This is a genomic window from Saccharospirillum alexandrii, assembly GCF_043641555.1.
GTDB lineage: Bacteria > Pseudomonadota > Gammaproteobacteria > Pseudomonadales > Natronospirillaceae > Saccharospirillum > Saccharospirillum alexandrii_A.
Genome location: NZ_JBHZRJ010000003.1, coordinates 471386 through 529056, shown reverse-complemented (window position 1 = coordinate 529056; position 57671 = coordinate 471386). Strand labels below are relative to the sequence as shown.

The 57671-nt window shown below is 55.2% G+C and carries 52 protein-coding genes (1 of these 52 cut by a window edge); 11 read left to right on the top strand and 41 right to left on the bottom strand.

Annotated elements, in window-relative coordinates; translation table 11 throughout:
- A protein-coding gene (locus ACHUE7_RS12655) for an extracellular catalytic domain type 1 short-chain-length polyhydroxyalkanoate depolymerase (RefSeq protein ID WP_394170290.1) crosses the window boundary here: on the bottom strand, positions 1–947 show its 5' portion. It extends 763 nt beyond the left edge of the window; 947 of the gene's 1710 nt are visible here — the first part of the coding sequence; the start codon lies at positions 945–947; its stop codon lies beyond the left edge, outside the window.
- Positions 948–1215: 268 nt separating this feature from the next.
- On the opposite strand from ACHUE7_RS12655, the gene ACHUE7_RS12650 reads away from it, so the two are divergent.
- Positions 1216–1788 carry a helix-hairpin-helix domain-containing protein gene (locus tag ACHUE7_RS12650; protein ID WP_394170289.1) on the top strand — a complete coding sequence of 191 codons (573 nt, stop codon included), beginning with the start codon at positions 1216–1218 and terminating at the stop codon, positions 1786–1788.
- A gap of 6 nt (positions 1789–1794) precedes the next feature.
- Here the strand turns inward: ACHUE7_RS12650 and ACHUE7_RS12645 are convergent, their stop codons facing one another.
- Together ACHUE7_RS12645 and ACHUE7_RS12640 are read right to left on the bottom strand one after the other, a co-directional pair.
- Complete coding sequence (locus ACHUE7_RS12645) at positions 1795–2145, bottom strand: ribbon-helix-helix domain-containing protein (protein WP_394170288.1); 351 nt, start codon at positions 2143–2145, stop codon at positions 1795–1797.
- 96 nt (positions 2146–2241) lie between these two features.
- The gene (locus tag ACHUE7_RS12640) at positions 2242–2814 is read right to left on the bottom strand and encodes a DJ-1/PfpI family protein (RefSeq protein WP_394170287.1); all 573 of its coding nucleotides are present in this window, start codon (positions 2812–2814) and stop codon (positions 2242–2244) included.
- 285 nt (positions 2815–3099) lie between these two features.
- Here ACHUE7_RS12640 and ACHUE7_RS12635 point away from each other — a divergent pair, with 285 nt between their 5' ends.
- Complete coding sequence (locus ACHUE7_RS12635) at positions 3100–4074, top strand: quinone oxidoreductase family protein (RefSeq protein WP_394170286.1); 975 nt, start codon at positions 3100–3102, stop codon at positions 4072–4074.
- Positions 4075–4083: 9 nt separating this feature from the next.
- On the opposite strand, the gene ACHUE7_RS12630 is transcribed toward ACHUE7_RS12635, so the two are convergent.
- The 4 genes from ACHUE7_RS12630 to hutI form a co-directional block, all read right to left on the bottom strand.
- Complete coding sequence (locus ACHUE7_RS12630; RefSeq protein ID WP_394170285.1) at positions 4084–4407, bottom strand: hypothetical protein; 324 nt, start codon at positions 4405–4407, stop codon at positions 4084–4086.
- A gap of 124 nt (positions 4408–4531) precedes the next feature.
- Positions 4532–6049, bottom strand: coding sequence for a histidine ammonia-lyase (hutH, locus tag ACHUE7_RS12625; protein WP_394170284.1), 1518 nt, complete (start codon positions 6047–6049; stop codon positions 4532–4534).
- Positions 6046–7734 (bottom strand): urocanate hydratase, encoded by a 1689-nt coding sequence (hutU, locus tag ACHUE7_RS12620; RefSeq protein ID WP_394170283.1) that lies wholly within the window; start codon positions 7732–7734, stop codon positions 6046–6048. The genes hutH and hutU overlap by 4 nt, the downstream gene beginning before the upstream one ends.
- 186 nt (positions 7735–7920) lie before the next feature.
- The gene (hutI, locus tag ACHUE7_RS12615; RefSeq protein ID WP_394170282.1) at positions 7921–9147 is read right to left on the bottom strand and encodes an imidazolonepropionase; all 1227 of its coding nucleotides are present in this window, start codon (positions 9145–9147) and stop codon (positions 7921–7923) included.
- A 228-nt stretch (positions 9148–9375) separates the two neighbouring features.
- Here hutI and ACHUE7_RS12610 point away from each other — a divergent pair, with 228 nt between their 5' ends.
- A complete protein-coding gene (locus ACHUE7_RS12610) occupies positions 9376–10695 on the top strand; it encodes a YjiH family protein (protein WP_394170281.1) in 1320 nt (439 codons plus the stop codon).
- 4 nt (positions 10696–10699) lie between these two features.
- On the opposite strand, the gene hutC is transcribed toward ACHUE7_RS12610, so the two are convergent.
- Positions 10700–11416: a histidine utilization repressor gene (gene hutC / locus ACHUE7_RS12605; protein WP_394170280.1), complete on the bottom strand. Its 717-nt coding sequence runs from the start codon at positions 11414–11416 to the stop codon at positions 10700–10702.
- A gap of 146 nt (positions 11417–11562) precedes the next feature.
- Between hutC and hutG the strand changes: the two genes are divergently transcribed.
- Complete coding sequence (gene hutG / locus ACHUE7_RS12600) at positions 11563–12534, top strand: formimidoylglutamase (RefSeq protein WP_394170279.1); 972 nt, start codon at positions 11563–11565, stop codon at positions 12532–12534.
- On the opposite strand, the gene ACHUE7_RS12595 is transcribed toward hutG, so the two are convergent.
- On the bottom strand, positions 12531–13157 hold the full coding sequence (locus tag ACHUE7_RS12595) for a GDSL-type esterase/lipase family protein (protein WP_394170278.1): 627 nt from the start codon (positions 13155–13157) through the stop codon (positions 12531–12533). The genes hutG and ACHUE7_RS12595 overlap by 4 nt on opposite strands.
- Before the next feature lie 112 nt (positions 13158–13269).
- Between ACHUE7_RS12595 and ACHUE7_RS12590 the strand changes: the two genes are divergently transcribed.
- Entirely contained in the window at positions 13270–13959 is a 690-nt protein-coding gene (locus ACHUE7_RS12590) for a glutathione S-transferase N-terminal domain-containing protein (protein WP_394170277.1), read from the top strand.
- Between the two features lie 96 nt (positions 13960–14055).
- On the opposite strand, the gene ACHUE7_RS12585 is transcribed toward ACHUE7_RS12590, so the two are convergent.
- Entirely contained in the window at positions 14056–14292 is a 237-nt protein-coding gene (locus ACHUE7_RS12585; protein WP_394170276.1) for a hypothetical protein, read from the bottom strand.
- A 437-nt stretch (positions 14293–14729) separates the two neighbouring features.
- On the opposite strand from ACHUE7_RS12585, the gene nfi reads away from it, so the two are divergent.
- Positions 14730–15419 (top strand): deoxyribonuclease V, encoded by a 690-nt coding sequence (gene nfi / locus ACHUE7_RS12580; protein ID WP_394170275.1) that lies wholly within the window; start codon positions 14730–14732, stop codon positions 15417–15419.
- Between the two features lie 109 nt (positions 15420–15528).
- On the opposite strand, the gene ACHUE7_RS12575 is transcribed toward nfi, so the two are convergent.
- The 22 genes from ACHUE7_RS12575 to tssJ all read right to left on the bottom strand — a co-directional run bounded on the left by ACHUE7_RS12575 (position 15529) and on the right by tssJ (position 44843).
- Positions 15529–16437 carry a hypothetical protein gene (locus ACHUE7_RS12575; protein ID WP_394170274.1) on the bottom strand — a complete coding sequence of 303 codons (909 nt, stop codon included), beginning with the start codon at positions 16435–16437 and terminating at the stop codon, positions 15529–15531.
- Positions 16430–16924: a YwqJ-related putative deaminase gene (locus tag ACHUE7_RS12570; RefSeq protein WP_394170273.1), complete on the bottom strand. Its 495-nt coding sequence runs from the start codon at positions 16922–16924 to the stop codon at positions 16430–16432. The genes ACHUE7_RS12575 and ACHUE7_RS12570 overlap by 8 nt, the downstream gene beginning before the upstream one ends.
- A 538-nt stretch (positions 16925–17462) precedes the next feature.
- Positions 17463–17798, bottom strand: a complete 336-nt coding sequence (locus ACHUE7_RS12565) for a hypothetical protein (RefSeq protein WP_394170272.1) — start codon at positions 17796–17798, stop codon at positions 17463–17465.
- A gap of 258 nt (positions 17799–18056) precedes the next feature.
- Positions 18057–18575, bottom strand: a complete 519-nt coding sequence (locus tag ACHUE7_RS12560) for a hypothetical protein (RefSeq protein ID WP_394170271.1) — start codon at positions 18573–18575, stop codon at positions 18057–18059.
- 73 nt (positions 18576–18648) lie between these two features.
- Positions 18649–19173 carry a hypothetical protein gene (locus ACHUE7_RS12555; RefSeq protein ID WP_394170270.1) on the bottom strand — a complete coding sequence of 175 codons (525 nt, stop codon included), beginning with the start codon at positions 19171–19173 and terminating at the stop codon, positions 18649–18651.
- Positions 19174–19249: 76 nt separating this feature from the next.
- A complete protein-coding gene (locus ACHUE7_RS12550) occupies positions 19250–19768 on the bottom strand; it encodes a hypothetical protein (protein WP_394170269.1) in 519 nt (172 codons plus the stop codon).
- Positions 19765–22260, bottom strand: coding sequence for a hypothetical protein (locus tag ACHUE7_RS12545; protein ID WP_394170268.1), 2496 nt, complete (start codon positions 22258–22260; stop codon positions 19765–19767). Before ACHUE7_RS12545 ends, ACHUE7_RS12550 begins: the two co-directional genes overlap by 4 nt.
- Positions 22253–24874, bottom strand: coding sequence for a contractile injection system protein, VgrG/Pvc8 family (locus ACHUE7_RS12540; protein ID WP_394170267.1), 2622 nt, complete (start codon positions 24872–24874; stop codon positions 22253–22255). The genes ACHUE7_RS12545 and ACHUE7_RS12540 overlap by 8 nt, the downstream gene beginning before the upstream one ends.
- 61 nt (positions 24875–24935) lie before the next feature.
- The gene (locus tag ACHUE7_RS12535) at positions 24936–26987 is read right to left on the bottom strand and encodes a type VI secretion system Vgr family protein (protein ID WP_394170266.1); all 2052 of its coding nucleotides are present in this window, start codon (positions 26985–26987) and stop codon (positions 24936–24938) included.
- A gap of 40 nt (positions 26988–27027) precedes the next feature.
- Positions 27028–29814, bottom strand: a complete 2787-nt coding sequence (gene tssH / locus ACHUE7_RS12530; protein WP_394170265.1) for a type VI secretion system ATPase TssH — start codon at positions 29812–29814, stop codon at positions 27028–27030.
- 58 nt (positions 29815–29872) lie between these two features.
- Complete coding sequence (gene tssG / locus ACHUE7_RS12525; RefSeq protein ID WP_394170264.1) at positions 29873–30865, bottom strand: type VI secretion system baseplate subunit TssG; 993 nt, start codon at positions 30863–30865, stop codon at positions 29873–29875.
- Positions 30829–32541 (bottom strand): type VI secretion system baseplate subunit TssF, encoded by a 1713-nt coding sequence (tssF, locus tag ACHUE7_RS12520; RefSeq protein ID WP_394170263.1) that lies wholly within the window; start codon positions 32539–32541, stop codon positions 30829–30831. Before tssF ends, tssG begins: the two co-directional genes overlap by 37 nt.
- Before the next feature lie 63 nt (positions 32542–32604).
- Positions 32605–33015: a type VI secretion system baseplate subunit TssE gene (tssE, locus tag ACHUE7_RS12515; protein WP_213677379.1), complete on the bottom strand. Its 411-nt coding sequence runs from the start codon at positions 33013–33015 to the stop codon at positions 32605–32607.
- A 116-nt stretch (positions 33016–33131) separates the two neighbouring features.
- Positions 33132–33617 carry an Hcp family type VI secretion system effector gene (locus tag ACHUE7_RS12510; protein ID WP_127555885.1) on the bottom strand — a complete coding sequence of 162 codons (486 nt, stop codon included), beginning with the start codon at positions 33615–33617 and terminating at the stop codon, positions 33132–33134.
- 320 nt (positions 33618–33937) lie between these two features.
- Positions 33938–35458 (bottom strand): type VI secretion system contractile sheath large subunit, encoded by a 1521-nt coding sequence (gene tssC, locus ACHUE7_RS12505; RefSeq protein ID WP_127555886.1) that lies wholly within the window; start codon positions 35456–35458, stop codon positions 33938–33940.
- A 10-nt stretch (positions 35459–35468) separates the two neighbouring features.
- Complete coding sequence (gene tssB, locus ACHUE7_RS12500; RefSeq protein ID WP_394170262.1) at positions 35469–35999, bottom strand: type VI secretion system contractile sheath small subunit; 531 nt, start codon at positions 35997–35999, stop codon at positions 35469–35471.
- Positions 36000–36068: 69 nt separating this feature from the next.
- Entirely contained in the window at positions 36069–37592 is a 1524-nt protein-coding gene (locus ACHUE7_RS12495; RefSeq protein WP_394170261.1) for a TssA family type VI secretion system protein, read from the bottom strand.
- Entirely contained in the window at positions 37589–38560 is a 972-nt protein-coding gene (tagF, locus tag ACHUE7_RS12490; protein ID WP_394170260.1) for a type VI secretion system-associated protein TagF, read from the bottom strand. The genes ACHUE7_RS12495 and tagF overlap by 4 nt, the downstream gene beginning before the upstream one ends.
- Positions 38560–42165, bottom strand: a complete 3606-nt coding sequence (gene tssM / locus ACHUE7_RS12485) for a type VI secretion system membrane subunit TssM (RefSeq protein WP_394170259.1) — start codon at positions 42163–42165, stop codon at positions 38560–38562. Before tssM ends, tagF begins: the two co-directional genes overlap by 1 nt.
- Positions 42158–42886 (bottom strand): type IVB secretion system protein IcmH/DotU, encoded by a 729-nt coding sequence (icmH, locus tag ACHUE7_RS12480; RefSeq protein ID WP_394170258.1) that lies wholly within the window; start codon positions 42884–42886, stop codon positions 42158–42160. The genes tssM and icmH overlap by 8 nt, the downstream gene beginning before the upstream one ends.
- A 3-nt stretch (positions 42887–42889) precedes the next feature.
- Entirely contained in the window at positions 42890–44224 is a 1335-nt protein-coding gene (gene tssK / locus ACHUE7_RS12475; protein WP_394170257.1) for a type VI secretion system baseplate subunit TssK, read from the bottom strand.
- A 160-nt stretch (positions 44225–44384) separates the two neighbouring features.
- Positions 44385–44843 carry a type VI secretion system lipoprotein TssJ gene (gene tssJ / locus ACHUE7_RS12470; RefSeq protein ID WP_394170256.1) on the bottom strand — a complete coding sequence of 153 codons (459 nt, stop codon included), beginning with the start codon at positions 44841–44843 and terminating at the stop codon, positions 44385–44387.
- 313 nt (positions 44844–45156) lie between these two features.
- Here tssJ and ACHUE7_RS12465 point away from each other — a divergent pair, with 313 nt between their 5' ends.
- Together ACHUE7_RS12465 and ACHUE7_RS12460 are read left to right on the top strand one after the other, a co-directional pair.
- A complete protein-coding gene (locus ACHUE7_RS12465) occupies positions 45157–45738 on the top strand; it encodes a hypothetical protein (protein ID WP_394170255.1) in 582 nt (193 codons plus the stop codon).
- Between the two features lie 75 nt (positions 45739–45813).
- Positions 45814–47706, top strand: a complete 1893-nt coding sequence (locus ACHUE7_RS12460) for a hypothetical protein (RefSeq protein WP_394170254.1) — start codon at positions 45814–45816, stop codon at positions 47704–47706.
- Between the two features lie 58 nt (positions 47707–47764).
- Here the strand turns inward: ACHUE7_RS12460 and ACHUE7_RS12455 are convergent, their stop codons facing one another.
- The gene (locus tag ACHUE7_RS12455) at positions 47765–47995 is read right to left on the bottom strand and encodes a hypothetical protein (RefSeq protein ID WP_394170253.1); all 231 of its coding nucleotides are present in this window, start codon (positions 47993–47995) and stop codon (positions 47765–47767) included.
- Positions 47992–48579, bottom strand: a complete 588-nt coding sequence (locus ACHUE7_RS12450; RefSeq protein ID WP_394170252.1) for a phosphoribosyltransferase — start codon at positions 48577–48579, stop codon at positions 47992–47994. The genes ACHUE7_RS12455 and ACHUE7_RS12450 overlap by 4 nt, the downstream gene beginning before the upstream one ends.
- Positions 48580–48599: 20 nt before the next feature.
- On the opposite strand from ACHUE7_RS12450, the gene ACHUE7_RS12445 reads away from it, so the two are divergent.
- On the top strand, positions 48600–49244 hold the full coding sequence (locus ACHUE7_RS12445; RefSeq protein WP_394170251.1) for a phosphoribosyltransferase: 645 nt from the start codon (positions 48600–48602) through the stop codon (positions 49242–49244).
- Here the strand turns inward: ACHUE7_RS12445 and ACHUE7_RS12440 are convergent.
- From ACHUE7_RS12440 to thiB, 4 genes are all read right to left on the bottom strand, one after another.
- Positions 49241–49771, bottom strand: a complete 531-nt coding sequence (locus ACHUE7_RS12440) for a thioesterase family protein (protein WP_394170250.1) — start codon at positions 49769–49771, stop codon at positions 49241–49243. The two genes, ACHUE7_RS12445 and ACHUE7_RS12440, sit on opposite strands and share 4 nt — an antisense overlap.
- Before the next feature lie 95 nt (positions 49772–49866).
- A complete protein-coding gene (locus tag ACHUE7_RS12435; RefSeq protein ID WP_394170249.1) occupies positions 49867–50577 on the bottom strand; it encodes a thiamine ABC transporter ATP-binding protein in 711 nt (236 codons plus the stop codon).
- On the bottom strand, positions 50570–52078 hold the full coding sequence (locus ACHUE7_RS12430) for an ABC transporter permease subunit (RefSeq protein WP_394170248.1): 1509 nt from the start codon (positions 52076–52078) through the stop codon (positions 50570–50572). The genes ACHUE7_RS12435 and ACHUE7_RS12430 overlap by 8 nt, the downstream gene beginning before the upstream one ends.
- Before the next feature lie 13 nt (positions 52079–52091).
- A complete protein-coding gene (gene thiB / locus ACHUE7_RS12425) occupies positions 52092–53081 on the bottom strand; it encodes a thiamine ABC transporter substrate binding subunit (RefSeq protein WP_394170247.1) in 990 nt (329 codons plus the stop codon).
- 383 nt (positions 53082–53464) lie between these two features.
- Here thiB and ACHUE7_RS12420 point away from each other — a divergent pair, with 383 nt between their 5' ends.
- The gene (locus ACHUE7_RS12420; RefSeq protein ID WP_394170246.1) at positions 53465–54262 is read left to right on the top strand and encodes a phosphotransferase; all 798 of its coding nucleotides are present in this window, start codon (positions 53465–53467) and stop codon (positions 54260–54262) included.
- Here ACHUE7_RS12420 and ltaE read toward each other — a convergent pair.
- Positions 54259–55263 (bottom strand): low-specificity L-threonine aldolase, encoded by a 1005-nt coding sequence (ltaE, locus tag ACHUE7_RS12415; RefSeq protein ID WP_394170595.1) that lies wholly within the window; start codon positions 55261–55263, stop codon positions 54259–54261. The genes ACHUE7_RS12420 and ltaE overlap by 4 nt on opposite strands.
- A gap of 211 nt (positions 55264–55474) precedes the next feature.
- On the opposite strand from ltaE, the gene tpx reads away from it, so the two are divergent.
- Positions 55475–55972, top strand: a complete 498-nt coding sequence (tpx, locus tag ACHUE7_RS12410) for a thiol peroxidase (protein ID WP_127555903.1) — start codon at positions 55475–55477, stop codon at positions 55970–55972.
- A 74-nt stretch (positions 55973–56046) separates the two neighbouring features.
- Here tpx and ACHUE7_RS12405 read toward each other — a convergent pair whose 3' ends face one another.
- Together ACHUE7_RS12405 and ACHUE7_RS12400 are read right to left on the bottom strand one after the other, a co-directional pair.
- The gene (locus tag ACHUE7_RS12405) at positions 56047–56529 is read right to left on the bottom strand and encodes an FKBP-type peptidyl-prolyl cis-trans isomerase (RefSeq protein WP_394170245.1); all 483 of its coding nucleotides are present in this window, start codon (positions 56527–56529) and stop codon (positions 56047–56049) included.
- 87 nt (positions 56530–56616) lie between these two features.
- A complete protein-coding gene (locus tag ACHUE7_RS12400) occupies positions 56617–57495 on the bottom strand; it encodes a DMT family transporter (RefSeq protein ID WP_394170244.1) in 879 nt (292 codons plus the stop codon).
- Between the last annotated feature and the right edge of the window lie 176 nt (positions 57496–57671).

Here is a 57671-nt window from a genome sequence, read left to right as displayed (position 1 = left end):
CCGATCCAGTAGTGGCCTTTGTCGGTATCGCTGCTGTTGGCTGTCGCCCGCGGGCCATCGAAGAAAATGGTCTCAACCAGAGAGCGGGCACTGGGCTGACCATCCTGGGTGTAGGTTTTGTGTTCGCAACTGTGGTTGTTTTGATAAAACGGTGCACAAGCACGGGTGTCGGTCAGTGCTTGCTGGGGTGACTGAGCCGCACTGTCGGCAAAGGCCAGTAAGTGCGCATCACGGATGATTTGCCCGGCCGGTTGCACCACGGTGCAGTCGCGGTTGTTTTGCAACACCATCATCGGGATGGGGTAGTCGTTGTTCAGCTCGCGCGACATGTCGTCGGCTACCCGGCCTGGCGAGTGAAAGGTCGCACTGCCCGGACAATTGCTGAATGACACCGAAGCGGCGTCTTCACCGTAAGCCAGACCCGAGGCTGACGCAGCCGCTGCCCAGTATTCGTTATGGGTAACTGCTGCCACAACCGTCATCGCACCACCCGATGACAAACCGGTGATGTAGCGCCGGTTGGCGTCGATGTTGAAATCCTGCTCGACTTGCAAGCCAATCTGGTGCAGGTCTTCAGCTTCACCACCACCCTGGTGTCTGTGTTCTTCGAACCAGAAACCCCAGCAATTTTCGTTGCGCAGGCCGGTGTAACTGGTGATAAAGGGCGTAACCAGCACAAAGCCGAAACGGTCGGCAGCAGCCTTCATGCCCCAGTCGTTCAGTACATCCTGTTCGGTTTGCTGGCAGCCATGCAGCGTCATCACCATGGGCAGGTCACCACTGTAACCAGAGGGAACATAGACCCGGTAATTTCGAGCCTGAGAAGCGTTGTAGTTTTGCTTGGGGAGCTGAAAGCTGTATTCCGTGCCCGCTGTTGCCAGGCCTGGCAGCAACGCAAAACACAACCACGCCACGACCAGAGCGCAGCTTTGTCGAATGAAAGTCATCGAGTTGTCCTCACCTTATTGTTATTTTATCGAACCTGGGGTGAACATCCCTATTCGGTGCAGGCGGACAACATGGAGTACTTCACCACCGCCTGCCTGATACCTGAATTAGCATTCAGGTTGGCATCACGGTACGCTGTGCAAAAATCGATCAACATCCTTCATTAGGAGGATGTTGATCGTGCTGACGCATTCGGTTCTGAATGGTTCACTGGCAGATTCAATCGTATCTGTTACATTTGCCAGCAACCTCTAGAGGGTGACAAAAATGTCTTCAACAGCCGTTCAACCCGAAGAATTCACATCGGTTTTCTCTGCCTTAAAAGCTCTGCTGGTACCCTACGCCGGTTCAACGACGGTCAGTACCGATACAGAGACTGAGTATTATCTGAACAGTCGTTATATACAGAAAAACAAAAAGCCCCTGTTTTTCGCGGCGGTGCAGATCAAGAAAAACTACGTCAGCTTTCACCTGATGCCGGTTTATGTTGAGCCGACACTGCTGGCAACGATGAGTGACGAGTTGAAGCAACGGATGCAGGGAAAATCCTGTTTCAATTTCACCCGAACCGAACCAGCTCTTTTTCGCGAACTGGCGCTGCTGACAAAGGCAGGTTATGAACACTACCAACAGAAAGGCCTGCTTGCCGACAATGGGTTTCTAAAGCAGTTATCAGCTCCGGCGCAGCGGGCGCTGGCGCAAGCAGGTGTTCAGGCTCCCGAAGATCTGGAGAGGTTTTCCCAGAAGGAGTTACTGGCTTTTCACGGAGTCGGGCCGAGCGCCATCCCGCTCCTCCTGTCGTCTTTAGAGGCCCGGGGTTTGAGTTTTAAAGCGGATTAACGGAAATCAGTGAAGGCCATTGGCTTCGCGTGCAAGGATGGTCTCGGCATCAAGGCTAGCGATGGCTACGTCGTCTCTTGCCGGTATGTCGCCGGAGAGTTGCAACGCCAGATAGCGCAGTGCACAGACGCGCAGGAAAGATGTGAAGTTCCCCAAGTCGTGACCGGCATCGATGGATTCGTGGTACAAACGGGTAATCATCTGCGCCCGATTCATTTCATCGCGCTGGGCTATTTGTTCCAGTATTTGCCAGAAATAATTCTCCAGCCGAACGCTGGTGACCATGCCGTCGATGCGTAATGAATGAGTGGTGCTAACCCAGAGGTCGGGGTCGGCTTTGATGAACAATTTACACATGGGTCAGCCCTCTGTGACGAATCGAGCCGTGCGAAATACCGGTCGTTTATTATAACCAGGGTTCAATGCATCAGCCCGATTCTGCTGCTCTGATACTCAGTGTTTATCCAGTACGGCCATAAACTGCATCAGCCAGGCCGGATGGGCAGGCCAGGCGGGGGCAGTGACCAGGTTGCCGTCGGTTACCGCATCGGTCACGTCGATGTCCGCATAGTCAGCTCCGCTGGCCTCTACTTCAGGCCGGCACGCCGGATAAGCCGAACAATGGCGACCGCGCAGAACACCGGCAGCAGCAAGCAACTGTGCGCCGTGGCAGATGGCGGCGACGGGTTTATTGGCATCGAAAAAGTGCTTCACCATCGCCAATACGTCTTTGTTCAGGCGCAGGTATTCGGGTGCTCGCCCGCCGGGAACGACCAGAGCATCGTAGTCCTCGACTTTTATCTCGTCAAAACTGGCGTTGAGGGCGAAGCGGTGCCCGGGCTTTTCGCTGTAGGTCTGGTCGCCTTCAAAGTCATGGATTGCCGTGGCTACGCTGTCGCCAGCGGCCTTTTCGGGGCACACAGCGTCGACTTGGTGGCCGACGGCCAGCAACGTCTGGAAGGGGACCATCGTTTCGTAATCTTCGGTGTAGTCACCGGTGATCATCAGAATGCGTTTTTTAGACATATCGGCTCTCCTGTTCTTGTTATTCTTGTTATAAAGCGTGTTGTAGGGAGTGTTGTATATCGTCGCTTACAGCGCCTTTCAGAAATGCGCGTCTGAAAAGAACGGCGAATGAAACCAGATTATCAATATCCGGCAAACAGGGGGTATTAGGTGGTTAATACAGTACTTTTCGCTTCAACCGGCAACGCAGTGACCCTGACAGGGAACACACTGAACGTCCGTTCGTGATAAATTGACGTACCGTTCAACCGAATTGCATTACCTCAACGAGATTGGGAGACACCAATGACACACGCTATCCGCATTCACACCCCGGGCGAGCCCGATGCCCTGCAGTGGGATGAGATAACCCTGCCTGAACCGGCCAAGGGCCAGGTGCGCCTGAAACAGACGGCCGTTGGCCTGAACTACATTGATGTTTATATGCGCACCGGCCTGTACCCACAGCCGAGCTATCCGGCGGTGCTGGGTATGGAGGCTGCGGGTGTGGTTGAAGCCGTAGGTGAAGGTGTGACGGACCTGGCCGTGGGTGACCGTGTCGCCTACCCAATGAACGTTGGCGCCTATGCAGAAGCCCGCCTGATCGATGCCGACAAGCTGATCAAACTGCCCGATTCCATTGAAGACACTACCGCTGCAGCAATGATGCTCAAGGGCCTGACCGCCCATTACCTGTTGTTCCGCACCTACCCGGTCAAAGCCGGCGACACCATTCTGGTCTATGCAGCGGTGGGGGGCGTGGGCCTCATTCTGACGCAGTGGGCCAAACACCTTGGCGCAACGGTCATCGGCTGTGTCGGCGGCGAGGCCAAGGCCAAAATGGCGCTGGATAATGGCTGCGACCATGTGATCGATTACAACAAGGAAGACATCGCCCAGCGCGTGCGTGACCTGACCAACGGTGAAGGTGTGGCCGTTGCCTATGATTCCATCGGCAAGGAAACCTTTATGGCCTCGCTGGATTCACTGCGTCCCTTTGGCGTGCTGGCATCGTACGGCAACGCTACCGGCCCGGTAGACCCGTTCAGCCCCGGTATCCTGGCGCCCAAGGGCTCCCTGTACGTAACCCGGCCGACGCTGGCAACGCACATTGCTACCCGGGAGTTGCTGGTTGAAGGTGCTGAGCGCCTGCTGGATGTGGTCAGCAAGGGCATCGTCAAGATTCAGGTAAACCAGACCTACGCTCTGAAAGACACCGCTCAGGCACACCGGGATCTGGAAGCCCGTAAAACCACCGGCTCAACGGTTTTGCTGCCTTAAGTCAGCTGATTAATTTTCCGGGTGCGCAGCGCGGTGCCGCGCATCCAGATAATCGGGCATTTTACCCTCATCTTCGTAGCAGGGTTCGCCGTCTTCGACGCGAATCACTTTGGAACCCGGCACATAGGGAATGCTGGATTCTACCTCTGCCAATGCAGCGTGAATCAAATCGGTCATGATTGACTCGACAGGCTGGTCATATACTTCGGCCAGGGCCTGTAGCCGCTCCAGATCCTTTTTAGCTACCGCAACGGGCACTGTCACGTGCTCCCGCTTTTGCTGACGCTGCTCTTCCCACTGCTCGAGAATCTGACCGAAATGCCGGTTCGACATGATTACCTCCTGCCATTGAGAATGAACTGCCCTGTCAGTCTAGCAGGCTAAGCGGAACCGGGGGCACACTAGTGCCCTGTAACAGACCAAATGCCCCCGCTCCTGTGTTCATTAGCCTGTACGATTATTCAAAGACGGGAATCAGATCGGCCAATGCCCGTTCACGAATCAGAGCAGCAGCGTTTTGAATATCCGGGGCGAAATAGCGATCTTTATCGTAGAACGGCACCCGGCTGCGCAGGGCTGCCTTCGCTTGCTCCAAGGTGTCGCTGGTGTGTCTCGGCGCCCGGAAGTCCAGCCCCTGGGCCGAAGCCAGCCATTCGATGGCCAGAATGCCCTCGACGTTTTCGTAAATATCGGCGAGTCGCCGACCGGCGAACGTTGCCATCGAGACATGGTCTTCCTGGTTGGCCGAGGTTGGCAGCGAGTCCACCGAGGCCGGGTGCGCCAGGGTTTTGTTTTCACTGGCCAGGGCCGCGGCGGTTACCTGTGCGATCATGAAGCCGGAATTCACGCCGCCGTTGTCGACCAGAAATGGCGGTAAACCGCTCAGGGTGGAGTCGATCAGCAAGGCCATGCGTCGTTCCGACAAAGCACCGATTTCCGACAACACGATGGCCAGCATATCGGCCGTCATGGCCACCGGTTCGGCGTGGAAGTTACCGCCGGAAATGATGTCACCATCGTCAAACACCAGTGGGTTATCGGAGACGCCGTTGGCTTCGGTCAGCAATACCTGGGCGGCAAACTGCCACTGCTGAAGGCAGGCGCCCATTACCTGGGGCTGGCAGCGCAATGAATAGGGGTCCTGCACTTTCTCGCAATCGGCGTGGCTGTGCTCGATGTCGGACTCGCCCAGAATTTCCCGATACCGGCGCGCCATTTCAATTTGCGGCGCGTGGCCACGGGCAAGATGAATGCGTTCATCGAATGGCTTGCGCGAGCCCATCGCCGCTTCCAGCGACATCGAGCCGATTAGGGTGGCCGATGCCAGGGCCACTTCGGTGTTAAACAGCCCTTCCAATGCAAAGGCGGTGGACGCCTGGGTGCCGTTCAACAGCGCCAGGCCTTCCTTCGGAGCCAGAGTCACTGGCGACAGACCCAGCTCTTTCAGCAAGTCACCAGCGGCCCAGCGCTCGCCCTGCCAAAAAGCTTCGCCCTCGCCTAACAAAACGGCGCTCATATGGGCCAGCGGTGCCAAGTCACCCGATGCACCCACAGAGCCTTTTTGTGGGATCGCCGGGCTGACACCGCGATTGACCAGCTCGACCAGGAATTCGACCACTTCCGGCCGAATGCCGGAATAACCGCGTGCCAGTGAATTGATTTTCAGCACCATCATCAACCGCACTGTGCGTTCGGTCATGAACTGGCCGATGCCCGCGGCATGTGACAACACGATGCTGTGTTGCAGGGTTTCCAGCTCGGCCGGTTCAATACGGGTGTTGGCCAGCAAGCCAAAGCCGGTGTTGATGCCATAAACAGTGCGGCCTTCGGCAACTACGGCCGCAACGGTCGCAGCTGAGGCTTCCATACGGGCGTAGCACGTTGGATCCAGCTTGAGCGTCACCGGTGTCTGGAAGACCTGGCGCAGGTCATCCAGGGTTAGGGTTCCCGGGGTCAGGTTCAGGGTGTGACTCATGATTGCGGCTCCCTGGTAATCATGGGCAGGTCGAGATGATTGTCATGGGCACAGTCTATCGCACTCTCATAACCGGCATCGGCATGGCGCATAACCCCCGTCGCCGGGTCGTTGTGCAGCACCCGGCCTATGCGTTTGGCGGCAGCATCGGTGCCATCGCAAACAATCACGACGCCAGCGTGCTGGCTGAAGCCCATGCCAACCCCGCCGCCATGATGCAGGCTCACCCAGGTGGCACCGCCAGCGGTATTCAACAAGGCGTTCAGCAGGGGCCAGTCTGATACCGCATCGGAGCCATCTTGCATGGCTTCGGTTTCGCGGTTCGGTGAGGCGACTGAGCCTGAATCCAGATGGTCACGCCCAATCACCACCGGTGCTTTCAGTTCGCCGTTTTTGACCATGTCGTTGAACGCCAGGCCCAGCCGCGCCCGGTCTTTCAGACCCACCCAGCAGATGCGGGCAGGCAACCCCTGAAAGCTGATGCGTTCGCGTGCCATATCGAGCCAGTTGTGCAGGTGTTTGTGGTCTGGCAGCAGTTCTTTGACCTTGGCGTCGGTCTTGTAGATATCTTCCGGGTCGCCGCTGAGTGCGACCCAGCGGAACGGGCCGATGCCTTCACAGAACAGCGGCCGAATGTAGGCTGGTACAAAGCCGGGGAAGTCGAAGGCGTTATCGACGCCCATGTCCTGCGCCATCTGACGGATGTTGTTGCCGTAATCGAAAGTGGGAATGCCCTGGGCTTTGAACGCCAGCATGGCACGAACGTGTTCGGCCATCGATCGTTTGGCGGCCTGCACCACCGCTTCCGGTTCGCTTTCGGCTTTGGCCTGATATTCTTCCCAGGTCCAGCCCTGGGGCAGGTAGCCGTGCAACGGGTCGTGGGCGCTGGTCTGGTCGGTGACCATATCAGGGCGGATGCCGCGCTTGATCATTTCGGGCAAGACGTCGGCCGCATTGGCACACAGACCAATGGAAACAGCTTTGCCTTCACCGGTGTAGCGGTCAATCCGCGCGAGGGCATCATCCAGATCGGTAGCCTGTTCATCCAGATAACGAGTGCGCAGCCGAAAGTCGATGCGGCTTTGCTGGCATTCGATATTCAGTGAGCAGGCACCGGCCATACTGGCGGCCAGTGGCTGGGCGCCACCCATGCCGCCGAGACCGGCGGTGAGAATCCAGCGGCCTTTGAGTTCGCCATCGTAATGTTGGCGGCCGGCTTCAACGAAGGTTTCATAAGTGCCCTGAACAATGCCCTGGGAGCCAATGTAGATCCAGGAGCCGGCCGTCATTTGGCCATACATCATCAGGCCTTTTTTATCGAGCTCGTTGAAGTGTTCCCAGTTGGCCCAGTGGGGCACCAGATTGGAGTTGGCGATCAGTACCCGTGGCGCGTCGGCATGGGTCTTAAACACACCCACCGGTTTACCGCTTTGCACCAGCAGGGTTTCGTCGTCTTCGAGCCGCTGCAGCACCTCAACAATTTTGTCGTAACAGGCCCAGTTGCGAGCCGCGCGACCGATACCGCCATACACCACCAGCGATTCGGGGTTTTCGGCAACATCCGGATCAAGGTTATTCATCAACATCCGTAAGGGGGCTTCGGTGAGCCAGCTCTTGGCGGTCAGTGTAGTGCCAGTGGCGGCACGAATAACACGGCCGGTATCCGTTCTATTCTGGTCAGTCATCTGAGTATTCCTCTGTGGTTATTGTTTGTTTTGTGGGGTAACCCGTGCCAGGCACCGGGTATGCCTAACCGGGGCCGGCGTAAACCCTTCCATGGGGCCTAGACCGCAGCATCCTTGCTGCAGACTTCCCCGGTTAGGCATACCCGGCACCCGGCACTCAACTGGGTGGGAGCCTCCAAATCTAAGTTATAAAAGTGTTTTCTCCCCGTTATAAACCCGTTGCAGCAACCGGTTTGACTGAATGCTGTATGCCAACTCGGCCGGGTGTTCGATCTGCCAATGGCAAAACGTGGCAGCACGACCTTCGGCCAGGGTGCCGTGGGTGTCGCTTAAGCCGAGTGCCTGGGCGGCGTTTTTGGTGACGCCATGCAGGGCTTCAGCCGGGGTTAGGCGAAACAGGGTACAGGCCATATTGAGCATTAATGTGAGCTGGAAGATGGGCGATGAACCCGGGTTGGCGTCGGTCGCGACGGCCATGGGAATACCCGCCTCACGCAGCTTTTCGATGGGTGGCACTTGCGTATCGCGCAGGGTGTAAAACGCGCCGGGTAACAGAGTAGCGACGGTGCCTGAATGTTTAATGGCCTGAATACCAGCGTCATCAAGCCATTCAATATGGTCGACGGATAACGCCTTATAGCGAGCACAGAGTTCACTGCCGTGTTGATTCGACAATTGCTCCACGTGGCCTTTTACCGGTAAGTCGTACTTGTGCGCCGTTTGAAAAACCCGTTCGCATTGTTCGATGGTGAAAGCGATGTCTTCACAGAACACGTCAACGGCATCGATCAGGTTTTCTTCGGCCAGAGCCGGAATCATCTGGTCACACACCAGTGTGATGTAATCATCTGCCCTGCCCTTGTATTCGGGCGGTAAGGCGTGTGCGCCCAAAAAGGTGGTGACGATATCGACGGGTAATGCCTGGCCCAGTCGGCGTGCAACGCGCAGCATTTTGCGTTCGTGTTCGAGGCTGAGGCCGTAGCCGGATTTGATTTCGACGGTGGTTACGCCATCGGCCATCAGTGTTTCGAGCCGGGGTTTGGCGCTGGCGAACAGTTCATCTTCACTGGCGGCTCGGGTGGCGTTGACGGTGCTGAGAATGCCGCCGCCCTGAGCGGCGATGTCGGCGTAGCTGACGCCTTCGAGCCGTTGTTCGAATTCGCTGGCGCGGTTGCCGCCAAAGACGAGGTGGGTGTGGCAATCGATCAGCCCAGGGGTGACAACGCCGCCCCGCCCTGCGACTGGCCAATCGTTTTCCCACTCGGCGGGTTGCTGGTGGCAGGGCACCAGATGCTTGATACGCCCGTCGGCGACCACCAGAGTCATGGGTTCCTCATGAGTGCGAGTACCGTCGAACAGTGTGACGCCAACCCAGAGTTGGGGTTGGCCGTGGGTGATTGATGTCCCGGTCATGGGGTTAGGCCCCTGTCGTTGTCATTTGTATATACATTTGATCGAAATGGCTTGGAAGTCAACCGGTTAAATGTAAAAAACCGTGAATTTAAGCTTAGCGCCGCTTATAACAATGAGTTACAAAACTCAGGAGTTCATAGGGATTGACAGCCTTGCCATCATTTGTATATACATTAAAAGGCTAGACATCACATAACACAGACAATAATTACAGATGCGAGGTTTCCCATGACTCAGTCCACCCTCAGCCAGGAGCGCGCCTCCTGGCAACTGGCTCTAAAACTCATTGTGCCCAGCCTGCTCGGGCTCTTTATCTTTTTTACCCCCATTACGCTGGGTGACACCCGCACCATTCCGCTGGATCACATCGTGAATGCGTTGCGATCGCTGCTCGGCCCCGGTGCTGCCTGGTATGCGCTGGCGATGATCGTAGCCGGTGCAATCTATCCGCTCGTCACCGGTCAGTGGCGTCGCAATAAAACCGAGCGCGTGTTTACCGTGCTTAAAGTTCTGGGTGTCGCGGCGGCATTAATGGCCGTGACAGGCTGGGGCCCTGCGCTGCTGCATGAACCGGATATGCTGCCGTTTCTGTTTAATAAACTGGTGATTTCTGTTGGCCTGATTGTGCCTGTGGGTGCTGTATTTTTGTCGTTGCTGATTGGCTACGGGCTGATGCAGTTGGTTGGCGTGTTGTTTCAGCCGCTGATGCGGCCTTTGTGGAAAACACCCGGCCGCTCAGCAATTGATGCGGTGGCGTCTTTTGTGGGCAGCTACTCCATCGGCTTGCTGATCACCAACCGGGTGTACACCGCTGGCCAATACTCTGCAAAGGAAGCGGCCATTATTGCGACTGGCTTTTCAACGGTATCGGCCACCTTCATGATCATTGTCGCCCGTACACTGGATCTCATGAGTCTGTGGAATCTGTATTTCTGGCTGAGCCTGCTGATCACCTTCGCCGTTACCGCCATTACCGTGCGCTTGCCGCCGCTGCGGGCTATGGACAACCACAGTAATTACCCGGAACCCGAAGTAGCCAAGGGCAAGCGGCTGAGCACGGCCTGGCAGGCAGGTTTGGCGGGTGCGGGCGAAGCACCGCCGGTGTGGCAAGGGGTGGCGACCAATGTTCGCGAAGGCCTGGTGATGGCGATCAGTATTCTGCCGTCCATTATGTCTGTTGGTTTAATCGGTTTGCTGCTGGCCAATCACACGCCGCTGTTCGATTGGATCGGGCTGTTGTTTTACCCCTTTGCCGCGATTTGGGGTTTGCCTGAAGCGATGGATCTGGCCAAGGCGGCCGCTGCCGGTTTGGCTGAAATGTTTCTGCCTGCGTTGCTGATGGTGAATGCTGACTTACCGGCACGCTTCGCCGCTGGGGTGGTTTCGGTGTCTGCCGTGTTGTTTTTCTCGGCGTCCATTCCCTGCATTCTGTCGACCAAGATTCCGCTGACCGTGGGCCGCATTGTGGTGGTCTGGTTTATACGGGTAGCATTGAGTTTGTTGCTGGCCGTACCCGCCGGGTATCTGGCAGCATGGCTTGCTGGCTAATGGTTCAGTTGGGGGTTCGTCTCTGGGCGCTGCGCAGTTTGTAGCGGTCGCCCGGGAAGATCAGCCGGGCGTAGCTGATCAGATGCTCGCCCGACCAGGTGCGCCGAGTCATGCACAGACAGGGTTGTCCGGTATCGGTTTCCAGCCAGTCTGCGGTCTGGGCATCCGGCAGCATGGCCTCGACAACGTGTTCGAGATCGGTAATCGGGCAGCGGGCGACGAGAATTTCGTTGGGCGTGTGCTGGCTGAAGTCGGTTTCAAGATAATCCGGCACCCAGCGCGGGTTGACGAAACGGTCTTCGAGTTGAATCGGGCGGTCGTTATCGAGGTGGATCAGCACACTGTGAAAAACCTCGGCGCCCATGCGCACGCCCAGTTTGAGCGCGGTTTCGTCATCGGCGGCAACGGCTTCGCAGCGCAGCACCCGGTTGCTGTACTGATGGCCGCGCTGGCGCACTTCGTCGGCAATGTTGTTGACATCGTTCAGAGGCGATTCGGCTTTCTGATCGGTCACAAAGGTTCCAAGACCGGCCTGACGCACCAGGTAACCTTCCTGAACGAGGTCGCGAATGGCCTTGTTGGCCGTCATGCGGCTAACACCGAAACTTTGAGCTAACTTTTCTTCGGGAGGAATTTGATGGTCCGGTGCAAATTCACCGCTGCGAATCCGGGTCATCAGATACTCTTTGATTTGCAGATAGCGGGGCTGGCGTGAACTCACAGTCGGGGTACTCGGGTGGTGAAGGACAGCAACCGGGTGTCGCTGGCAGTGACCGCATGGTGAAACAGCGCTTCAGGCAGGTCAAGTTCGAACCGACATCAAAGGCATTGAGTGATCGTACATTCGCGAACCAACAGGAGAAGCCCATGTGGCAACCCTTTGACAAAGCACCCTGGCATGGCCGTATCGACCCCGATGTGGGGCCACGCAGCCAGCGCTGGCACCAACGCATTGCTGAACCAGTGGCCGAGGTGCCCGGCACCTGCCTGATTAGCTTCGCCAGTGACCGTGGTGTGCAGTTGAACCAGGGCCGCACGGGGGCGGCTGAAGGCCCAAACGCCCTGCGCTCGGCATTGGCCAGTCTGGCGGCCCATTCTGATCGCGCCTTGTATGACGATGGCACTGTGCACTGTGCCGATGAGGATTTGCCAGCAAGCCAGATCGCGTTTGGTGACCGGGTGGCAGCCCGGTTGCAAGAGGGCCACTTTGTCATCGGCCTGGGCGGTGGCCATGAAATTGGCTACGCAAGTTATACCGGGCTGCGACAGTGGCTAGACCAGAACGACCCCGATGCGCGGTTGGGTATTCTAAATTTTGATGCCCATTTTGATTTGCGCGAACCCGCGCCCGACGCCACCTCGGGCACACCGTTTTACCAGATAGCACAGGATTGTAAGCAGCGCGATCAACCATTCCACTACGCCTGCATCGGCATCAGTGAAGCAGTCAACACCCCGCGGCTGTTCGACACCGCCGAAGATCTGGGCGTTCACTACCTGCGCGACCTGAACTGTACCGACGTACACGCCACGCCCTTTATCAGGCGGTTTATTGGCGAGCTGGATTATCTGTATGTGACAGTGTGCCTCGACGTGCTACCTGCAGGATATGCCCCCGGCGTCAGTGCCCCGGCGGCAGTTGGCATTTCTCCGACCTTCCTGTTGAATTGCCTGACAGAAGTGCAACGGTGCTGCCAGTTTGCCAGTTGCCAGTGGCTAATGGCCGATATCGCAGAGCTGAACCCGGGTTACGATCAGGATAACCGCACCGCCAAACTTGCGGCGCGTCTGGTATGGGAAATGGATGCCCTGCAAACACCGGGGCGGATCAGTGTTTAACCCAGAACCGTATCCAGCCAGCGTTGAGCCAACCAACGGTGACCCAATACGCCGGGATGAACGCCATCGTAGGCCCACAAAACTGGCTGAGTAGCGCTGCCTGCTTCAAAGTCGGCCTGCACGGGCATCCACAGAGCGTCGTATTTCTGCGCTATTGAGCGCTGGCCTGCTTGCAACTCGGCCAGCAGCGGCCACCAGACTTCGGTGACGGCACTGCCCGGTATGGCAAAGGGTTCGACCACAATCAATTGGCGGGTGAGCGGTTTCAGGCGTTCTATTAATGCCTGAACATCGGCCAGGTTGGTTGCAATCTGATGGGGTTGATTCTCTTCAAACGGGTGCCAGATGTCGTTGATGCCGATCATGACGGTAATAAAGTCGTATCCGCCCTGCTTGACCGGCTGCCAGCCTTCCTGATCCAGCAGCTCGCCTATTTCACAACCGGAATACCCCCGATTCCAGACCTGGGCCTCTGGGTTCTGTGCCAGCCACTCGGTAGCCACCCTATGCACCCAGCCGGTTCCCAGCGCCTCAGGCCGATTGGGTTGACGAATGCTTCTATCCCGGTCGCAATCGGTGACTGAATCACCCAGAAACAGCAGTCGGGAGCGGTTGTTCACCATCTTTGAAGTCCTCGGTCAAAGTGTTTGTGGAAGCCTGGCAGATTACCCGCTTGTCTACACTCAAAACAGCCCCATTCTCCCAAAGTTACCTTACAACAAACCGGAGCATACGATGTCCAACTTCCCAAAACGCTGGCCCGCCGCTGACCCAACTGTTCTTCAGCTTTACTCCATGGGCACCCCGAATGGTCAGAAAGTGTCTATCATGCTCGAAGAAACGGGCCTTCCCTATGAACCGCATCTGGTCAATATCATTAAAAACGACCAGTTCGATGAAGACTTCCTGAAACTCAACCCGAACAACAAGATACCCGCCATCGTCGACCCAAATGGCCCCAATGGTGAACGCATTGCCATGATGGAAACCGGCGCCATTCTGATGTACCTGGCGGAAAAAACCGGACAGTTCCTGCCCAAAGACCCAGCAAAGCGCTGGGAAACCCTGCAATGGCTATTTTTCCAGGTGGCGCATGTTGGCCCGATGTTTGGTCAGTTCGGTCACTTTTATAAGTTCGCCGCTGACAAAACATCCGATAGCTATGGAGTGGAACGCTTCACCAGCGAATCGAAACGTCTTCTGGGCGTGCTCAACCAACGCCTACAGGGCCAGGAGTGGATCATGGGTGATGAGCTGACCATCGCCGATATGGCCATTGGCCCCTGGATAAAGGCGCTCGACTTTTACGAAGGACATGAAGCGCTGGATACCGCTGCCTATAACAACGTTATGCAGTACTGCGAACGCTTCTACGCGCGACCTGCCGTAGAAAAAGGCTCACAAGTGTGCATGCCGAACAGCTGATTCATATGACATGCGTATAAGAACCTGAGCAAGCTAAAAAGGCTTTCTCAGGTTCGTACCAGCCTGCATTACTGAGCGCAGGCTGCAGCTAGCCAGCTAAGTGCTGTAAACCAGATACAGCAAAACACTAATCGACATTAAGATTATTGTCGGCCACACCGACCGGGTTTTGTACAACTCACGAATCAGCTCCTCCCGGTATTGGTCCAGAAAGTCCTGTTCCTGAATGCTCAGGGCCCCACCCTTCCGCTCCTTTTGATACAACCGCTGCAAGCTCACTTTCTGACTGAAATCCAGCTCTCTCAATACCGGAATAGATGATATCGAATCCATGGTAATGCTCCCTTTCAACAACAATTATCCTTTACATCTGCAATGAGTTTGCTGCTACAACTGCAACGCTTCATTGAAATGACTACAAACAAGCAAAGCGCGAGAATCTATAACCCGTGCGTACACTTGCCTTTAAACCGCGAGGAAGGATACTGACACTCACGGGCAAACGTTGATAACTCGATCACAAGGTTGATGAAACCTTCTCGATGAATTCACACACTCCCCATTTCAAACTGGCATAACTCTGCGATATCTTGTTGGTATTCTGAGGCGTCATTAAATCGAGATACTGTGGCTAAATGGTCCTATGGTGGCATTCAATCCTAACAATTGACAATTGCAGTTCGGTTGTAAGATTAAATCTTGTACAATAGAACGCTTTCAAAACATCAACTCACAGCAACCCTAAGCAGTCACAAGCGGGTAAAAACAACGTGCAACCAGCCATACACCACTCCTGGGATATCAGTGAGCAAGAAGCCATAGCACTGCAGAGAGACCTGGCTTCAAAAGTCATTCGTACGGACGAGCTCGAGCCTGTCACACTGGTTGCGGGCGTTGATGTTGCCTATTCAAAACACAGCAATACCCTTGTTGCGGCCGTTGCTGTGCTGGATGCAGCCTCAGGTGAACTGGTAGAGACAGTCTCCATTCAAGATCAGGAACAGTTCCCCTATATACCTGGCCTGTTCTCTTTCCGCGAGCTGCCACCTATTATCAAGGCATTCGAACAGCTATCATCCACGCCTCAGCTAGTGGTATGTGATGGCCAGGGCCTGGCTCACCCGCGAAGGTTTGGGCTAGCCTGTCACCTCGGCGTTTTATTCGATATTCCAACTATCGGGTGCGGAAAATCACGCTTAATTGGTCAGGAAACAGAACCTGACAAAGAGCGTGGCTCCATAACACCACTTGTTGACGAGGGTGAAGTGATAGGCGCGGCACTAAGAACCCAAACTGGTATCAAGCCAATTTATGTGTCAATTGGGCATAAGATATCTCTACCTACCGCCTGCCAATGGGTACTGGAGCTCTCTCCAAACTATCGTCTACCCGAAACTACGAGATTCTCAGACCAGGCAGTTAGGAAGGTGATTAAAGACCTGGAAATGGGAACACCCTAGGCTGAAGAAACCCAAGTTAGTTTTCTACTAGATGTATATCCTTACTGAGTAATGCAACACTCATTCTAAAAGCCGTTGGTGGTTACACTAGCCGTAACCACCAAGTTAATCATGCTGTATGTGTCGGGTTATTAACCTCCACTTTTAGACCGGGACAAGCATTTTTTATAGCCTCGACCAGCTCTGTTGGAACGGGCGTTTTCTTATTCTGATACTCAAATACAACTTCCTTTACTTTCGCAAAACCAATCATTTCCAGAAGAGCATCTAGATTTACATCCAGTGAAAAAACAGTCATTTCTTTCGCTTTTTCAAAACCTATACTATCCAGAGTATTTTTAATAGGCTCAACAGTCATAGAATTCAATGAACACCTCATATAGGTTATGCTCTTGTATTCTTTTGGAAGGGGCACATCCACAGAGTAAAATCGTATTCTGTCATTAAGTTCATCAATAAAATTCTTATCAAAACTACCGCTCATACTTATAGATGCAGAGAAGTCTTCACTTCCACTAATGTCTATTAGTGCCCCCTCCACACCTTCGGCACTGTGTTTACCATATACCAAAGCAGAAAGGCTGCCATTTCTGTTCTTATTAAATTTAAACGTATACTTTCCTGGAAAGAAGCAATCAATTGAAGAAATACATCCCTTTTCAGTATTCTCAATATCGACCCATCCCGTATTCTTAGTATACAGGCACATTTGACGAAGAACTCCTTTATCTACTTCAAATACTATTCCAAAAAAAAGCTTTCCGTCCACCAATGCCAACTCATCGTGATCATACTCCACTCGATCATCTGACTCAGGAATCCATAATTCATCATCGGCAATGCCGTACTTTGACAGCCAATTCTCTGTTAACATACCTTCTTGGAAAAATTTAGCTCTAAATAACCCATCGCTACCACGCTCTAGGGCGATACCGCTATAACTTTGATTACGCACCATGGCAAGCCTATGTTCATAGCGTACGGCAGTCATATTTGCAACTCTAAAAATATTATTCATCAGAAACCCCAGACCGGCCCGTTCTAATACTTATTGGTTCGGAAAGAATGCCACCACAATTGTTGCACGCTGGAAAGTGATTTCCGCGATGCCTATTTCCTTGAAAGTAGAATGTGGCGACCGATATTTTTCCAAGATTCTCCTGATTAATTGGAATTCCAGCCGAGTCCATCCTATGAAACAGCTGATTTACCGCCAAAACTTCCGCATGCATTCCAGGCGGCCCTGCCTCATCAAGAAGCACTCTATCGTTAACCTCAATATGCTCGCGTATCTTCCTTTCCATTTCGGGATGTAGGACCATAAAAAATGGGTCTTTCTTGTATATTCCTTTCAGGTGCTCCATGTAGCTCTCAATGTCGGGGATCGTATACTTCCCAACTACCCCGTCTAATCGTCCGAAAATTGAATTTGGTGAAGGAACCATCCGATTAACAATCGGTCTTTTACCTTCTATATTCCAATAGACGCCTGCTTCAATCGGCAAATCTGGGTGTCCGGCCCCGGATATCGCCTTCTTCGTCCCCAGAGCGTCGTTAAGGTCTATTATTCTACTGGTTTCTCTCTGTACATACGAATAATGCCGGTTTTCAAAATCGTCGACTACGTTAAGCGTACTTCTAGCGCTGCGGCTTGCCTGTTGTTCCAGCGGTGGATGGCCTGGGTCATGGTATGCATTATTCTCACGCTCAAAGTGAGAATTCAGATATTGAATAGCTGATCCCCGGCTGGGCTGGGCAACTTACCGTTAAACAAACTAGACTCCGTATCACACAGCTTTTGCATCTCAAGATTTCGTTCATCACCGCTTTTTGGTTCAGCGCAATATAAATATTTTTTGTAAGTATCGAGAGAGCCAACTTTACCGATTAAGGCCGGGTCATGCATAAATGCCCTGAATAGTTGAGCTAACTGAGTCTGCCTCACGTTGATTAACTTATGCTGCTAGTGCAACTCTTGCCAATAGTAATCATGCTCGTTCCTGTTGATAACATCTTACTAGTGGATACCTCATACGCTTCTCACTAAATCTGACCATCTTCATACTTCTGTTGAATGCCCAACAACACCTGCATCAAACCATGCTCATCTAGGTAAACATCATATAACTCGAACTCCTGCTGGACAATCGGATTGACATATGACCGACGCTTTCTGTTCTCAAGTCGGTATCTCATTAAACCATGATTTCCGTGGTGAGCCCCCCGAAAAACATAAACTTCATTTTCTTTGTCCAACTGAACGATGTCATACATAGTGCCGGGTGGGCACCCCCCTTGATCAGGGGTCAACTTAAAACGTGTTATCACACCAAGAAGCCACTTCAAATAAGGTAGCGAAAATTCGAACTGGCCGATCAAATACTTTCCTCGTGGGTCTGGCTTAATCGCCCAACTTGTAAAACACAAATACCCCTGACAGGTTGATACTATTCAATCGTCTTCAGGAAAGAGGGGTCGTTGAACCGGCATTGGACAGTAAAGTCCGAGTCATTCGGATCATAGAGCTTAAGTTGATAAGGATAACGCGACTGTGTGGTCACTTGGTTTTCTCCGGCTATAATTCTAAATCAACAATCTCGACCACACTTTCCTTGGGAACACCTCTTGCTCTACTCACTAAAGCTGACCGTCTTCATATTTCCGTTGAATGTCCAACAGCACCTGCATCAAGCCATGATCTTTCAGGTAAACATCATATAGGTCAAACTCCTGACTCATTTGAGGGTCTATGTATGAATGGCGCTTTCGGTTCTCCAAGGCATATATCATCAACCCATTCTTACCATGGTGAGCTCCTCTAAATACGTATAACTCATTTTCCTTATCTAGCTGAACAATATCGAACATGGTTCCAGGAGCATAGCCACCTTGATTAGGTGTAAGTTTAAATCGAGCCATTACTCCAAGAAGCCATTTCAAATAAGGCAATGAAAACTCAAGCTGGTCATTCAGGTATTTACCCTGCGGCGTAGGCTCTATGGCCAAACTGGTGAAGCATAAATACCCCCGGCAAGTTGAAATTATTAGATCATCCCCTGGAAATAATGAACTGTTTAATCGGCTATGCACGATAAATTCCGGATCGTTCGGGTCATACAATTTTAGCTGATATGGATAGCGGGACTGAGTCGTCACTTGGCTTTCTCCGGAAAAAACCCTAAGTCACTGGTCCTGACAACATCTTCCTTGGGGACACATATAACGCTACTCACAAAAGCTGACCATCCTCATATTGCTGCTGAATGTCCAACAACACCTGCATCAGGCCATGATCCTCCAGGTAAACATCATATAGATCAAACTCCTGACTCATTTGAGCATTGATGTATGAGTGGCGTTTTCGGTTCTCCAAGACATATATCATTAACCCATTGTTACCGTGGTGCGCTCCTCTAAATACGTACAACTCATTTTCCTTGTCCAATTGCACAATATCGTACATGGTCCCGGGGGGGGGGTAACCTCCTTGCTCAGGCCTTAGCTTAAAACGAGCCATCACTCCAAGAAGCCACTTCAAGTAAGGCAAGGCACATTCAAACTGGCCTACTAAATACCTTCCTCTTGGGTTAGGTTCAATAGCCCAATTGGTAAAGCATAAGTATCCTCGACAAGTTGAAATAATCAGGTCATCTTCTGGAAATATTGGATTACTAAACCGACTATGAACCATAAAATCCGGATCATTCGGGCTATATAACTTTAATTGATAAGGATAACGCGACTGTGTGGTCACTTGGCTTTCTCCGGAAAAGACTCTAAGTCACTGGCCCTGACAACACCTTCCTTGAGAACACCTCTTACGCTACCCACTAAATCTGACCATCCTCATATTTTTGTTGAATATCTAACAACACCTGCATCAAGCCATGCTCATCCAAGTATGTATCGTACAATTCAAATACTTGATTCATTTGATGGTCAATATATGAATGACGTTTTCGATTTTCCAACCTATACCTCATTAAACCATAATTCCCATGGTGAGCCCCCCTAAAAACATAGACTTCATTTTCTTTATCCAACTGAACGATGTCGTACATGATTCCAGGAGGATATCCCCCTTGATCAGGCGTCAGCTTGAAGCGAGCCATTACAGTTAAGAGCCACTTTAAGTAAGGTAAAGAAAACTCAAACTGGCCGACCAAGTACTTTCCTCTTGGGTTTGGTTCAATAGCCCAGCTTGTAAAACATAAGTATCCTTGGCAAGTCGATACAATTAGATCATCTTCGGGAAAGAGAGGATCATTGAATCGGCTATGTACAGTGAAATCCGGATCATTCGGATCATACAGTTTCAACTGACAAGGGTAAGGAAAGGAAGCTGTCATTTAGTTTGCTCCGGCAATAAATCTAGGTCGACGATGGCGATCATATCTTCTCCAAGCATTTCCTGTAGTGTCTTCGGATTCGTTTCATAGGTGAAAGTCTCTTTTACACCATAGTTTTGCGACTGCGGTATTGGTCCACTGTCATGTAAACTTTTGGTTAATCCATTACCAGCATACTCTTTGTAAGCTCCATACGAGTTCTCAATTTCGAGTCTAGCGTTAAATAGATTTTTTTGATGCATATTACTGCCGAATGTAGTAAAAATAAAATCATCTAATTGCTTAGGATCTTTCAAGTTATAAGCCGGAATGTCTTTATTATTTGCATCCTTACCAACCACGTTGTCAGCCATGTTCTTATAGTGCAAATACTCTCGGCTGTACCTTTCCGTCATCACTTCCCGAATAAGTGCTTCTTTGGCCGGGTCATGGCCTGCCTGGCGTAAGGCAAACTGCGTCAGATTATCGTAGGTCGGCACGATGCTAGTGCCTATGCTGGCGGCTTCGTGCTTTTTCCGATCAATCAGTACCATAACCCATTTCTCATTGGGGTCAAAATACTGGTCACCCATCCCTACGCTGCGACGTATTAAATCCGGGTCGCTGTCGCTATCGACGATCTGGTCGAACGTGGTTGACCAGTATTTTACTCGGCCAAGGTCATCCGTGCCGCCCAACTTTCCGGTCAGGTTATTGGGGTCTCGCACGGTGTCGCTTCGGTCAAAAACATGGCTCTTATTCATCAGTCGAACAATATAATTGTCTCGTATGGTCGGGTTGCGGTCCAACATATCCAGCAGTTCGTCATCACTGTATTTGAGCGGCTTTCCACCGTCGATCAATCGAGTTCGTGCGTCCTCCAACAGGTTGGCGGCCTCGTCCAAGGTGTCCGGGTTGACGAACCTGTTCTCAGCCCGTCTGATTTGCCGCGCCGTCATCCGGGCACCGTCCTGCCTAAGCGGCAAGCTTTCCGGTTCCGTTTGTGCCTCTATATTTGCCCGAGTTTGCCCACCCTCCACCGGGATACTCTGAGGTGGAGGAGTGTCCAGGTCTATCTGGACCTCTGGGTCGTTGACCTGCGAAGCATTGAGCAGGGTTCGGTTATTGTTCAAGTTATTTAGGTCGGCCGTCGTGCCTTTCACCGAGATGTAGGTCATGGCACTGGCAATAGCCGCTGAGCGCAGGAGTTCCATCAGTTTTTGCAGTCGCTCATCCGGTGACAGCCTGGGGTCGTCCATAATGTTCTGATATTGGTTGATGTGCTCCGCCGCCAACAGGATGCCCTGCATCCCATCGGTGCTCACCTGCCCTATCAGCACAGCACGTTGCATTCCAGTCCCCAGTTTGGTGGCCGAGGTCACGGTTGCTCCCACTTTCCAGGCCATGCCCCCCGCCGCGAACAGGTTGCCAACAATAGAAAGCCCATCGAAGGCGTCGTCTTTCCAGTTGCCAAAGCCTTCGGCATGACGCTGGGAAATATTGATGGCGGCAGCCCCGGTACTGGTAAAGATGGAAGTCCAAATGGCCGCCGAGACGACGCGGGAACCGGGCACTGGCGCCAGTAGTGTTACCACTCCGGCCACCGCTGCTGCTCCAAGGGCGGCGTAATCAAGCCATGACGAGACTTCATCCCAGAATGAACCGCCATCGGTTTCAAAGTCTCCGGATAGGTCGACGCCATACTTTGGTACCGAGAACTGGTACTGGATGTGTCCTTCAGGGTATCGGTTATTCCAATCCCAGGTTCTGATCAGGTCCTGAATCGCTTCTCCATGGGTATCCCCATCGTTCTCGTAAGTGCCCGTTGTATATCGATAAACGGGGTTGGTCCAGTCAACCAAACGCCACAGTTTTTCATCCGAGCCTGGCAGGCTCAGATTCACCAACCAGAGCCTGAGTGGCGTTCGGGTAGCTGTGTTTTTGTCGATGTGCATGGCATCCACTGCCCACCCTTCCAGGTTGTGCAACCCGCTCATGTGATCTTCGAGATGGTGGATGTAGCTTGTTAACTGCCCGACTTTTCCCTCATGCTCTTCCCGTTGCTCCTCATTTATTGGAGGCCGTTCCCTGGCGATGTGCTGTAAGGTTTCCAAATAGGTTTTGATGTGTTGCAACTGTTGGCTGGGTGTCGGGTCATGATCGTTCGCGCTGGCATCAAATGTTTGTTTGAGGATGCTGGCGGCATGATCCACTCGCTGCGGCATCGCTACACGCTGCCTTGTTCCATCTTTGAAGTGTGCCGTAAAGATAATGGTATGACGGCCGGGTATGGTCCACTCTGCACTCTTCCATTCCACTCCCCAGGGTCCTATGGCTCTGGTAGGCGCATACCAAGGTATGGTTGAAGGATCATTAACACAGACCCACCGGAAGACCGTGCCTTCGGGAATGGCTTCCGGGTTTTCAATATGGGCCTTGAAAGAAACATCCGTTCCCACGGGGAGAGTTGCAAACTTGGGAAAGGATTCGATACGAATAGTCAGCCTAGACATCGCTTTGAACCTCCATGTCGTCCATGCCAATTAAGCCAGCGATTGCCATAAGGGGGAACAATACGTCTTGGTCGTCTTCGGTGGTGAACGTGTCTTTAATATCCTGAGCCAAGTCACCGGGGTAAACGGCACTGACCGCTTGGTAGTCGACTGCAGCTTGAAGGAGCCTGCAGAGGGTACGTAATCTCCGTTTTTGAAGCACCCACACTAAATCGGCGGAAATGGATTTATGAAGGAAATCTTCTTCATCCTGATAACTGACACTACCTCTATCTGAAAGTTCCAGGGCTATGAACTCCGCCATACCGGCTTCATTTGAAGTTGCCTGCTGTACTGCGCCACGTTCAGATTCAAGCTTTAATGCAACATCAGCTATAGGGTTCCCAAGTGCGGTACGAACTTGGACAGTAAGAGGCATCGGCTCTTTTTCTTGCTCCGGGCGTTCTCGGTATTCTTGCTCGGTTGCCTGGAAGGCTGACAAATCCAGTTCACATAGATTAGAAATTTCGTAAGCTTCAAGCGAAGCGATTTTCTCCGCCTGATTCCCACCCCCAATGTCGTAACTCACCTCGCCATTGAAGGTCACACCACTCTGGGTGCCGTGCAGGGTGATCTTTTTGCCGAACAGTTTGATGTTGCCGGCCGGGTCGATCTTGATGCCGGTGTCGCCCTTGATCAGCACGATGTCTCCACCGCCGTTGCCCTCGATGGTGATGTCGCCGTTTATCTGGTGCACCAGGGCGCCGTCGCTGACCTGTATCTGGTAATCGCCATGCTGGATGTCGGTGGTGCGATCGCCGCTGCGGATGCGTCGGGTGAGGCGGCGTTGTTGCACCCAGAGGCTGATGTCGCCTTCGGCGGCCTGGGTGAGGTGGAACTGGGCCAGGTGCTGGTGGTCGGCTTCAGCCTGGTGGCGCTGGTGGCCGTCGATGTGGCTGTGGCTTTGAAGTTTGACGGTCTGGCTGCGGTTACCGCCGATGCGCTCGTCCAGGTTGCCGGTGTCGGTGGTGAGGTTGAGCGTTTTGCCGGCGCGGATGCTCAGGCCGCCGAACTGGGCGGCCAGCTTGATGTAATGCTCGGTGCCGGTGGCGTTCAGGGCCAGCAGGGTTTGCTGGTCGAAGCTGTGCAGGGCGATGGCTTCGGCGTCGAGGCTGTCGTCGAAGCGCAGTTCGTTCTGGCCGGGGGTAACCAGACGCGATTGTAGAGCGTTGTCCCGGGTTACGGGGCCGATCTGGTGGCGGCTGGGGATGACGCCGAGGATCATCGCCCGGGCCGGGTCGTTGTTAAGGCAGGTAATCAGTACAGTGGTGCGGTTCAGCAGCGGGAAGTGCCAGCCAGTGGTGATGCCATCCTGTTCCGGGCTGGCGTAGGGGGCGAGCCGTTCGGTTAACGGGCTGGCCTGGGCGTGGGTGGCGGCCTCGTAGGGCTGGCGGGCGCCATAGGCTTCATCGGCGTCGAGCCGGAAGTAGTAGCGCCCGTCGCGGCCGAGTTCGGCGTGGTCGTACCGGCTTTCGATGCGGGCCGGGAACATCGGCGGCAGCGCCGGGGGTTTGATCAGTTCCGGGCGCACCGGGTCGGTACGGGGGATCAGCGTCGCGCTGTTGCGGTAGGCCAGGCCTGCGCCGTCGGCCTCGGCGGTGTGCTCAACGGTGAGAATGCGGAAATCGCCCCGGGTGCCGCCGCCCAGGGTACCGGTGGGTAGGCTGCGCGCGTCCAGTGGTAAACAATAGCCAGCGGTCAGCAGCGGCAAGTGGCTGCTGATGCTGAGGGTGTAGCGGGTGGCATCGCGGCGCTGCTGGTCATAGAGGGCCCGGGTTTCAGCGGCGTCTCGCCCGAGCGGTGGGTCGAACGTCTGGTGGTTGGCTTGGTCGATGGTTAACTCGGTCATGCCTCTGTGGCTGGCGTTACCGGCCCCCCGATGCGCCTCGCTGACCGACCGGGCGATGCGGCTGGGTTGCCAGCGCCAGTGGCCTTTGGCGTCGGTGATGCGGTTCAGGGCGTCGCCCGGAGCGAGGCCGGAGACGGCGCTGGCCCATTCGATGTCGGGCAGATAGGGGGTGAAGTCGGGGTTGTTCCGGATCACCAGGGTTTCATGGTCTTGCCCGGGTGGGTGCTGGAACCAGTAGTTGGCGCCCACCTCGGCCAACAGCCGTTGCAGGCACTGCAGGTTGGTCTCCTGGGCTTGCAGAAAGGGGCCATCGGGTGCGGGGCCGGGCTCCAGAATCAGGTCGAGTTCCTGGGGCTGGTAGCCCATGCTGGCGAGCAGATGTTTCAGCACCTGTTCCCGGGTCTGGTCCATCATCAGGCGGGTGCGCGGTTGCAGGGTGCCCTGGTGCAGTTTGCTCGCCAGGCGAAGCTCGGCGCGGTCGTTGCCGTCTGAAATCAGTTCCAGTTGCTGCACTTGCAGATGAAACCAGCGGCTGCGCCCGTCGATCAGTTGCAGCTCGACCGAGGCGGGCAGGTTCAGCAGTTCGGTGCCGGTCAGTGGCAGCGGTGTTGGGCAGGTGACTTTGAGGTAACAGGGCCGGTTGAGTGCTTCGCGCCCGGTCAGGGCCAGAATGGGCAGGCGGTAGCCGGCCAGGTGCAAATGGCCTGTCGTCTGTTGTGTTGCCATGTTCAGTATCCTTCTAAATTCAGCGTTCTGTACGGGTCACCCGCCATGTCCTTTGGTCACCTTAATTGTTGCTGACCGTACCGCCTTTTATCGCAATAGTGTCTGCCGTTATTTCTACCGCTGGGCCAGCCAAAGTCAGATTGCCGCTGCTGTCTATTTGCAGCGTACCGTCGCTTTGCTTCAGGGTTATCGCTCCGGAACCCACGCCATTCAGGGTAATGTCCCGGGCGGCTTCTACAGTCAAACTGCCATTCTGGACCTGAAGCTGGTAGTTGCCGGCGTCGACCTGCTCCGACAGGCCATCCCCTACTTGCCAGTGCATGCCAGCACCACTGGTGAGGGTGATTTCACCCTCACTGGATTGCCAGCGAATAGCGCCCGTTGCGCTGTACTCAATGTCTTTAGCCGATTCAACCCGAATAGTGCCTTCCTGGGTTTGTAATGACTGGTCGCCTTTAACATGAACATTGTGGTTGGCGCCGACGGTTGTGATCTGATCGGTACCGGATTCCAGCGTCATCGATTTGCCCGCAAACACAAAGGCATCACCCTCTAGGGTTTCAAGCGTGACCTTGTGGTTATCTTGCTCGGCGCTCAATGTCAGATGGTTTTTGGCGTCCGGGGTTGCCAGTTCGATGCGTTCTTGTTGCGGGGTGTCATCCAACAGAAAACGATGACCGGACCGTGTTTGTATAAGGTTCTGACGGGCGTTGGCATCGGTAACCGGATTGACCGCGTTTCGGTTATAGAGCGCACCGACAATGATCGGCCGATCCAGATCTCCATTTTCAAAATTGATGTTTACTTCAGTGCCCCTGGCTAACGGAAAATGCATGCCATGGTCTTCACCGCCTAAGGTTTGCATTAACCGGGTGGGTGGGCTGGCGGGGCCATCAGCTTCACTGCGCTGATCGAAGGGTAAGCGCACACGGTACATGCCACGCTCATCAACTTCTTCATCAATGCAGCCGGTGAAGCTGGTAAATACCGGTGCGCGACGCTGGTAATCCGGCACATAGGGAATGGCCACCGGAATGACCGTCAGCTTGCAGAGGTAGCCGTTGTCTTTACCGCCCAGTCCATTACCGGCGGCCGCACGCTGTGACCCGCTCTGATCGACACCGAGTATGCGGTAGCGCCCACTGTCGGAAGGGTGGTCCACCAGTTCCAGCAGCATACCTGGCTGTACCGCTCTTACAGTGGTTTCCAGACACAGCGTTTCCGCCTGCCAGGTATGCACAGCGGCCATGCGCTCGGCCAGCGCCTGCAAACGTTCGGGGTCCATTTCATTGGGGGCCCAGTGGTGTGCCTCGCCCTGCGCTGTGGCGACGGGTACCGATACTGCTGCGCTCAGGTCAGTAGTACCCCAGGGATCAATGTCCGACAGTACGACATCGGCGGGTGACTGACGGAAGATCCGGCTCACGGCACTGACGTGCTCGTCGTCTTTGGCGGCACCGGCATTGGCGGCGAAACGCAGAGTGATGTCGGTCTCGGCATGGGGCAAACGAGTAATGTCATCCGCCAGCTGAATGGTGGTTTCATTGTCGCCGGGCGACAGATGAACAAAGATTCCTTCCCGGGCCAGAATGCGAGTAACGAAGTCGTAATCGGATTCTTCGTACTGAATCATCATCGCCCGGGGCTCATCGCGTTCGCTCAAAACATCAACGGTAGACCAGGTACCCAGGCGCTCTTCCAGAATATCTCGCGCTACGCTGAGCGCACTGCGATCAACAAAAACCCGGTTATGCTGTGACCGTTTCAATGGGGAAAGTACTGACGCCAGCGTGATGTTCAACCCGCTGTAGTCACCGTTACCATCGGCATTGGCGGTATCGATGATCAGGCCATGCAAGGGCATCAGGCCGCTGGCCGACATGATCGACAGCGTTGCATGCTCACCCACCAGTTCATCGCTTGCGATGCGGTGTCGCAAAAGCACCTTAACCTGGAGGCGGTAATCCTGGTGCAGGCTCCAATGCTCTATCTGCATCGACTCTACCAGACAGGTATCGTCTGGCAGGTCGGCAAGCTTGAAGAAGAACTGGCTTTCATCCGCCAGCCCAACTGATCGCATGGCCCGATTGATTCCGGCAATGGACAATGTCATGTGTCTCTCCTTGGTCATATCCAGGCGCTGGCCACTAGGCTCAGGCGCTCTTCAATTCAGCATCGGGTTGGCGATCGAGAAAAATAAAGCTCAGCTGTTGCTGCTCATCCAAATCCAGTTGCAGGATGTCGGGCAGGTCACCCTCGGCAAGGTAGTGCAGTAACTGGTTGGCAATGCCCGGCATCAGTTGCTGGTCGATAACGCGGTTAACCAGCCGTGCGCCAGAGTCACTGACCCGGCACATGGAAACCAGCCGGTCCATGGCTTGCCGGTCACACCTGAGTTCAATGCGGTATTCAGTCTGCAAGCGCTCGGCCAGTTGGTCGAGCCGTTGCTGAATAATGCCCGCCAGTGCGGCTTCATCGAGCGCGGCAAAGGGCACAATTTGCATGCGGGCCACCAGAGCTGGCGCAAAGTGCGCCGTAATAGCCGGTTGCACCAGTGTCGTCAGTTCCTGAACGGTTGGCGGTGGCATTAGTACCGGTTCGGCTGATTCTGGTTGAGTGCTAGCCGTTTCGGCGGTCTGATCGGTTGGCACCTCGTCAGCGGCTACCGCGTCATCAACGACCGGATTTTCCTCCGGGCTTTCCAGTGCGGCCGTACAGCGCCACTGAATATCGTCGGCACCCAGGTTCGAGGTCATCAGTACAATGGTGTTTTTAAAGTCGATTTCCCGGCCTTCACCATCGCGCATGAAACCGCGGTCAAACACCTGGTAAAACAGATTCATGACATCGACGTGAGCTTTTTCGACTTCATCCAGCAGCACAACGGAGTACGGCTTCTGTCGAACGGCTTCGCTCAACACACCGCCCTTGCCATAGCCAACATAACCCGGTGGTGAGCCCTTCAACTGCGATACGGTGTGAGCTTCCTGGTATTCGCTCATATTGATGGTGATCAGTGAGCGGTCACTACCAAACAAGTGGGCCGCGATTTGCCGGGCGGTTTCGGTTTTACCTACACCACTGGGCCCCGCCAGCAGGAATACACCCTGAGGCCCCTGCCCTGAACGCAGGCCTGCCTTGCTGGATCGCAGGGCCTGGCCGATGACGGCCAGTGCACCGTCCTGTCCGACAAGGTGCTGGCCCAGTGCTTTTTCAAAGTTCAACAACGCATGCAGTTCATCGTTCACCATGCTGCCCACCGGAATGCCGGTCCAGTCGGCGATAACATCGGCAATGGCGGTGCCATTCACTTCAGGCTGAACCAGTGGCCGGCCCTGTTGCAGTTGGGCCAGAGTCTCGCGATGTACCCGGCTCTGTTCGAGCAAAACACCGACATCATCTTCTTTTTCTGCGCCGCGCAAGGCATGGCCAGCCGACTGAATATGCCGGACCAGTTCGGACTGAACGGCCCAGTCCTGTTCTGCCTCGCCTGCCTGTTCCAGTGAAGAGGCCAGTTCGGATTTCAATTGCTCCAGCACGTCGGAGTTCACGCCCAGCCCCTGGCGTTGTTCTGCATCTAGCGCGCGAAGCCGGTCTTCAAGATACCCGATGCGCGACTGCAACCCTTCCAGTTGCTGGGGTTTCAGGCTCTGGCTCATGGTGACGCGAGCGCTTGCCGTGTCGATCAGGTCGATGGCTTTATCGGGCAGGAAGCGCCCTGTGATATAGCGGTCCGATAAGGTAACCGCTGCGGCTATGGCTTCGTCGGTAATCTGTACGCCATGATGATCCTGATAGCGTTGCTTCAAGCCAGACAGCATGTGCATGGCAGCTTCCAGTGTTGGCTCCTCTACTTTAACCATCTGGAAACGACGCTCCAGTGCCGGGTCGCGTTCGAAATACTGCTTGTATTCACTCCAGGTGGTCGCCGCTATGGTGCGCAGTTCACCCCGGGCCAGTGCTGGTTTTAGCAAATTGGCCGCATCGCTCATGCCGGCTTCGCCACCCGCGCCAATCAGCGTGTGGGCTTCATCAATAAACAGCATAACCGGTGATTCGGCATCTCTGACTTCTTCAATAACAGCTTTCAGTCGTCGTTCAAACTCGCCTTTTACACCCGCCCCGGCCTGCAGCAAACCCAGGTCGAGCACACAAATACGAATACCACTCAAATGCTCGGGCACATCCCCGGCGACAACGCGTTGCGCCAGCCCTTCAACGATGGCCGTTTTACCAACGCCCGGCTCACCCACCAGAATGGGGTTGTTTTTTCGGCGACGGCACAGAATATCAATCGCCATGCGAATTTCTTCGTGGCGCCCGCTGATCGGGTCCATCCCCCCTGCCCGTGCTTTTTCGGTCAGGTCTTCGGTTAATTGATCTAGCGCTGAAGGTCCGCCTGCACTGCCCGGTGCTGTGGCTCGGCTGGCCCCGGTTGAGCCAGATCCAAACCCCGTTGACGATTCACTGGACTCACTCGCCAGCTCAGCAAAATTCTGATGCACGGCATCAAACGAAATGGACTCCAGCGGCGCATAGCACTGATCGTGCTCCCACAGCCCGGACAGTTGGGCAAAGGCTTCCAATATGCCAGCCGAGTCGATTGATTCCGGCGTGTAATGCAAACTGCTCAATACGAAGGCTTTCTCGAGCACTTCAAACAAGGCCATCGACAAGGCTGGCTTGCCTTCGTGATGTGTGCGCAGGCTATTGAGATGTTCAATGACGTTATGCCAGAGCGTATCCTGATCAACATTGAAAACCGACAGGATGACATCGAGGTGACCCCGCTGACCTTCCTCAAGTAACTTGAGCAAAAAATGCTCGGGGCGAATTTCCCGGTGACCCCGACTGGCGGCAAAGCCTGCGGCGGCTTCCAGCGCCAGGCCACAATGAGGGGTTAGCTTGTCGACCAGTACTCGTAGTGTTCGATTGTCCATGCGATGTTCTCCCTACCTGCATTCGATCTCGAAGATTCAATTAATGACTAACGGGCCATCAGGCCACTTGTGATAATGGGTTGAATGGTTCCACACTGGCTTGCTTATATTGCTGGCTGGTAAATACAAGCGTGCAATCGGTACTGACGGCCTCGCCCATTACCAGGGCTTGACCAAGCCGCACGGTAGAGGTTCCCAGTTGCATGGGTACCCGCTCACTGGCAGGAAGCCGAATGTGCACATCGTAACCAACGCCTGAGGGCAAATACTGATCAAGCAGATCATTCAGGCGTTGGCCGAGCTCACCGCCCGGGTTTAGGGCAGCGCCTTGCTCGGCATTGACTTCACCGGTCTGTACCCGAACATGCCGGCCCATAACACTCATGGTTTGCCCAAGCAGAGTGTCCCGACCCAGAGCCTGACTGCCATCGAGCGACATCACCTGGTCAACGCGTACCTGCGTCAGTACCTGGGTATCGATATCGAGCTCCGGCAGCGACAACGCCGTTTGCAAGACCGACTCAACACCCGCCGCACTGCGGCACTGGGCCGCGAGCGCACCGGGTAACCCGGACGACAGCTGGTGCCGGCGATGGTACCCCCCCAACAAGGCGCTGCTGGTTCGCTGCAAGAGATTCTGATCGCCGACCTGCTGCAGCAATTCAAACTTGCGCCACCCCTGATGCAACAGCCAGTAAGCCTGGTTATTGAACACATCCAGAAACGCCTGAATTCTCTGCCCTGCATCATCCTGATGGGTCACATCTTCGAGGAAGTACTGGGGCAATGGCGCATCGACGCCGTAAAAGCCAAAAAAGGTTGTTTCAATCTCTACACCATTGCCGGGCAGACGATTGACGCGGCGCACATCCGAAGCGGGAAAGGAAAGCCAGTCGGACGGGCGCAACCGTAACCAATCCGGACGAGCCACGGCACCCGACTCACCCCTAGCCGCCAGTACCGCTTCCACCAACTGATGAAAGTGAAACCGGGTAGCCTGCTCCACAAGCGTATTTACAGCGTTGCCCGTTGGCCCATGGTTGGTTTCCATGCCCACTCCTTATAAGTTGGCAAAGACACCAGTCTCGTCTCTACGTACTCGGTCATATTGGCAAAGTTCGCAAAAAACTGGTGCAGCACGGTTCCGAACATGTACAGGTCCGAACGCGAGCTGAACCCGGACTCCTGTACCTCTAGCTGAATCGTCAGCCCCTGAAACAGAATACCCTGACGAATACGGTGCTCGACCAGGGTTGATACGCCTTCTATCGCGAGAATGCGGTTCTGGTTTTCTACCTGGTCGCTCCAGTCAAAGAGGCTCAACAAGGTTTTCAGATGCTCGGCATCACTGAGCTTCGACAGGTTCAGCGACATCATCGAAATCAGCTGCCACTGGAAATCGTGCATGGACGGCGGCGTAAGCATTGTTGAAGGCCGACTGATGTTGGTTACCTTCAAGTCTTTCGAGGCCTCATGATGAAGACCATTGAGTTTGTGCAGGTCGAGGTACTGGCGCGGGTAGTTTTCATTACTGGCGAGCACATCCACTGACAGTACCTCTTCAGCACCCGGCGTCACTCCAGTAACAGATACAAACGTACGCCGTCTTCCAGCACCCGACTTTCGCGTGTGAGTGGCATAAGTCGGTTCATCCCGATGTCGGTACCGCAACTCCTGAAGGGGCCGGAAATTCCGAACCTGACCGGTTCTCGGGTTACGACCGGATACCGATTGAATGCAGTAAATATTGGCGCAATCGCGAAAGCTGTGGTCAACCTTAAGCGGGTAGTCGGGCACGAGACCCGTCAACCGCACCGGCTCTGCTTCGCTGGCAAACAAGTTAATAGCCGGCACTGAGTTCAGTGCAAACGTATCGCGCTGTACATGATGACCTGCCGGCAAGGTGACAGGCGAGTCTATTAACACAGTTAACAGGCGCCCTTCTGCTGGCCAGTCAGCACTGTTGAAACCACCCAAGTCGAGGAAAAGGTATTTTTCCCGGGCATTGAAGTAGTCGTGCAGGATACTGAAGGCCACATGGCCTTTACCGAACGAGGGCAACAGACAGTCTTCCGGGTCCATCATGCCAGGTGTCATGGCACTGTTGGACGGTACTGGCTGCGTATCCAGCGACAGCTGAACCCGGGTATCGGCATGCAGGCATACTTCATACAGTGCGTAGGCCAGTGCGCGATCGCAATGCAGGTGCAACGGCAGGTTGGTGAAATTCAGGTCAGCCCAGTCGAACACGCTTTGCTTGCGCAGGGTCAGTCGTAATTGGGTGCCCCCACCTACCCGGTCCAGAACCGAGACGCTCTCTATTTCAATGGGCTGCACAGTCACCGGAGCGGAGGTGGTGTATTCACAGGTTACTGATTCCGGGCCAATGTTTCGGGCATACACCCGAGTACCCCGGCCCAGTGTATGGGTTTGCTTGCATTGTGGTTCGGGCGTGACCTGCACCAGAGTATGAGAGGGAAAAGGGCGGCACAGCGACGGGTTCAACTGGTCGAGTAGGTTCTCGCTCAATTCCGGTACGCCATCGTCAATGCGCTCACGGATCTGTGCGGTCAGAAACGCCATACCCTCCAGCAACCGCTCAACATAGGGGTCGCGGTCTTTTACGGCTTTCAGATTGAGCATGGCCGCTTGCTCCGGGTATGCTTCCGCAAACTCCTGGGCCGCATCCTGAAGCAATCGCATTTCTGCTTCGAAGTACTCTTTCATGACATCCTACTCATATGCTGGCTTCCCTTGCGTTCTTCACAACCGAAACGTTCTGGCTTATGTTCAGCCGATGGCTTGCAGCACCTCGGCTTCTCCGGTGCTCTTGAAATAGGTTTTGAACCGTACCCGGTCACCACCCACGACCCAGCCGCTGATTTCCATTCTGACGACGGCAAACTGAATATCCCGAGGCAAGGGAGAAACCTGAACCTGACGCAAACGAGGTTCGTATTTTTCAATGATGCTTTTTACGGAAACAGCCATGTCGGCTTCTGAATAGGGAAGATCCTGATAGAACAAATTCAGATCTGGCAACCCATAGTCGGGAAGATGACTGAGAACACCCTGGCGCGCATTCAATAAACGCACAAGATGGTCGTGAATGCTCGCCAGCCGCTCGTCTTTACCCGGGTACTCAGCCAAAGGCTGACCGTTCAGGTGTTTGCCGTGCAGTGTTTCGTAGAGGGTGAACATTCAATACCACCTGCTTATTTCTTAAAACGGACAAAATCAGGGCATGCCTGGCATGCCCTGTTGCTAATTCGTCGCCTGGCAACTAGATGCCAGGCAAGAGCATTGAGAGGTCGGTATTACCGGCCTTCAACCCACGAATCAGAGAATTCGATGTTACCATCGAGGTACGTCCAGGTGATTTTCTGGTAGCGAATCGCAACCTGTTCCAGGTGCGGGTAACGCTCTTTGTCCAGATCCTTGACGTTAGCCATGGTAGGACTGACGGACGTCATTTTTACGCCTTCCAGCGTATGACGGAAATACTCAACTTCAGTACCGGTCTCGTCAATCTTGTACCAGCTCAGCGTCAGGCTTTGCAGGGTCTGACCGTTGCTGCACGCTTTGTACAGGTAGGGAGTAGCCGCATCATAAGCCTTAGTAATGACAAAAGGCTCGTGCTTGCGCGTTCCTGTCAGTTCACCGGTGTCGTCATCCGTTGGGATGCGCAACTGGTGATCGAAGGCCAGTACTTCAATGGACCCTTCACGGCCAGAAACATTAACCGAACCCTGAATGTCGTTACCCTGATCGTCTTTCAGCCACATGTAGGCAGGAATTGCCATGCATAATCTCCTTTTAACTAAAAATCCTATCAATATAGGGATGTACGGACATTGCGCGACGCGCAACGATTCTCCCACACCGACCAAAGCCGGTGCCCGCTGCTGGAGAATTCAGGGGGACGGTGCCTAAACACCTTGCAGGCAAAAGCCTCCATCCCTGTGCTCTTTGAAAACCATTCTTCAGAGCGGCCCCGGGGAATCGATAAGCCGCTAGCTGAAGAATGACAGCCGGGCAAGACAACCTTGTCTTGACTGACTGTGTTTACTGATTAACACGCTTCGAATTGTACCGGGTTCACAGTTTCAACCCGTTAGGTTCATCACAATTCAGGCATCTGCGACACCAGAGATAACCGAACATCGACACCTTCAACCTGGAAGTGGGGTTGAACATACATGTTGACGGTGTAGTAACCGGGGTTATCGGCCGCTTCTTTAACCGTCACCATGCCATCTTTCAGCGGGTGAGTGGCTGCAAGTTCCGGTTCCGGGTTGTTCATCTTGGTCACCATCTTCTGCAACCAGGCGTTCAGTTCGTTCTCAAGGTCCTGGCGGGACTTGAGTGAACCAATGCTTTCCCGCTGCAGCACCTTGAGGTACTGGGCAATACGCGACACCAGGAAGATGTAAGGCAAACGGGAGTTAATCCGCGAGTTCGCCGTCGCCTCTGGTGTGTCGTACTCAACCGGTTTTTGGGTCGAGTTTGCCGAGAAGAAACAGGCGTAATCGCTGTTCTTGTAGTAGCTCAGTGGAATGAAACCATGGTCGGCAAATTCCAGCTCTTTGGTTTCAGAAATCAGCACTTCGGTCGGAATCTTCGATTCGGTACCGCGACCGGACTCATAGAAGTGGATGGGCAGCCCTTCCAGCTTGCCACCCGCCTCGGGGCCACGGATGTTAACGGTCCACCCGTGTTTCTTGAAACTGCGCACCATATTGGAAGCGAAGGCAAATGCCGAGTTGCCCCAGCAATACCGGTCGTGCTGCTCACCCGAAACACCTTCGTTGTAATTAAAGGTACGGACCGGGTTTTCCTCACCATAAGGCAGGCGCAGCAGGAAGCGGGGGAAAACCATACCGACATAACGCGAGTCTTCAGTTTCCCGGAACCCTTTCCAGCGAATGTATTCTGCCCTGTCCATGTAGCTGGAAACATCCTGGATTTTTGGTATTTCCTCGACGCTGTCTTTGCCGAAAAACTGGGGCCCAATGGCGCTGATGAACGGGCAATGCGCCGCACTGGCCACTTTGGAAACCTCGGTCAGCAGTTCGACATCCGGTGCTGAACGGTCAAACTCGAAGTTGGCCACAACGGCAGAAATGGGCTCACCCCCGGGCGTATCGTACTCTTGGGTGTAGATATGATTGAAGAAGCCGGACTGGGTTGTATCCGGCGCCTCTTCAAAATCTTCGCGCAGGGTTTCCTTGTCGCAATCGAGCAACTCTATGCGGGTGTTGCTTTTGAAATCGGTTCTATCTGTCAGGAACTTGAGGCCGCGCCAGGTTGACTCTACCTTTTGGAAGGTGGCGTGGTGCAGCACTTCATCGAGCTGACTGGAGATGGTTTCATCGATTTTAGCGATGTACTGATCGAGCAGGTTCTTGTCAATGCGCTCAATCTGTTCGCCCGCTTCCAGTGCTATTTCAAAAAACACTTTGAGTGCGGCGGTAATGCGCTGATTCGAGGCAACGTCGGCCATGCCTTTCGAATCCTGAAACAGATTGATGTCAATCGGCTGGTCGACGGGTTTCATATCAACCAGACTGCAAAGCCGGCTGTAGATACTGCCGTCTTCCTGAACCGTTTCTGCGGTTTGAGTGGTACTGTCCTGTACAGTCATGTGCTGCTCCTTATTCCTTGGCGTCATCCGCGTCTGCGGTATCCGCTTGTTGTTCGGCAATCAGGGACTTCAATTCATCTTTCAGGGAGGTCAAATCCGGCTGTGAGTTCAGAATGCGCTCAACTTCCTTGCGGAAAGAACTGTTGTCGAGCAAGTTGGACTTGAGGTCCTTCAACAAATTGCGCATCGACATCAACTGGCTCAGCTCGGGAATCTCAGCGGCAACCGTTTCCGGGTGGAACGACTTGAACGACTTGGCGGTGAGGGATACGTTGATTTCACTACCGTCGTCCTTAATGCAGTTAGGCACCGAGTACTTCATCTCCGGCGCCAGATCAGACATCACTTGCTCCAGATTGGACGAAGTAATGTTCACGCGTTCGCGCTCGCTCACATCGCCTTCACCCTTGCCATTACTGAAGTCGCCCATTACCAGCAGCTTCATTGGCAGTTCTTTTTTGACACTGGCGCCTCCGGTCTCGAGGTCCAGCGCTATATTGACCCGCGCACGGGGTACTTCATTTTGAAAACTATCAGCCATGCTGTGTACTCCTTAGTCGTGAGGCGGGTCGGTCCCTTACCTCCTTGTTGAACATCCTATGGGTCTTCATTAGAACCACTCCGCCGCCTGAGCCAGATCAGTGGCGCACATTCTGGCGTGCAGTCTATCGAGGGTGTCGTTCAGTTCTGCCTGCCGGTCACCCCCGGCGCTGGCAAGCAGGTCTTTGGTCACCAGCCAGGCCTGACGCCAGATGGCCATGGCCAAATCTGGCATCAGCTTCGCCAATTGAAAGTTGTCGACGGCTTCAACCAGTGTGTCGAGCTGCGAACTGGCCAGAGCCGGTTCGGCAGATTCATGACACAGTTGTGCCTGAGCAAGGCGAATGCGCAAGCTAACAAGGTTCTCCCCCGTCAGTTGAGATCTGAGCCAGGCAAGGGCTGTCGCCAGCGAGCCTTCATCACGCTGTTTTCGCGCCTCGCCAAGAAAGTCCACGTCTGACGACCCACCCTGGCTATTCGAACTTGCTGCGGTGATCTGCTCAATCCAGGCCAACGCTGCGCCCCCGGCAAAGGGCTCGCCATTGTCGTAGCTCAATTGCCTGAGCTTGGGCAAGCGTTCCATTAATTCCCGAACCTGAAACTCAATAACCGAGCGAGCGCTGCGAAACCCGGCTTTTTGCGCAGCCAACGCAGACAAGCGCTGCAGCTCCATGCAAAACAGGCCGCCGGGTTCCAGAAAGGCATCTTCTGCAGCTTCAAACGCCATGGCCCAATTTTCGCTGTCAATGGCGTGGGTAACTTTGTTTAGGCTGGCCTCACGCGGTGGCGGAATGCGGGTTTTGCCGTTCTCGTTGGGCGGCAATGACAAGTCGGCCCATTTCACACTGCGCGCAAAAGCGGCCCGGCTGCCGTGTTTGGATTTTTCCCTGAAATAGCCCAGCATCTGCTTTTGGAGTTGCAACAACTGAGCTTCCGATTGAACCGAACCGGCAGTATCGGGCGATTGCATTTCTGTGGAGGTTTGGCTGGCCTCAGCCGACCCGGAACTTGCGCCTGCTGCAGGCACGGTTGCGGCCGTTGTCGTTGCCGCAGGTTTAGGCTGATTCTTACGCAACCAGTCGAACAGATCGGGCCACCCGAACCCCTCGATGCCAGCCTCACCGGCCGCCGTGGCAAAAGATTCCCAGCTCTCTTTAGCCTCCACAAACAACGTCTCAGATGCCTTGCTGTCGTGCTTTTGCACAAAATGCAGAATACGAGGCTGCTGTAGCCAGCCTATGGCAGATAGCCGTGCTTTCGGCTTTTGCGGGTAGCATTGTTCAGCATCCATCGCCAGCAACCCGGTTAACAGACGCACCCCCCATACCAGCCCTTCCAGGCCATAAACCCGACCGGCACCCAAGATGAAGTATGAGGCAACGCGCAGGTCCTTGGCTTCACGGCTGAGAATGTCGGTAGACAGCGTCAGGATGCGCTCGTAATCAACATCCTGTTTCTTTTCAACTTCGGCCTTGAGCGAACTGAAACGTTCACCATAGCGCGGGTCTGAACCCGCGGCTTCAGCTGGCAACGGAGCCAGACATTGGGTGAGCCAGGCATCCCAACTGTTCAGTCCTGAAATTGCTATTGTCATTCCATCTGACTCCACCGTATTGCCACATCCAACAAACGTACATCGGCTTGGCCAACCAATTGCTCGGCCCAGTGCCGATGCAGTTGCCCGGTCGTCGACCAATCCGAACCCGGCGCTGGTTTTATGGCCTGTTGCCAGTGTGAGCCTGCCAGCGGGCGGGCCAGTATCCACACTTTCCCGCCAGCGGGGTTCAGAGACCACAACACATCAGGCCGCCACAAACTGTCGCTACCCACTGGCGTGAGCACGTGCAACCAGAACACCAGGCTGACCGGGGCCATATCTTTCGGGCCCAACGGCAACTCCAGATCCGTCATCGGCCGGTGCCGCCGGCTTCGATAGTTGTCAATCAGGTCTCGGCATCCAGCCAGCAGGCGTATTTGTAACACCGGGTCACCACCGACCAGGTGACTGAGCCAGCGTTGCAGGCTGATCTCCGATAAGTACGCCAGCGATGCTTTCATCAACTGTTTTCCGGCCGACATGTCGGCGCTGGCTGAAGCGTTCCTGAACCGGTCGAAGGTACTCAGGTCTGGCAGTTGATCCGGCCAGGCGAGGTCCGCGTTGGTCTTGCCAAACTGCATCCAGCTGCCAAAAAATAACGGCGCCGGCTTGAAGTACAACTCAGTATCCGACCACCGGCTAAAATACATAAACGGATAACGTCGGCCATGGCTGTCCTCGCTGGGAAACACATAACCACTCATGCCCTGGCGGTCGTGCCCTCCTACCTGTAGAAAGCCAACCCCGGAACTGCTTTCTGTTTGAACAGTGGTGGCGTCTGCAGCCTGCTGTGCGGCCTGCAAAGACAACCACTCCTTCAAACTGGCATCGAGCGTTTGAACTTCTCTTGAGCCCGATGCCGAATGAACGTAGTCCGCCCGGTCTGGCAACTTACCCAGAAAGCCCAGCGTCACCGGATCCGGACGGACGGTTTCCGCTGGCTTTTCTGGCTTGAACCCAAACATCAGCCGGCCCGAAACAGCGAACGGGGCAGTGCCATCTGCCGGAACAGACTCGGGTTCAGTACACTGCCTTCGCGGTCGGCCCGCATCCGAAACCGAACCGATGTCGACCGGCTACCCTGGCCAAATTCCCAATGCAATTCGAACTCGGTACCACGCAGGTGAGTCACCTCCGCTTCCTGAATTAACCGAACAAAGGCCCACTGACCATTAGCTTCAAAGCTGACGGGTGCTGAGCCATTGCCTGCCCGGGCAAGCACCCGGGCCTGGCTGTTGTTCTGCGACAGCGTCCAGTTGAACTCGCGCCATTCCTGCGGTTCATTCCGATACCGGTAGCCCGCCCCATTCACTTCTATCAAGGCTTCGGTAACCCCGGGTACCGGCATCGGATATAAGGCATAGCCCATACCCATTTCCGGCGACCCTGGCTTGAACAGGCCGCGCGACAAACGGTCGGCACCTACCAGTGCGTCAAAAAACTGGGGGTTAAACGTCAGGCCGCGATCCAGCCAGGTACGGCTGCGCCATTGGCCGTTGCTGCGTTGCAAAAAGGACTCGAGTTCCTCGCTGACAAACAACCACAATTCACCCTGGCCCGGCTGCAGCAACAGCTGGACATCGTGCGGGGTGGCTTCTACTTCAGCCGGGGAAAACGGGAATCGCCCCTGCAGGTTATTGGCATACACCGAGTACACCCGGCTATCCCATTGCTGCTGCAGTGACCGTGTTGCACTGGTTAACAGTGCCGACCAGGTCTGTTCGATGGGTGCGGTAAAGGAAGACTCGACCCAGGAGCGACTGCTGTCGGGCATCGCATCCAACAAGGCGTTAATTTCAATCCAGGCGGCGTAAAGCTGCTTGCCACTGGCGTTGCCAGACAGTAAATCGCTCGAATAAAGCTTGGCCTCACGGTCGATGTCGGCCGCTGCCAGCATGAACTCCATTTCCTCAGCCAGTGCTAGCATCTGTTCCCGGTAGGCGGGCCAGGCCGGGTTCGTCGACTTGCCGTTTTCGGCCATTACTACCGCCAACAAGGGTTCTGCAGCCGACTTGAACGCAGGCAACAGAGGCACTGGTACCGGTTCTGCTGCTTCGCCATCACCGGTCAGGTCAGACACCAGGGCACTGGCCGCCTGGCCATTGCTGACCGCCGGGTCGGTAATTTGTAACTCCAGGGCAACCCGGTCGAACAGCGCTGTCCAGGGTGCTTCATCACTGCCGAGCGCCTTGATCGCTTGCACCGCATCGGCCATAGACGCAGGCCTGGGCACCGTAACCGACTGAACAAACTGGGACCATTGCTCGGTATAGTCGGCAAAATAATGCGCACGGACGTCCGCACGCAGTTGACGCCACTGGCTGCTATCGGCGGTATCCTCTTCGGTGCCACTGTCCAGCCCCAGTACCCAGTCGCCCCGGGTAGCTGTCTCTGCCAGAGCGTCGATTTCATCGGCAATATAGGTTTCCCAGGCCGTGCGGGAAAAGGCGCCCGGCACGCGATACTCTCCTTTTAAGACCCCCTGTACCGAAGGATCCAGAACATCATTCAGGCCGGTAGACGCAAACCGGCCGTTGCCGGAAGCAACCAGACGGTCGTATATCACCTGAGCGTCGGCATCGGTCACCAGGCGATCCTGAGCCTGGGCCACCCAGTTTTTCGAGCCAGACCAGGGATTAACGTGGCTCTCATCCATCTGGCTGAAGACGTCGACGAGGTATAGCTCGACCAGACTCTGCATGCTGCTTTGGCGTTGCTGGTAGCTCAACAGCAGCTCATGGTCGGCATAGCTTTCGTACCAGAGCTTGCTCAGGTACGTTTTCAGAATGTCGATGTCCTGACGATCGGTATGGCTGGTTAGCATCAGGTAACTGCGCAATGCTTCATAGTAACTTGGCTGTTCGGCAATACGCGTTACCTGATCCAGATCTGGCCATGAAGCTGAATAGGTTTCCAGTTGAGTGTGCAGCGCCGGGACGATACGGTCTTCAACGGTCTCAGTCAGCGTTGTCAGCAACAATTGCTGCATGGGTTCAGCGTGAGATTCCACCAGCGAGTAACGGCGCACGATCTGCAACGGGGAATAGGTCTGCATCTTTTCCAGTTGCTGATAATGCTCGTGCAAACCCACGAGTGCATCGAGCCGTTCATGGTCTGATGTACTGGCATCGTGATAGCGCTCCAGTAACCGCTCTGCTTTGGATGCGTAGCCGGAAATCAGCATTTGGTTGCTGGTGTAGGTCCCAAACAGGCCAATACCCGTTAACGCAACAATGCCACTAATGACCATAAAGCAAACCGCCTTTACCGCCCGGCTCCACCGTTGCCGCTTGCGATTCCCGCGCACCGCGTTCTGTAAAGGGAAAATAACTTCGGTAAACAAATGGTCTATGAAGTAGCTTCGAGTCAGCTCAGACTGGCGTTTGACGGCAAAAGCCACCTTGGCAAACACGCTCTTGAAGGCGTTGGAGCGGCGTTCCAGCGCAATGCCTTCCTGGGTGCTGGAGGTAAAGTAGACGCCTGCGAACCAGGGAGATTCGTGATAGGGGTTGTCTTTAAACAGCAGAGACAACAGTTCCATCAGTTTTTCAGTCGCGCCGGAAAACTGATTCGGAAACTGATAAATGGCAACCTTGTCTTCGGGCTTTTGAGCCAGGTTAACTTTTTGCGTTCGTTGCTCCAGCAACCGGTGATACAACTGCGTTAGCCGGTCATTCAGTACCGCCAGGCCATTGGATGATTTGTCCTCGGTTTCATCCAGCAGGTAAACACCCCAGGGCTGTTTAATTTCCTGTTCACTAAGGTCGCTGAAAAAGGCCTCGAAGCCCTTTAACAGATCGGACTTGGTGATGACGATGTAAATTGGAAAGGTGACACCCAGTTCGGAAATCAGTTCATGCAGGCGATTCTTAAGGTGTTTGACGTGCAGTTCGAGATCGGCCTTTTCAGACGTCAATATCTGATCCAGGGGCAGCGCCAGCATCAAGCCGTTAATGGGCATCTTGGAACGGTTTGCTTTAAGCACCCGCAGGAAAGACAGCCAGTCGTCGTTGTCTTCATCGCTGGTGTAACGGCCTGCGGTATCGATCAGAATCGCCTGGTCAGAGAACCACCAGTCACAATCGCGGGTGCCGCCAATACCCTGAACATGAAACCGCTGGTCGTCCTTCAACGGGAATTCCAACCCGGATTGCGAAAACAGAGTGCTCTTGCCCGCCGCAGAAGGCCCGATCACCATATACCAAGGCAGCGCATAAAGTGCGCTGTTACCGCGGTATTTAGTCCCCAGATGAGAGCCTTTTAGCGCATCCAGAACATCGGAAATTTTACTTTGAATGGCGTCTGATGAACCACCGCTCATGGCGTCTAGCTGTTTTCTCAGCTTCCTGCCGCGCCGCCATTTGTACAAGGCTGTTACCATCCAGATCAATAGAAAGACCACCACCACAACGCCCATGGCGATGAATTTCAGGCGAGAGGAAGTCAGCCCAACGTGATGCCCGGCAAACCAGATGATGACGAGTACCGCAACAAGACCGACAACCGCGCCTGAAGCCCGCGACAACAATACATCCTTAAACCGGAACAGAAGTCCCATTGCGCTAGCCATCGACCTGATCTCCATTCACAACCTGAGTGCTTGTCTGATACTGCAAGAGTCGGTCGGCGCTGCCTGACAATGCTGACTTCATCAATCCACCATAGGTAAGAAAGAGTGCCACCAGCAATGCGCCGCCTACCGCTGCCATCACCCAGTAAGGCTGATTCCCACCAATTCGGTAAACCAACTGACGTTCCGGTACCGCCTGATCGGCCAGTTCACGGTTTACCGGGCCGCGCAAATCATCCAACTGAGCGCGAAAGGTGGATATATAGGCCTGCAACTGGTCGAACCCCTTAAGCGTATAGCTGCCCTGATACCCAAACTGAAGGCAACTGAAATACAGCTCTGCGACGGCACGGTGCTCAGGTAACCCCCGACGCAGCTCATCCAGCCGGGCAAAGAAGCCTTCACCGGCATTGCTGTCGCCGAAATATTCCACGCAAAGGGGTTTGACCATCCAGTCGAACTTATGTGGCCAGCGGGAAGACATGACCCGTTCATCAACATAGGCGGCCATGCAATAACGAACATCACGGGTAACCGCACTTGGCCACTGATGTTCAAACGCTCGACGCTCCAGCTCGACAAACGCCTGCTCCAGATCTGCGCGCAAAGAGCTTTCGACCAGGTCGGCCTGTTCCGGCTGACGCAAGGGTTCAACCAGATTGAAAATGGGAGAACAACTTTCTACCAGAACCGCTTCCATGTCGTGAGACCGGGTATCCATGATTTATTCCTCAATGACCAGCAGTTCGACGTCCGCCGACACAAAGTCACCCAGGCCAAAGGCAGCAAATTGCCCGGCTCGGCGAATGTCGGCCCATACGGGACTGGATTTATCGAGCAGGAAATACTCGCATTCAGACTTGATGCGAATTTTTTGTGGCAACCGCTGAGTGTGCTGCAATGGCAAGCCAGGCAGGGCATTGGACACCATAGTCTCGATCTGATCGGGTGCACCGAGCTTGAAATACTGCGGAAACCGGGTGAACCAGGTGGGGTCTGAACCGGAGTGGCGCACTGAGAGATAGAAAGTACAACGGTCGGCCGTCGCTTCCGACAAAGCCGATGATTCGTAACGACCTGGAGCAATACTGGTAAAAACCAGGCCATCGGCTGAGCGCTGACGATCCACACCCAGCACTTGCCGCATGGCTGTATTCAGGGATGCAAAGGTATCGGTTAGTTGATCGTGCTGATACCGGACACTCAGAGGCAGTTCATCCGGCATCAGTTGCAGCGCAAGCCGGTCGTGACTGCGCACCAGTAACTTGTATAACTCGAAGGGGGTTTGCTGGGGATGCTGTTCAAAGGTTCGCAGTTCAGCCAGTGCCGATACCAGCTCGGCCTGGAGCAAATAGTCAGCCATTTCAGTGGCGGTCATGCTGCTCAGGTCGCCAAGTTTGAGTCGACGCTCCTGCAGGCTACGAAACTGTGATTGCAGCAGATCGACCAGATTGGTGACCAGCTGTTTCAATCGGGCCGCCGAACCCACTTGCAGTAACGGCGGAAGAAAGGATTCGTCGAGTTGGTACTCGGCATCATAGCGCCGGGTTACCCGGGCCAATGGCATCGAGACCATATTGTCCTGGGCCTGGAAGTCGGGCTGAAGTTTCAAGTTGGGACGGGCCAGCAGTACTTCCCGGCGACGCCCGGCATCGTACTCATCTTCGAGATCGGTATAGTCGGACGTCCAGCCTGTCAGCCGACCATTCACTTCATAGCCGGTAATGGTATCGGCCAGCTCATTGCGTGGCAGCATCAGGCACAGGGTTAGCGTTTCGTGGTCAAACTGTGTCAGATCCAGAAATACCGGGCCGTCAGTTTCGCGACGATAATCGACGACCCGCCCGTCTGGCAAGAGCGCCTGGCAACGGACCAGGTCGAGACGACCATTCAGCAGTGCGGCCTCATCCCAGATCAATTCACCCACACCCCAGCTGTAGGGTTGCTGCCAGCGTGAACGCAAATGCTGCGTGCGGAACTGATACTGATCCCAGGCTTGAAAATGCTGCTGCCCCAAGAAGACGCCTTCAGCCCACACTACTTTCCTTAACCCTTTCATACTTCTCCCTTATCACACAACACAGTGCCTCTCGATTATCGGTACACCGAAGTCAGCACAGTGGGAAGCAAGCCTTCCCGGCTCGTTTTACATTCGTTAATGCAACGGGTCAGGTCGGCCACTCGCTCAGGTAAATCTGGCCCAGCCTGCCCGGTTGTGTTTAGCGGTACTCCAACTCAACACGGTTGCCATCGAGCTTGAGGGTCATGTTTGTCGACGCGCGGATAAAGCCGTGGTTCACCTTCTTGTGGGCGCGCCAATGCCCCTCGTCGTTTCGAAAATAGGCAACGACACCGGCGTAGCGGGCACGCTCGGCTTTTTCAATGGATACGGTTCGGGATAGGGATGGTTCGACCGTTAATTCATGCAGGGAAACCAGTGTGTCAGCCAGAATCTGCTCATCGGCTTTCCACATGTCGTCGAACTCAGAGCGCTCGAACAAGACGGGATCGGTCAGTTGATAGACGCGCACGACAACCGCGTAGGCGTCGCCAGTTTCATCGGGATTAATAGCGCGCGAAGCATCGACCGAAAAATTCAGTTGAGGTGTAGCGCAACCGCTGAGTACGGCACATGACAGTACCGCAATCAACCATGCACCGAGTGACTTGTTGAGCATCCTGGCTCTCCCTTAAGTCGTCAGTTGCTGTCCTTCAATGGGATGCACCCAGACTGGTGCATCACCTACTACTTAGGCGGATTCAGAACAGAACGACCGCCTGACAGATGCGCACCCTATTATTCTGAACGCAACCTTGCACTCATTTTTTTACTCAATTCTTTTTTTTGTGATCGAGGTCTACTTTGAAATTTGCGCTGGCGATGGGTTCGGTGGCATTCTCGCTCGCCATGAGAAAGGGCAGACAGTACGCCTGCAAGTGCTCTGGGCCTTATGGATGCCCGAGAAGGAACCGCCACAACAAGGATGCATCATGCTTAACCGAATTCAGGCGCTGTTGTGCCTAGTGTTTTTCTCCGTCCCCGCCTGGTCTGTTGAATGGGACCACGCTTTTTTTTCCGCTGGCGGTTCTGCTCTGCTGGCAGCCCAGCCCGACGAAAACGACTACCCCCTGGCTGCAGGGCTGGCCATACATGCCGATTATCAGGTGCCGGTGTTTGTTGAAGGGCATACCCGGGCTTACCTGATGGCGGCGCTCGACTGGGCTCGTTTCCGCCCCGATGTCGACGACGCCATGCACGGTTCTTCCTCCTATGGCATTACCGCTACTGCCGGCCTGCTGCAAGACATTCAGGCGGGCGACCGATTGCTCTGGCTTGGCGGCGGCCTGGGGTTACAAAGCCTGCACCGTTTCAACCATTATTCCTGGGAGAAGAACGGGACGATCTGGAGTCAGGCTCGCTATGGTGATGAACAGGATTTTGCGCTGATGCTTCAAGGGCAACTGCAAATTCCGGTCACTCCCAATCTTCGTATTGATACCCACGTCAACTGGCCTGTCAGCCAGCCCGGTCTGGCAACGTTCCGGCTGGGTGCCAGCCTGGAATTCAAGTAACACACCCATGCATTCCCTGGACGGTACTTTACCGATGACTGTTCAGAACGCTTGTTTCATGTTTAAGGAAGAGCCATGAAATCCTCACCTTTACTTATATCGTTGCTAACTGCGCTTCCAATGCTGGCAGCTTGCGTTGGTGACTATCCGGACCTGCCGGAGAAATACCAGAACAAAGCACCCTCTATTAAAGGCCTCGACACCGTGAGCCTGACCGAGGGGACCATCAACCGGGTCGCTCTGACCATCACTGACGATCGCAACGCCGTCTCGGAACTCGACATTGAATGGTCGATAACCACCGAACCCGAAATCGACGTTGCGCTGTCGCCAGACAGCAGCTCTGCCAGTGTGGACATTCCCTGGCTGGCGGACGACGCGCTCAAAGCCACACTCACGGTCACGGCGACTGATGTGGAGGGTGAGTCGTCTCAGGCCAGTGTCGAACTCGATGTTCTCAAGCAACGGTTGCTGGTCGTGCAAGCGGAAAAGGAGCGGCAAGGCGATGGTGATCTTTACCGGGTAGGTTATCCGGAAGCCAATCCACAACGGCTGACCGATCCGATTGCCGTTAATGAATCAATTGAGCAGGTCAAACTTTCGCCCAATGGTCAGCGCCTGGCCTTTGTTCGTCGGCATACCAGCGAGGCCGATACGCTCATGCTTGCTGAAACCAACAGCGGCAGCAAAGCGAGCATCGACATCACTTTGGAAGCAACTGAATCCATACGCCAGCTTCGCTGGAGCACCAGTGGCCAGTGGCTGGCGATGGTTACGGCAACCAGTGGTACCAGCCCGGTCTTTCGCCTGCACTTGCTCGATACGAACGAAGGCCAGACACCGCGCGAGACGGTGCTACCTCTGTTGAACGAAAACGCCTATGACTGGAGCAAGGATGAAAGACAACTGGCCTATCACAACCGCCAGAGCCAACTGGTCTGGCTAAATCTGGCCGATGACACCAGCCATACCGTATACGACCCGGCGGATACCGGTGTTGCAGGTGCCCCGCCCTTTGTGTGGCACCCGGATGACTCGGTTATTGCCTACCTGGGCGCCGCTGCGGCCAACGGCAGCAAAGCGGTTTTCATTGCGCAGCCGGGTGAAGCCACGATAACAGAGGTCCCGATTTCCACCCGCTATGGCACCCATGTCGCCTCACTGTCTAAGCTGACCTGGTCGCCTGAGGGGAACTTCTTAACTTACCTGGGTGACTTGCAAAGCAGTGGTGTTGTAGAACTGTTCAATTTCTACTGGACCGACTACCAAAATGGCATTGAAGCGGTAAATGCACAGGTAAAAGTCAGCGGCAATCTGGTCAGCGCTGGTGACGTGAGCGATTATATCTGGAACCCGGATGAAACCCGGCTGGCCTACAAGGCGGACCAACTGGAAGACGGTAACATTCATCTGTTCGCGTCAGACTTTGACGGTGGCAGCAATCGACAACTGACTGACCTCTCAGGCACCCTGACGGATCTGTTCTGGGGATGGACGGAAACGGGGCAACTGCTTTACGGCTACAGCCGGTTTGAAGGTGCGCTGCCCTATCGTATCACCTTGTTGGCTATCGATGCACAGGCCCAACTGAGCAACCGGGTTATCACCGATGCTCTCAGTAGCGACAGCGCTACGCAGGCCCTGGGCAACATTTTGCTGTCACCGGATCGGCAATGGCTGGCCATTCCCTCCTTTACGGCAGCAACACAACGAACCAATGTCTACGTTTTGAACATCGCCGCAGAACGCCTTAGCCAACTGTCTGCATTGAACAACCACGAGACACATTCCACCTTTGCCTGGTCACCCAACAGCGACGGGGTGTTATACCTGACGCTGGATGACGACGACATTGGGCAACGACTGGTATTCCAGCCATTAGCAACACTTCCAGCACAACAAGACAATTCCCTGATGGGCGAGTTGGCACCAAACGGAACCATTCATCAGTTTCAGATCGCAAGATAAACAGGCCCATACGGCAGGTGGTTGATACCGACTGCCTGCCGACTGGTTAAAACGTGTGTCAGCTCAAGCGGAAGAACGGCATCGCAAACAGGATAAACACGAGCGGCAAGACTAACAGGGCCGTTGCCACTGGCTGCTGCCTGGTTCGCCAAATGGCAAAAACAATGGCCAGCGGTGGGATCAGTGTCGCCATTCCCCAGGCGGCAGAATGGCGCATGGCTTCTACAACCGTCAGGGTGTAGCCGATCAGCATCAGGCTGACGGCCAGCAAGAAAACCGTGACCATCATGACTGGTCACCCTGCTTGGTAGTTTCCAGGTGCGGGCTCAGGATGCGATACAACTCGGGTCGATGTTCTGCGATCTCTTCATTACTCAGACCTTCAAGTGAATGCGGGTACTTGAGCCAGGCATCGGTGGCGTGCAAATAATACTCCGGCTCACGCCCCACTTCGTTTCGGCTGGGTTTGTAGTAAGGCACGGCGACTCGAATGTCGGCTGGCGTATTTAACCGGGCGCGCTGTTGCAACTGATCGACAATGGCTTCAATGGAGCGGCCGGTATCAAACACATCGTCGACGATCAGCAATGAGTCTTCCCGGGTGACGTGTTTAACAAGGTAATCGAGGCCGTGCACCCGCACCGAGCGGCTTTGCTGGTCGATACCGCTGTAGGATGACGTGCGAATGGCGATGTTGTCGGTCGACACGCCGTGATACTCCAGAAACTCCTGCACGGCAATGCCCATGGGCACCCCACCCCGCCAAACGGCGATCATGAAGGTCGGCCGAAAACCGGAATTCAGAATCTGCGCTCCCAATCGAAAGGCGTCTTCTAGCAGGCCCTGGGCACTGAGGTATTGTTTTTTGGCCATAAAATCATTAGCTTCACTGGGTGAGCCCCTATAATCCCATCGACCCGAGCCCCCGGCAAGCCATGACCGATACGGACACCCATCGCAACAAACGTTTTCTGAATGAAGCCCAACTGATCGAGGATGCCTTTCGACTGGGCGTTCAGGTGTATGAAAGCGGCTTCCGCCCCAACTTTATCGTCGGTCTGTGGCGCGGTGGCAGTACCATCGGCATTTACGTGCAGGAATGCCTGCAAACGCTTGGTAACAAGACCGACCACATTGCGCTGCGCACGTCCTACCGCGGCATGGACCACTATTCCGACATGATTGCCTCGCCGGAAACACACATCCGCGTGCACGGCACCCAGTACCTGCTCGATAACCTCAATGCTGATGACCGGCTGCTGATCGTCGATGACGTCTTCGGTACCGGCCACAGTGTTCAGGCCGTACTGGGCCGTCTGAACAAGCACCTGAAACGAAACATGCCGGCCGATACCCGCATCGCCACCTTATACCAGCGCCCGGCGACGCAGCAGACCGATCGCAGACCCGACTTTTGCCTGTACGATACCGACGACTGGCTGGTGTTCCCCTACGAAATGACGGGTCTGACACGCGCCGACATTGACCAGAACAAGGGTTACCTGTCAGACATTCTGGACTCGGTAAAGCCAGTTTAACCAAACTGAGCCCGTTTCGCCGCCAGGGTTTCCTTCCAGTCTGTAATGGCTTCGGTTTCCGGTGGTGATTCAACGCTGAGACCTTCGCGCGCCAGTACCTCACCCATGCTCATGACCTTGCCTTTATGCAGCATGGCCATGCGCGCATGGCCGACCGAGTGGAGTGTTTTGCCGTGGTAGAAGCGCTGCTCGAAGTAGGCGTATTTCTCATCCCAGCAGCGCAATTGAACTTCCAGGGTGACCTGACTGAGCGGCGCAAACTCGCGGATATAAGTCAGCTCCTGGGCATTAAGCACGGCCCGGTAACGACCCTTAAGAAAGGCACGCCCGAGCCCGGTATCGATCAGCCATTGAATGCGGCACAGGTCGCCAAAGGAGAAGTAACGAGCCGCTGTCAGGTGAAAGTTAAGATCCATATCGTGCAACCAGACCCGATACCGGTGTCGAACCGGTGCCAGGGGGTCGCCGCTGGGACGATGCATCAGCGCCCGCAGGAGTAACAGGAGAAAACGACCCACGAGATTCATTGGCAATCCTTCAATAGTGCGTTATTCAAACGATCGTTTGAAACCAACCCACATGCTGCCTGCCAGAGGCGAAAAGATCAATCGGGCTGGCAGGATTATCGCCCTTCAATGCTGCCCAGCAAGGATTCAAAGCGACCTTCCTGCCGTTTCTTCCTGAATTCCGACACCGACAGGTCGAGCCACTGCTGACCGGTCAGGCCTAACAGTATGCGATCGGTCACTGGCAGCATCTCTTCGAGGTGGTGCGTGACCAGCAATACCGTGCAACCCAACTCCGACTGCATGTCCCGAACCCAGTCGAGCCCTTCTTGACGCAAGGCCGGGTCCAGTGACGAAAAGGGTTCGTCCAGCAACAGAACCGGTTTGCGTTGCAGAAACACCCGCGCCAGCGCCGCCCGCTGTTGCTGGCCGCCACTGAGCTGGCCCGGCGTGCGGTCTAGCATAGACTGCAATTCGAAGCGGCGTGCAGCTACTTCGACCTGGTGCTGCTGCTCATCGGTCAGCCGCCCGGAGCGTGACAGCCCCAGTGCCAGATTCAACCTAACGCTCAAATGATCAAACAGGTTGTGGCTCTGGAACAGTATGCCGAACGGCCGTTCATGCACGGGCACCTGCATAACCGAGCGCCCTTGCCAGTTCAATTCGCCCTGCACCGGGGCTTGCAGCCCCATCAGGACGTTCAGCAATGTCGACTTGCCGAGGCCACTGGCCCCGACAATGGCCATTAGCTCACCGGCATTCAGTTGAAACTGCCAGTGAAACGTCTGATCGCCCAGGCGAGCCGACAGGTTAGTAACGTCAAGCATGGCCTCGCCCTCTTGCCCATTCCGCCAGCCCCAGCAGCAGGGCACACAATGCCAGCAACCCGACCATAAGCTGGGCCGCCAGAGTCATTTGATAACTGCCCATGGCCCTAAAAATCATCAGCGGCAGGGTTACAAAATCCAATTGGCCGACCAGCGCCGCCACGCCCATGTCACCCAGGCTAAGCACCGCACTGAGCGCCAGCGCCCAGGTCAGCACCGGCCACAGCACCGGCCAGTAAACAAAGCGCACGGCCCCCCAGCGAGAGAGCCCCAGAACCCGGGTCAATCGCTGATACTGGTTACGCGCCGCTGCGGTACGTGCCTTAATCGGCTGTAAAATCAGCGGCATGGCCATCAGGGCATTGATCCAGATGATCAGCGGCCAGGTCGACTGGCGTGCCCAGCCCAGCCGCAAGCACAATAAAAACAGGCCGGTGGTGAGCACCATGGCCGGCATCACCAATACCCCAAAATCGAGCCAGAGACTGCGCCGGCGTGCCGACTGAACCGAAACACAGCGACTGAGCGCCAGCAGCACAGCCACCAGCGCACTGAAGCTGGCAATGCCCAGACTGGTTAACAGCGCTTCATTCAACTGGCCCGGCCACTGCCAGTCTGCTCGCAGCGCTCGCTGGATCAGCGCCAGGTAAGGCGCCAGCAAGGTCAGCAGCAAGGTGATGATGGCCACCCGTTGCAGTGCACTGGCCCGCTGCATGCCGGACCGGGCCGGCTGGGCTACTGTCTCCATTGACCAGACTTTGTTGTGGCCCAGTAAGGCCATCAACCCCAGCGCCAGGGCACCGTGAAAAGCCGCATATAGCGCCGCGCCCCGGGCGTCGAAATCGTATTTCAGTGCCTGATAGACCGCGACTTCCAGATTGGTGTTGGCCGGGCCACCGCCCAGGGTGAGCACCACGGTGAAGCTGCTGAAACACAGCAACGCAATCAGCACAAACACAGGCCCGGTGGCGGTCTTGAGAATCGGCCATTCGATCCGGTGTAACCGTTGCACTGTCGATAACCCAAGCACGGTTGCCAACCGGCGATGATGCAGCGGCACCTGGCTCAGCCGGTCCCACAGCAACCGAACGGCAAAAGGCCAGTTCAACGCCACATGCGCCAGCAGAATACCGGGCAAGCCATACACCGTAGTTTCCAGTGGCCACCAACCCTGGCGGCCGAATAGCGCCACGATACCCAGCACTACGGCCAGCACCGGCAATACAAACGCCAGATTCAGAAACCCGGCCAGCAACCACTGACCGCGAAAGGGCCGCTGTGCCAATGCCCAGGCAAAAGGCAATGCCAGCACGACCGACAACAGCGCCGACAGTGCCGCCTGCAGTACCGAAAAACGGATAACCTGCCACAACCAGGCGTCGAAGTAGCTCGACCACTCATACCCCTGGCCCGGGTGCAACGCCATGCCGGCAAGGGCCAGCAGCAGCGTTAACAACAGGGCGCCGGTACCGAGCCGGGCCAGAACAAGTGACAGATTCACAGCCTGGCTATCCTTACTGGCTGGCCGCTGTGCGCCATTCGCGAATCCAGTTACGGCGGTTTTCGGCGACGGTTTCACTGTCGAAGTAAAGGGTTTCAGGTCTGGCCATGCTGTCGTAAGCTTCGGGCGTCTCGGCGCCGTCCAGCACTGGCCACATCCAGTTGGTACCGGCCATCACATCCTGAGCCGGTTTGCTGATCAGAAAGGCCAGAAACTCACGCGCCCGTTCCGGCTGATCAGACGAGGCCAGAGCCGCCGCCACTTCAATCTGCGCATAATGACCTTCGCTGAATTCGGCCGCCTGATACTGATCGGTGTCTTCAAAAGTCATGTGGTAGGCCGGAGACGTTGTATAGCTGAGTACGACATCGCTCTCGCCTTCCTGAAACAGGGCATAGGCCTCGCTCCAGCCCGGAGTAACCGTGACCACGCGCTCCTGCAGGGTTGTCCAGGCATCATCGGCATCGTCGCCAAATACCGATTTCATCCACAACATCAGCCCCTGACCGGGGGTGCTGACGCGTGGGTCCTGATAAATCACACTGAGGTCGGAGTCGTAGACCAGCTCTTCGAGCGAGGTAGGCATGTTATCGACGCGTGTCTGGTCGTAAACAAAGGCAAAATGACCGTAGTCGTAGGGTACAAATTCGGCGTCCTGCCAGTCGTAAGGCAAGCTCAGGTGGCTGGTGTCCAGCCCGTGGGGGAGCGTCAGGTTCAAGGCGCGAGCCTCAGCAATCAGGGCGTCATCGATGCCGAGCAGAATATCTGCCTGGCCGGATGACCCTTCAAGGCGCAAGCGGTTAAGCAGGGCCACACCGTCTTCAAGGCCAATGAACTCAACATCACAGCTGCATTGCGCTTCGAAGCCCGCTTCAATCTGGGGCCCCGGGCCCCACTCGGAGACAAAGGACTCGTAGGTATAGACTGTCAGGGGCTCGGCATGGGCCGCCAACGCCAGTGTCATCAGGGATGCCGTCGCTGCGGCAGGTTTTACAATCATCATAAGCATTCCGGTTCAATGTTTAACATCACAATGACCGGCGCACGAGTCGTGGGCTAAATTGCCAACGTACTCATAGGGGAAAGGTTGATCGGTGCAGACCCAGCCCGGGAGAGCCCGGGTCCCACCTGTCGTCTCAACTCCCTACGCCAGCATTAACTGGTTCAGGTTCGGCGGGTGAGTCTCAGCCCTGTGGCTTGCCTGGTTCGGCAAGCACCGCAGTAGGCACCCCGGCGAGAACGCTGCGAGCCGTCAAAGAGTCAATGAGCCTCTCTGACGTGCTCTGGCCGGGCTCCAACAGCGCCCGACTGGCGTGCATTCTACTGAAGTCGCCAGGGAAACCCAACTTCTGACACAATGGGCACAGGTATTTTCGGTATCCGCTTATGACTATTGCGCTGTTTGCAGCCCTGAACGAGATCAAAGACACCCTGCCCGGGCCACTGACGATAACGGCCTGGCCCGGTGGTGAGTGCAACCGTCTGTTTCAGATTAAGAGTCCGTCACAGCAAGTGGCATTGCGGCTAAACCACCCCGAGGTGCCATCACTCGGGGTCGACAGGCGCCGTGAAATCAACATCTTGCTGAACCTCAGCAACGAACCCTGGTCACCTAAGCTCATTGCCGCTTGTCCGCGCTGGCAGCTGTGTCACTGGGCCCAGGGCGATGCTGCGCCCAGCGGTGATGACGCCGACCTGGAGTTTCTGACACTGGCGTTAAAGCAAGTGCACCATCACCGGCCCCAGGGCGAGCCCCTGAACGTGGCCATACAGATCCAGCATTTGCTCACCCATGCCAAACCCCTGCCGGCTCATATTCATACGTTCCTTCTCGATCAGTGCCGGGACTACCGTTTTGTTAAGCAGCCAGTTTTGTGTCATCACGACTGGCACCCGGGGAATTTACGGGTAAAGGGGCCGGAATGGACACTGCTGGACTGGGAATTTGCCGCTGCAGGCGACCCGGCGATGGATCTGGCAGGCCTGTGCCTGGGGTTCGAGCTCTGCGAACCCCAGGCACAGACACTGGCCGAGAACCTGGGCATCAGTGCGCCCAGGCTGCGCGAGGCACAATGCCTTATGAGTGCGCTGGCCATGGTCTGGTACCGGGCCAACCCCAGGCTTGCCAGGGCCACCTCGACCAGTGCCGAACAGTGGTACGAGAACTGGAGCCGGGTTAGCTAGCTAAGGGCCTCAGCCACCGTTGCGACAAAACGGTCGATCATACTGGCAGTTATGTCCAGGTGGGTCACCAGCCGTATTTTCTGACCGCCCGCCGTTAAAATACCGCGCTCTTTCAGTGCGGCCTGCAACGCCAGCCCCTTTTCGTGCGATTCGAGCTCGATGTACACCATGTTGGTGTTGACCGTGGCACTGATGATGCCCGGCAATACGCTCAGTTCAGCGTGCAACCGCTCCGCATTGGCATGGTCGTCAGCCAGGCGGTCGACGTGATGATCCAGTGCGTGATCGATAGCCGCGGCGATAATGCCCGCCTGGCGCATGCCACCACCGACCATCTTGCGCCAGCGCCGAGCCTGCTTTATCAGCTGGGCCGAGCCAACCAGCACCGAACCCATGGGCGCACCCAGCCCTTTCGAACAACAAATACTGACCGAATCGGCCGATTGCGACAGCTCAGCCAGCGACTGACCGCTGGCGACGGCCGCATTAAACAACCGGGCACCGTCCAAATGAACCTTAAGCCCGTGTTGGTCGGCCAGTTGCCGCACTCGCCCGATAAACTCACGCGGCATGATCCGGCCACCATGGGTGTTTTCCAGGGCAATCAGCCGGCTGCGCGCAAAATGACTGTCATCGGGCTTGATCATCTGCAGCAGAGTATCCAGCGGCAGTGTGCCATCGGCCTGCACCGGCATAGGCTGGGGCTGAATGCTACCCAGCACGGCAGCACCGCCGGCCTCGTAGTAATAGGTATGGTAATTCTGACCCACTAGGTACTCGTCGCCACGCTGGCAATGGCTGAGCAAGGCCACCAGGTTGCTCTGAGTGCCGGTTGGCAGCAGCAGCGCGGCTTCTTTACCGGTCAGATCGGCCATGCGGGCCTCTAGCCGGTTAATGCTGGGGTCGTCGCCAAACACATCGTCGCCGACTTCGGCGCGGGCCATGACGTCGCGCATGGCGTCGGTCGGCCGGGTAACGGTATCGCTGCGCAAATCGATCAGCGGCTCTTGCTTTGCATGACTCATAGGATGTCCTGTTTGCGGTGTGCTTAAAACGCGGGTCCGGGGAGACTCTGGCATTGCATTCAACCAAAAACACCCCACTTCCGTACAGTGATAATACCGTGTAACCCGATTTTCGCTGTATTGACTACACTGCCGGGTTCGCACCTTCGTTTTATACAACCTATTTTTTAAAGGGAGACCACCCGCAATGGCTAAAATTACCCTGCAAGGCAACCCGGTTAACACCGTTGGCGATCTGCCCGCTGTCGGCGCCAACGCCCCCGACTTCACACTGACCAAAACCGACCTGTCGGACCTGAAGCTCAGCGACCTGGCCGGTAAAACCGTGGTACTGAACATATTCCCCAGCGTTGACACCCCCACTTGCGCGACCTCGGTACGCAAGTTCAACGAAGCACTGAGCAATCTGGATGGCGTGGAGGTCGTTTGCGTCTCGGCCGACCTGCCGTTTGCGATGCAGCGTTTTTGTGGCGCCGAAGGCCTGGAGCGCGTTACCAACGCCTCTGTCTTCCGCAGCGAATCCTTTGGTAAAGACTACGGTGTGACCATTGCAGACAGCCCGCTTAAAGGCTTGATGGCGCGTTCCGTTGTGGTCATCAAAGACGGCAAGGTGGCCCATACCGAACTGGTCGCCGAGACTGCCGATGAACCGAACTACGATGCAGCGCTGAAAGCCGTAGGCTGAACCAGGCAGTTTCCGTACATTAAAAAGGGCCTCAAGGCCCTTTTTTATTGAACAAAGCAAGGCGCGCGGGCACCTCAGTGGTGGTGACCACCGGCGCCATGCACGTGACCATGTGCTATTTCTTCAGGTTCAGCATCCCGCAAGCTGACCACTTCCACATCAAAGGTCAGGGTTTTACCGGCCAGCGGATGGTTGGTGTCCACATCAATGAACTTATGCCCGACTTTGGCCACCAGTACATGGCGGGGGCCCTGCTCGGTGTTCACCTGAGCGATCATCCCCGGCTTCCATTTTTTGGCACCCATCAGGTGCTTGGCAGGGACACGCTGAATCGCGTCCGGTTTGCGCGGACCGTATGCCTGATCGGGTGTCAGGGTAACGCTTACCGATTCGCCCGCCTCCTTGCCGGTCAGTGCTTCAGCCAGGCCGGGCAAAATGCCACCATGCCCGTGCAGATAAACACTGGGTTCGCCACTGCGGCTGGATTCCACCGTTTCACCGGCTTCATCACTCAGTATGTAGTGAAACGTCACTACGGTATTCTTTTCGATGGGCATACTTCACCTGTTATCAACGTCGGGCCGGAGGAAGCACTGAACTTCCAAAGCGCGCATTATACCTGCCCTTTCCAGCCATACCAGCACCTAGATAGCACCCCTGGTTTCCCGTCGCATCGACAACCATGAATGCACCGCCACCGCGCCCAGAATGGCACTGCCCCCGACCAGCGTCAGTGGCGGCACCGCCTCATTCAATACCCACAGCACCCAAACCGGTCCCAATACGGTTTCGATCAGCAGAAACAGGCTGACTTCCGGGGAAGGCAAATAGCGCGTCGCCATCATCAACAACACCGAGGCAATCGGCATCTGCACCAACCCCATGACCGCGAGCCATCCGTACTGAGCTGGCTCTAGGCCCAATGGAGACGATAACGGCCAGGTCAGTATGGCCAGTACAATGCCGCTGCAGGCAACGACCGGCATCTTTGGCAAATCCGGCATACGCCGCAGCAGTGTGAGCGTCAGCCCCATCAACAATGCCAGAATGATCGCCAGCAAATCCCCCAGGCTACCGGGCTTACCCAGTGACCCTGAGAACACCACCAACACACCGGCTACCGACACGGCAATGGCAACCCAGGTCCGCAACGCCACCCGTTCACGCAGCAGTAGCCATGAAAAGAAAGCGGCAAAAAACGCAGAACTGCTCAGAATTACCACGGTGTTGGCCGCGGTGGTATGGCTGACACTGAAGACAAACAGCCCCGAGTTGATGCCATAGAGCACCGTAACCAGCAACGCTGCGCCACCATGCGCCCGGTACAGCCGCCATTGCTTGCGGTTACCACTAAGCTGAATAAACGCCGTCACCGACATGAAAATCAAAGTACCCCGCCAGAAGGCGATGTTCATTGGATCGGTAGCGGCGAGACGCACCAGCAACGCATCAAAACTGAGCACCAGCACACCCAGTGCGGCGATCAAGACTCCCTGGCGATGATCCAGTTTGGGTAGGGACATCAGGTTTCCTTTTAACAGGTTAATTACTCAAATAGTGGTGTAGACAAATGCGAGCAGCGGGTGCCGAAGGTGTCTCTGCGGGGTAGTCCGCAACAGGGATTTTGCGGCCTAGGCTCCAGGGATGGATTCACGCCGACCCCGCAGAGGCACCTTCGGTAGCTGATGCGGACCCAGCC

What these genes read in the sequence shown, in the direction of transcription:
- ACHUE7_RS12635 (WP_394170286.1), top strand. Translation starts at nt 3,100, where the DNA reads ATGACACACGCTATCCGCATTCACACCCCGGGCGAGCCCGATGCCCTG.
- ACHUE7_RS12405 (WP_394170245.1), bottom strand. Translation starts at nt 56,529, where the DNA reads ATGCCCATCGAAAAGAATACCGTAGTGACGTTTCACTACATACTGAGT.
- ACHUE7_RS12435 (WP_394170249.1), bottom strand. Translation starts at nt 50,577, where the DNA reads ATGCTTGACGTTACTAACCTGTCGGCTCGCCTGGGCGATCAGACGTTT.
- thiB (WP_394170247.1), bottom strand. Translation starts at nt 53,081, where the DNA reads ATGATGATTGTAAAACCTGCCGCAGCGACGGCATCCCTGATGACACTG.
- tssM (WP_394170259.1), bottom strand. Translation starts at nt 42,165, where the DNA reads ATGGCTAGCGCAATGGGACTTCTGTTCCGGTTTAAGGATGTATTGTTG.
- ACHUE7_RS12630 (WP_394170285.1), bottom strand. Translation starts at nt 4,407, where the DNA reads ATGTCGAACCGGCATTTCGGTCAGATTCTCGAGCAGTGGGAAGAGCAG.
- ACHUE7_RS12640 (WP_394170287.1), bottom strand. Translation starts at nt 2,814, where the DNA reads ATGTCTAAAAAACGCATTCTGATGATCACCGGTGACTACACCGAAGAT.
- ACHUE7_RS12420 (WP_394170246.1), top strand. Translation starts at nt 53,465, where the DNA reads ATGACTATTGCGCTGTTTGCAGCCCTGAACGAGATCAAAGACACCCTG.
- ACHUE7_RS12590 (WP_394170277.1), top strand. Translation starts at nt 13,270, where the DNA reads ATGTCCAACTTCCCAAAACGCTGGCCCGCCGCTGACCCAACTGTTCTT.
- tpx (WP_127555903.1), top strand. Translation starts at nt 55,475, where the DNA reads ATGGCTAAAATTACCCTGCAAGGCAACCCGGTTAACACCGTTGGCGAT.
- hutG (WP_394170279.1), top strand. Translation starts at nt 11,563, where the DNA reads ATGTGGCAACCCTTTGACAAAGCACCCTGGCATGGCCGTATCGACCCC.
- ACHUE7_RS12550 (WP_394170269.1), bottom strand. Translation starts at nt 19,768, where the DNA reads ATGACAGCTTCCTTTCCTTACCCTTGTCAGTTGAAACTGTATGATCCG.
- ACHUE7_RS12460 (WP_394170254.1), top strand. Translation starts at nt 45,814, where the DNA reads ATGAAATCCTCACCTTTACTTATATCGTTGCTAACTGCGCTTCCAATG.
- tssH (WP_394170265.1), bottom strand. Translation starts at nt 29,814, where the DNA reads ATGGACAATCGAACACTACGAGTACTGGTCGACAAGCTAACCCCTCAT.
- tagF (WP_394170260.1), bottom strand. Translation starts at nt 38,560, where the DNA reads ATGTTTGGGTTCAAGCCAGAAAAGCCAGCGGAAACCGTCCGTCCGGAT.
- tssG (WP_394170264.1), bottom strand. Translation starts at nt 30,865, where the DNA reads ATGGAAACCAACCATGGGCCAACGGGCAACGCTGTAAATACGCTTGTG.
- tssB (WP_394170262.1), bottom strand. Translation starts at nt 35,999, where the DNA reads ATGGCTGATAGTTTTCAAAATGAAGTACCCCGTGCGCGGGTCAATATA.
- ACHUE7_RS12535 (WP_394170266.1), bottom strand. Translation starts at nt 26,987, where the DNA reads ATGACATTGTCCATTGCCGGAATCAATCGGGCCATGCGATCAGTTGGG.
- tssC (WP_127555886.1), bottom strand. Translation starts at nt 35,458, where the DNA reads ATGACTGTACAGGACAGTACCACTCAAACCGCAGAAACGGTTCAGGAA.
- ACHUE7_RS12575 (WP_394170274.1), bottom strand. Translation starts at nt 16,437, where the DNA reads ATGAATAATATTTTTAGAGTTGCAAATATGACTGCCGTACGCTATGAA.
- hutH (WP_394170284.1), bottom strand. Translation starts at nt 6,049, where the DNA reads ATGAGTCACACCCTGAACCTGACCCCGGGAACCCTAACCCTGGATGAC.
- ACHUE7_RS12610 (WP_394170281.1), top strand. Translation starts at nt 9,376, where the DNA reads ATGACTCAGTCCACCCTCAGCCAGGAGCGCGCCTCCTGGCAACTGGCT.
- ACHUE7_RS12450 (WP_394170252.1), bottom strand. Translation starts at nt 48,579, where the DNA reads ATGGCCAAAAAACAATACCTCAGTGCCCAGGGCCTGCTAGAAGACGCC.
- tssK (WP_394170257.1), bottom strand. Translation starts at nt 44,224, where the DNA reads ATGAAAGGGTTAAGGAAAGTAGTGTGGGCTGAAGGCGTCTTCTTGGGG.
- ACHUE7_RS12595 (WP_394170278.1), bottom strand. Translation starts at nt 13,157, where the DNA reads ATGGTGAACAACCGCTCCCGACTGCTGTTTCTGGGTGATTCAGTCACC.
- ACHUE7_RS12440 (WP_394170250.1), bottom strand. Translation starts at nt 49,771, where the DNA reads ATGAATCTCGTGGGTCGTTTTCTCCTGTTACTCCTGCGGGCGCTGATG.
- ACHUE7_RS12645 (WP_394170288.1), bottom strand. Translation starts at nt 2,145, where the DNA reads ATGTGTAAATTGTTCATCAAAGCCGACCCCGACCTCTGGGTTAGCACC.
- tssE (WP_213677379.1), bottom strand. Translation starts at nt 33,015, where the DNA reads ATGTTCACCCTCTACGAAACACTGCACGGCAAACACCTGAACGGTCAG.
- ACHUE7_RS12495 (WP_394170261.1), bottom strand. Translation starts at nt 37,592, where the DNA reads ATGACAATAGCAATTTCAGGACTGAACAGTTGGGATGCCTGGCTCACC.
- hutI (WP_394170282.1), bottom strand. Translation starts at nt 9,147, where the DNA reads ATGACCGGGACATCAATCACCCACGGCCAACCCCAACTCTGGGTTGGC.
- tssJ (WP_394170256.1), bottom strand. Translation starts at nt 44,843, where the DNA reads ATGCTCAACAAGTCACTCGGTGCATGGTTGATTGCGGTACTGTCATGT.
- ACHUE7_RS12510 (WP_127555885.1), bottom strand. Translation starts at nt 33,617, where the DNA reads ATGGCAATTCCTGCCTACATGTGGCTGAAAGACGATCAGGGTAACGAC.
- tssF (WP_394170263.1), bottom strand. Translation starts at nt 32,541, where the DNA reads ATGAAAGAGTACTTCGAAGCAGAAATGCGATTGCTTCAGGATGCGGCC.
- ACHUE7_RS12465 (WP_394170255.1), top strand. Translation starts at nt 45,157, where the DNA reads ATGCTTAACCGAATTCAGGCGCTGTTGTGCCTAGTGTTTTTCTCCGTC.
- ACHUE7_RS12650 (WP_394170289.1), top strand. Translation starts at nt 1,216, where the DNA reads ATGTCTTCAACAGCCGTTCAACCCGAAGAATTCACATCGGTTTTCTCT.
- ACHUE7_RS12455 (WP_394170253.1), bottom strand. Translation starts at nt 47,995, where the DNA reads ATGATGGTCACGGTTTTCTTGCTGGCCGTCAGCCTGATGCTGATCGGC.
- icmH (WP_394170258.1), bottom strand. Translation starts at nt 42,886, where the DNA reads ATGGATACCCGGTCTCACGACATGGAAGCGGTTCTGGTAGAAAGTTGT.
- ACHUE7_RS12585 (WP_394170276.1), bottom strand. Translation starts at nt 14,292, where the DNA reads ATGGATTCGATATCATCTATTCCGGTATTGAGAGAGCTGGATTTCAGT.
- ACHUE7_RS12545 (WP_394170268.1), bottom strand. Translation starts at nt 22,260, where the DNA reads ATGTCTAGGCTGACTATTCGTATCGAATCCTTTCCCAAGTTTGCAACT.
- hutU (WP_394170283.1), bottom strand. Translation starts at nt 7,734, where the DNA reads ATGACTGACCAGAATAGAACGGATACCGGCCGTGTTATTCGTGCCGCC.
- ACHUE7_RS12400 (WP_394170244.1), bottom strand. Translation starts at nt 57,495, where the DNA reads ATGTCCCTACCCAAACTGGATCATCGCCAGGGAGTCTTGATCGCCGCA.
- ACHUE7_RS12540 (WP_394170267.1), bottom strand. Translation starts at nt 24,874, where the DNA reads ATGGCAACACAACAGACGACAGGCCATTTGCACCTGGCCGGCTACCGC.